52 protein-coding genes and 1 pseudogene (2 of these 53 running past the window's edge) are annotated in these 56,851 nt (G+C 62.3%); 23 read left to right on the top strand and 30 right to left on the bottom strand.

Features of this window, described 5'->3' with window-relative positions:
- On the top strand, positions 1-200 hold the 3' portion of the coding sequence (locus ACF8EF_RS21865) for a type II toxin-antitoxin system HicA family toxin (protein WP_209963865.1). Its footprint begins 55 nt before the window's first position; 200 of the gene's 255 nt are visible here — the last part of the coding sequence; its start codon lies beyond the left edge, outside the window; its stop codon occupies positions 198-200.
- Entirely contained in the window at positions 197-529 is a 333-nt protein-coding gene (locus ACF8EF_RS21870) for a type II toxin-antitoxin system HicB family antitoxin (protein WP_176682715.1), read from the top strand. Before ACF8EF_RS21865 ends, ACF8EF_RS21870 begins: the two co-directional genes overlap by 4 nt.
- Positions 530-649: 120 nt before the next feature.
- Here ACF8EF_RS21870 and ACF8EF_RS21875 read toward each other — a convergent pair whose 3' ends face one another.
- Positions 650-1,756, bottom strand: coding sequence for an NADH:flavin oxidoreductase/NADH oxidase (locus tag ACF8EF_RS21875; protein ID WP_392460527.1), 1,107 nt, complete (start codon positions 1,754-1,756; stop codon positions 650-652).
- 445 nt (positions 1,757-2,201) lie between these two features.
- On the opposite strand from ACF8EF_RS21875, the gene ACF8EF_RS21880 reads away from it, so the two are divergent.
- Both ACF8EF_RS21880 and ACF8EF_RS21885 read left to right on the top strand, forming a co-directional pair.
- Positions 2,202-2,462, top strand: a complete 261-nt coding sequence (locus ACF8EF_RS21880; protein WP_176682713.1) for a DUF3077 domain-containing protein — start codon at positions 2,202-2,204, stop codon at positions 2,460-2,462.
- A gap of 766 nt (positions 2,463-3,228) precedes the next feature.
- A complete protein-coding gene (locus ACF8EF_RS21885) occupies positions 3,229-3,786 on the top strand; it encodes a hypothetical protein (RefSeq protein WP_392460528.1) in 558 nt (185 codons plus the stop codon).
- Positions 3,787-3,881: 95 nt separating this feature from the next.
- Here ACF8EF_RS21885 and recJ read toward each other — a convergent pair whose 3' ends face one another.
- Complete coding sequence (recJ, locus tag ACF8EF_RS21890) at positions 3,882-5,591, bottom strand: single-stranded-DNA-specific exonuclease RecJ (protein ID WP_392460529.1); 1,710 nt, start codon at positions 5,589-5,591, stop codon at positions 3,882-3,884.
- A gap of 8 nt (positions 5,592-5,599) precedes the next feature.
- Positions 5,600-6,142: a YaeQ family protein gene (locus ACF8EF_RS21895; protein WP_003252169.1), complete on the bottom strand. Its 543-nt coding sequence runs from the start codon at positions 6,140-6,142 to the stop codon at positions 5,600-5,602.
- A gap of 130 nt (positions 6,143-6,272) precedes the next feature.
- Between ACF8EF_RS21895 and ACF8EF_RS21900 the strand changes: the two genes are divergently transcribed.
- Both ACF8EF_RS21900 and ACF8EF_RS21905 read left to right on the top strand, forming a co-directional pair.
- Positions 6,273-7,472, top strand: coding sequence for a CaiB/BaiF CoA-transferase family protein (locus ACF8EF_RS21900; RefSeq protein ID WP_010952569.1), 1,200 nt, complete (start codon positions 6,273-6,275; stop codon positions 7,470-7,472).
- 19 nt (positions 7,473-7,491) lie between these two features.
- Complete coding sequence (locus ACF8EF_RS21905; protein ID WP_392460530.1) at positions 7,492-8,367, top strand: TIGR02285 family protein; 876 nt, start codon at positions 7,492-7,494, stop codon at positions 8,365-8,367.
- Between the two features lie 188 nt (positions 8,368-8,555).
- On the opposite strand, the gene ACF8EF_RS21910 is transcribed toward ACF8EF_RS21905, so the two are convergent.
- The 6 genes and pseudogenes from ACF8EF_RS21910 to xerD form a co-directional block, all read right to left on the bottom strand.
- Positions 8,556-8,837, bottom strand: a complete 282-nt coding sequence (locus ACF8EF_RS21910) for a DUF3509 domain-containing protein (protein WP_176682709.1) — start codon at positions 8,835-8,837, stop codon at positions 8,556-8,558.
- Positions 8,838-8,916: 79 nt separating this feature from the next.
- Positions 8,917-9,334, bottom strand: a pseudogene (locus tag ACF8EF_RS21915) (histidine kinase).
- 132 nt (positions 9,335-9,466) lie between these two features.
- Positions 9,467-10,876 carry a threonine synthase gene (gene thrC / locus ACF8EF_RS21920; RefSeq protein WP_176682708.1) on the bottom strand — a complete coding sequence of 470 codons (1,410 nt, stop codon included), beginning with the start codon at positions 10,874-10,876 and terminating at the stop codon, positions 9,467-9,469.
- Between the two features lie 60 nt (positions 10,877-10,936).
- Positions 10,937-12,241 (bottom strand): homoserine dehydrogenase, encoded by a 1,305-nt coding sequence (locus ACF8EF_RS21925; RefSeq protein ID WP_003252157.1) that lies wholly within the window; start codon positions 12,239-12,241, stop codon positions 10,937-10,939.
- Between the two features lie 83 nt (positions 12,242-12,324).
- Positions 12,325-13,068, bottom strand: a complete 744-nt coding sequence (locus tag ACF8EF_RS21930; RefSeq protein WP_104962463.1) for a thioredoxin fold domain-containing protein — start codon at positions 13,066-13,068, stop codon at positions 12,325-12,327.
- Between the two features lie 153 nt (positions 13,069-13,221).
- Positions 13,222-14,118: a site-specific tyrosine recombinase XerD gene (gene xerD, locus ACF8EF_RS21935; protein WP_003252154.1), complete on the bottom strand. Its 897-nt coding sequence runs from the start codon at positions 14,116-14,118 to the stop codon at positions 13,222-13,224.
- A 68-nt stretch (positions 14,119-14,186) separates the two neighbouring features.
- Here xerD and ACF8EF_RS21940 point away from each other — a divergent pair, with 68 nt between their 5' ends.
- Complete coding sequence (locus tag ACF8EF_RS21940; RefSeq protein ID WP_176682706.1) at positions 14,187-15,992, top strand: sodium:proton antiporter; 1,806 nt, start codon at positions 14,187-14,189, stop codon at positions 15,990-15,992.
- A 3-nt stretch (positions 15,993-15,995) separates the two neighbouring features.
- On the opposite strand, the gene ACF8EF_RS21945 is transcribed toward ACF8EF_RS21940, so the two are convergent.
- The 6 genes from ACF8EF_RS21945 to ffh form a co-directional block, all read right to left on the bottom strand.
- Positions 15,996-16,403: an acyl-CoA thioesterase gene (locus tag ACF8EF_RS21945; protein ID WP_014592194.1), complete on the bottom strand. Its 408-nt coding sequence runs from the start codon at positions 16,401-16,403 to the stop codon at positions 15,996-15,998.
- A 94-nt stretch (positions 16,404-16,497) separates the two neighbouring features.
- The gene (gene rplS / locus ACF8EF_RS21950; protein ID WP_003252148.1) at positions 16,498-16,848 is read right to left on the bottom strand and encodes a 50S ribosomal protein L19; all 351 of its coding nucleotides are present in this window, start codon (positions 16,846-16,848) and stop codon (positions 16,498-16,500) included.
- Between the two features lie 42 nt (positions 16,849-16,890).
- Positions 16,891-17,643 carry a tRNA (guanosine(37)-N1)-methyltransferase TrmD gene (gene trmD, locus ACF8EF_RS21955; RefSeq protein ID WP_003252146.1) on the bottom strand — a complete coding sequence of 251 codons (753 nt, stop codon included), beginning with the start codon at positions 17,641-17,643 and terminating at the stop codon, positions 16,891-16,893.
- A gap of 3 nt (positions 17,644-17,646) precedes the next feature.
- A complete protein-coding gene (gene rimM, locus ACF8EF_RS21960; RefSeq protein ID WP_084850792.1) occupies positions 17,647-18,183 on the bottom strand; it encodes a ribosome maturation factor RimM in 537 nt (178 codons plus the stop codon).
- Positions 18,184-18,188: 5 nt separating this feature from the next.
- Positions 18,189-18,440 carry a 30S ribosomal protein S16 gene (gene rpsP / locus ACF8EF_RS21965; protein ID WP_003252142.1) on the bottom strand — a complete coding sequence of 84 codons (252 nt, stop codon included), beginning with the start codon at positions 18,438-18,440 and terminating at the stop codon, positions 18,189-18,191.
- 259 nt (positions 18,441-18,699) lie between these two features.
- A complete protein-coding gene (ffh, locus tag ACF8EF_RS21970) occupies positions 18,700-20,076 on the bottom strand; it encodes a signal recognition particle protein (RefSeq protein WP_003252139.1) in 1,377 nt (458 codons plus the stop codon).
- A 311-nt stretch (positions 20,077-20,387) separates the two neighbouring features.
- On the opposite strand from ffh, the gene ACF8EF_RS21975 reads away from it, so the two are divergent.
- From ACF8EF_RS21975 to ACF8EF_RS21985, 3 genes are all read left to right on the top strand, one after another.
- Positions 20,388-21,197 (top strand): inner membrane protein YpjD, encoded by an 810-nt coding sequence (locus tag ACF8EF_RS21975; protein ID WP_176682703.1) that lies wholly within the window; start codon positions 20,388-20,390, stop codon positions 21,195-21,197.
- Positions 21,198-21,206: 9 nt separating this feature from the next.
- Entirely contained in the window at positions 21,207-22,412 is a 1,206-nt protein-coding gene (locus ACF8EF_RS21980) for a transporter associated domain-containing protein (protein ID WP_176682702.1), read from the top strand.
- Between the two features lie 267 nt (positions 22,413-22,679).
- A complete protein-coding gene (locus tag ACF8EF_RS21985) occupies positions 22,680-23,978 on the top strand; it encodes an MFS transporter (protein WP_392460532.1) in 1,299 nt (432 codons plus the stop codon).
- 137 nt (positions 23,979-24,115) lie between these two features.
- Here ACF8EF_RS21985 and purT read toward each other — a convergent pair whose 3' ends face one another.
- The 5 genes from purT to ACF8EF_RS22010 form a co-directional block, all read right to left on the bottom strand.
- Positions 24,116-25,297, bottom strand: a complete 1,182-nt coding sequence (gene purT, locus ACF8EF_RS21990; RefSeq protein WP_392460533.1) for a formate-dependent phosphoribosylglycinamide formyltransferase — start codon at positions 25,295-25,297, stop codon at positions 24,116-24,118.
- Positions 25,298-25,373: 76 nt separating this feature from the next.
- Positions 25,374-25,841 carry a preQ0 transporter gene (locus ACF8EF_RS21995; protein ID WP_392460534.1) on the bottom strand — a complete coding sequence of 156 codons (468 nt, stop codon included), beginning with the start codon at positions 25,839-25,841 and terminating at the stop codon, positions 25,374-25,376.
- A gap of 196 nt (positions 25,842-26,037) precedes the next feature.
- Positions 26,038-26,241, bottom strand: a complete 204-nt coding sequence (locus tag ACF8EF_RS22000; RefSeq protein WP_209963821.1) for a DUF1289 domain-containing protein — start codon at positions 26,239-26,241, stop codon at positions 26,038-26,040.
- Positions 26,231-26,755, bottom strand: a complete 525-nt coding sequence (locus tag ACF8EF_RS22005; RefSeq protein ID WP_103443794.1) for a gamma carbonic anhydrase family protein — start codon at positions 26,753-26,755, stop codon at positions 26,231-26,233. The genes ACF8EF_RS22000 and ACF8EF_RS22005 overlap by 11 nt, the downstream gene beginning before the upstream one ends.
- 44 nt (positions 26,756-26,799) lie before the next feature.
- Positions 26,800-27,399: a CoA pyrophosphatase gene (locus ACF8EF_RS22010; protein ID WP_176682699.1), complete on the bottom strand. Its 600-nt coding sequence runs from the start codon at positions 27,397-27,399 to the stop codon at positions 26,800-26,802.
- 123 nt (positions 27,400-27,522) lie between these two features.
- Between ACF8EF_RS22010 and ACF8EF_RS22015 the strand changes: the two genes are divergently transcribed.
- The 4 genes from ACF8EF_RS22015 to ACF8EF_RS22030 all read left to right on the top strand — a co-directional run bounded on the left by ACF8EF_RS22015 (position 27,523) and on the right by ACF8EF_RS22030 (position 35,048).
- Positions 27,523-28,074, top strand: a complete 552-nt coding sequence (locus tag ACF8EF_RS22015) for an NUDIX hydrolase (RefSeq protein ID WP_021785719.1) — start codon at positions 27,523-27,525, stop codon at positions 28,072-28,074.
- 22 nt (positions 28,075-28,096) lie between these two features.
- Positions 28,097-28,651 (top strand): murein L,D-transpeptidase family protein, encoded by a 555-nt coding sequence (locus tag ACF8EF_RS22020; RefSeq protein ID WP_176682698.1) that lies wholly within the window; start codon positions 28,097-28,099, stop codon positions 28,649-28,651.
- 160 nt (positions 28,652-28,811) lie between these two features.
- Positions 28,812-30,494 (top strand): ShlB/FhaC/HecB family hemolysin secretion/activation protein, encoded by a 1,683-nt coding sequence (locus ACF8EF_RS22025; protein ID WP_392460535.1) that lies wholly within the window; start codon positions 28,812-28,814, stop codon positions 30,492-30,494.
- A 27-nt stretch (positions 30,495-30,521) separates the two neighbouring features.
- The gene (locus ACF8EF_RS22030; RefSeq protein ID WP_392460536.1) at positions 30,522-35,048 is read left to right on the top strand and encodes a hemagglutinin repeat-containing protein; all 4,527 of its coding nucleotides are present in this window, start codon (positions 30,522-30,524) and stop codon (positions 35,046-35,048) included.
- Between the two features lie 160 nt (positions 35,049-35,208).
- On the opposite strand, the gene ACF8EF_RS22035 is transcribed toward ACF8EF_RS22030, so the two are convergent.
- Both ACF8EF_RS22035 and ACF8EF_RS22040 read right to left on the bottom strand, forming a co-directional pair.
- Positions 35,209-35,844: a Pr6Pr family membrane protein gene (locus ACF8EF_RS22035; protein ID WP_209963811.1), complete on the bottom strand. Its 636-nt coding sequence runs from the start codon at positions 35,842-35,844 to the stop codon at positions 35,209-35,211.
- A gap of 1 nt (position 35,845) precedes the next feature.
- Positions 35,846-36,067 carry a VF530 family DNA-binding protein gene (locus ACF8EF_RS22040; protein WP_392460539.1) on the bottom strand — a complete coding sequence of 74 codons (222 nt, stop codon included), beginning with the start codon at positions 36,065-36,067 and terminating at the stop codon, positions 35,846-35,848.
- A 163-nt stretch (positions 36,068-36,230) separates the two neighbouring features.
- Between ACF8EF_RS22040 and ACF8EF_RS22045 the strand changes: the two genes are divergently transcribed.
- From ACF8EF_RS22045 to cmoB, 7 genes are all read left to right on the top strand, one after another.
- The gene (locus tag ACF8EF_RS22045; RefSeq protein WP_392460540.1) at positions 36,231-38,273 is read left to right on the top strand and encodes a TonB-dependent receptor; all 2,043 of its coding nucleotides are present in this window, start codon (positions 36,231-36,233) and stop codon (positions 38,271-38,273) included.
- Positions 38,274-38,568: 295 nt separating this feature from the next.
- Positions 38,569-39,903 (top strand): carbohydrate porin, encoded by a 1,335-nt coding sequence (locus ACF8EF_RS22050; RefSeq protein WP_392460541.1) that lies wholly within the window; start codon positions 38,569-38,571, stop codon positions 39,901-39,903.
- A gap of 30 nt (positions 39,904-39,933) precedes the next feature.
- Complete coding sequence (locus tag ACF8EF_RS22055; RefSeq protein ID WP_176682693.1) at positions 39,934-42,345, top strand: glucose/quinate/shikimate family membrane-bound PQQ-dependent dehydrogenase; 2,412 nt, start codon at positions 39,934-39,936, stop codon at positions 42,343-42,345.
- Between the two features lie 203 nt (positions 42,346-42,548).
- Entirely contained in the window at positions 42,549-44,966 is a 2,418-nt protein-coding gene (gene lon, locus ACF8EF_RS22060) for an endopeptidase La (protein ID WP_176682692.1), read from the top strand.
- A 145-nt stretch (positions 44,967-45,111) separates the two neighbouring features.
- Entirely contained in the window at positions 45,112-45,504 is a 393-nt protein-coding gene (locus ACF8EF_RS22065) for a protease inhibitor I42 family protein (RefSeq protein WP_176682691.1), read from the top strand.
- Between the two features lie 89 nt (positions 45,505-45,593).
- On the top strand, positions 45,594-46,337 hold the full coding sequence (cmoA, locus tag ACF8EF_RS22070) for a carboxy-S-adenosyl-L-methionine synthase CmoA (RefSeq protein ID WP_021785730.1): 744 nt from the start codon (positions 45,594-45,596) through the stop codon (positions 46,335-46,337).
- Positions 46,334-47,290 carry a tRNA 5-methoxyuridine(34)/uridine 5-oxyacetic acid(34) synthase CmoB gene (gene cmoB / locus ACF8EF_RS22075; protein ID WP_392460542.1) on the top strand — a complete coding sequence of 319 codons (957 nt, stop codon included), beginning with the start codon at positions 46,334-46,336 and terminating at the stop codon, positions 47,288-47,290. Before cmoA ends, cmoB begins: the two co-directional genes overlap by 4 nt.
- Positions 47,291-47,359: 69 nt before the next feature.
- Here cmoB and ACF8EF_RS22080 read toward each other — a convergent pair whose 3' ends face one another.
- Positions 47,360-47,563, bottom strand: a complete 204-nt coding sequence (locus tag ACF8EF_RS22080) for a hypothetical protein (protein ID WP_176682689.1) — start codon at positions 47,561-47,563, stop codon at positions 47,360-47,362.
- 310 nt (positions 47,564-47,873) lie between these two features.
- Here ACF8EF_RS22080 and ACF8EF_RS22085 point away from each other — a divergent pair, with 310 nt between their 5' ends.
- Both ACF8EF_RS22085 and ACF8EF_RS22090 read left to right on the top strand, forming a co-directional pair.
- The gene (locus ACF8EF_RS22085; RefSeq protein ID WP_176682688.1) at positions 47,874-48,548 is read left to right on the top strand and encodes a heavy metal response regulator transcription factor; all 675 of its coding nucleotides are present in this window, start codon (positions 47,874-47,876) and stop codon (positions 48,546-48,548) included.
- Positions 48,545-49,927, top strand: a complete 1,383-nt coding sequence (locus tag ACF8EF_RS22090; RefSeq protein WP_392460544.1) for a heavy metal sensor histidine kinase — start codon at positions 48,545-48,547, stop codon at positions 49,925-49,927. The genes ACF8EF_RS22085 and ACF8EF_RS22090 overlap by 4 nt, the downstream gene beginning before the upstream one ends.
- Positions 49,928-50,053: 126 nt before the next feature.
- On the opposite strand, the gene pdxJ is transcribed toward ACF8EF_RS22090, so the two are convergent.
- From pdxJ to ACF8EF_RS22125, 7 genes are all read right to left on the bottom strand, one after another.
- Positions 50,054-50,776 carry a pyridoxine 5'-phosphate synthase gene (gene pdxJ, locus ACF8EF_RS22095; RefSeq protein ID WP_218115272.1) on the bottom strand — a complete coding sequence of 241 codons (723 nt, stop codon included), beginning with the start codon at positions 50,774-50,776 and terminating at the stop codon, positions 50,054-50,056.
- A gap of 61 nt (positions 50,777-50,837) precedes the next feature.
- A complete protein-coding gene (gene recO / locus ACF8EF_RS22100) occupies positions 50,838-51,521 on the bottom strand; it encodes a DNA repair protein RecO (protein ID WP_176682686.1) in 684 nt (227 codons plus the stop codon).
- A 121-nt stretch (positions 51,522-51,642) separates the two neighbouring features.
- The gene (gene era, locus ACF8EF_RS22105) at positions 51,643-52,545 is read right to left on the bottom strand and encodes a GTPase Era (protein ID WP_003252061.1); all 903 of its coding nucleotides are present in this window, start codon (positions 52,543-52,545) and stop codon (positions 51,643-51,645) included.
- Complete coding sequence (rnc, locus tag ACF8EF_RS22110; RefSeq protein ID WP_003252059.1) at positions 52,538-53,227, bottom strand: ribonuclease III; 690 nt, start codon at positions 53,225-53,227, stop codon at positions 52,538-52,540. Before rnc ends, era begins: the two co-directional genes overlap by 8 nt.
- Before the next feature lie 163 nt (positions 53,228-53,390).
- Positions 53,391-54,245 (bottom strand): signal peptidase I, encoded by an 855-nt coding sequence (gene lepB, locus ACF8EF_RS22115; protein WP_176682685.1) that lies wholly within the window; start codon positions 54,243-54,245, stop codon positions 53,391-53,393.
- Between the two features lie 5 nt (positions 54,246-54,250).
- A complete protein-coding gene (lepA, locus tag ACF8EF_RS22120) occupies positions 54,251-56,050 on the bottom strand; it encodes a translation elongation factor 4 (protein ID WP_176682684.1) in 1,800 nt (599 codons plus the stop codon).
- 180 nt (positions 56,051-56,230) lie between these two features.
- Positions 56,231-56,851 carry the end of a DegQ family serine endoprotease gene (locus ACF8EF_RS22125; RefSeq protein WP_370844091.1) on the bottom strand. 780 nt of this gene lie beyond the right edge of the window, so 621 of the gene's 1,401 nt are visible here — the last part of the coding sequence; the start codon falls outside the window, past its right edge; the stop codon is at positions 56,231-56,233.

Raw genomic sequence — 56,851 nt, forward strand, 5'->3', positions numbered from 1 at the left:
GAACACTGGAGTGGGCGCGAGTGGAGTCTCTATTGGTATCGCTGGGTGCCAGGGTCATAGAAGGAAGAGGATCGCGGGTTCGCTTTGAACTCAATGGAGCAGTGGCAACCTTCCACCGCCCTCATCCGGACAGGCACGCCAAGCCCTATCAACTCAGAGACGCCCGCCAGTTCCTTGAGCAGGCAGGAGTATTACCATGAATGTAATGACTTACCGCGGCTACGCCGCTCGTATCGAATACAGCGACGAAGACCAGTTGCTGATCGGCCATGTCGCCGGTGTTCGCGACGTGATTGGTTTTCATGGCGAATCGATCAGTGAGTTGCGCCAGGCATTTGAAGAAGCCGTTGACGATTATCTTGAGACTTGCCAACGCCTCGGGCGGGAACCGCAGAAAACGTACTCCGGCAAGCTCAGCCTACGCCTTGAGCCTACCCTTCACGCCAGTGTGGCGGCCCAGGCAGAGCTGGCCGAAAAGAGCATCAATCAATGGGTGAGCGATATTCTCAGCAAGGCTACCTATAGCTGAACCCAGCTACCAACGCCGGCGTTGCAGGAGCGGCCTTGTATCGCGATGGGCTGCGCGGCAGCCCCGGCAACTGTTGCCGGGACACAGGGCCGCTCCTGCAAGGGCCGCGCAAGGCTTGGGTCAGTCGCGCAAATCGGACTCGTGAATCGGGTTGGCGCGGCTGGTCGCGCGCTGGTATTGCGCCGGCCAAGTGGCCTTGTTGCCGCCCAGGTCGTCGTCGGCATGCAGTGGCCAGTACGGATCGCGCAAAAGTTCGCGGGCGAGGAAGATGATATCGGCCTGGCCGGTGCGCAGGATGTGCTCGGCCTGGGCCGGTTCGGTGATCATGCCCACGGTGCCGGTGGCAATTTCCGATTCCTTGCGCACGCGCTCGGCAAAGCGGGTCTGGTAGCCGGGGCCGGTAGGGATCTCGGCGTTGACCGAGGTGCCGCCTGAAGAGACATCCATCAGATCCACGCCCAACTCCCGCAGGCGGCGTGCCAGTTCGACGGTTTCATCCGGGTTCCAGCCATCCTCTACCCAATCGGTAGCCGATACACGCACGAACAGCGGCAATTCGGCAGGCAAGGCCTTGCGCACGGCCTCGACCACCTGCAGGGTCAGGCGAATACGGTTTTCAAAGCTACCGCCATATTCGTCACGGCGCTGGTTGCTTAGCGGTGACAGGAACTGGTGCAGCAGATAGCCATGGGCAGCATGGAGTTCCACCACCTTGAATCCAGCCTTCAAGGCGCGCTCTGTCGAGGCGACGAAGGCGGCGATCACCTCCTGGATCTCGTCCTGACTCAACTCGCGTGGAGGTGTGTGCTGCGGATCGAAGGCGATCTTCGACGGCCCCACCGGTTGCCAGCCGCCCTCCTCCAGCTTGACGCTGCCCTGTTTGCCAAGCCATGGGCGGTAGGTACTGGCTTTGCGCCCGGCGTGGGCCAGCTGGATGCCAGGCACGCCCCCCTGTGCACTGATGAAGCGGGTGATGCGCTGCAACGGCGCGATCTGGGCGTCGTCCCACAGGCCCAGGTCTTCGGCGGTAATACGGCCACCGGCGGTCACTGCCACGGCTTCAGTGATTACCAGGCCGGCGCCACCGACGGCGCGGCTACCTAAATGGACGAGATGCCAGTCGTTGGCCAAGCCATCGACGGCGGAATACTGGCACATTGGTGACACGGCGATGCGGTTGGGCAAGGTTAGCTGACGCAGGGTGTAAGGCTCGAGCAGCAGGCTCATGAGGGCACCTCCCAAGGACTCCAATGGTGATCCGGCCTGGACACTCAATTACACGTCCCTGGCCCAAGTCCGGTCATAACCTCAGACTAGACCAGAATGGGTGGGGAGGAGGTTCCATGGGATTTTGGGTGGGGTGCGTTTTTTTGTCTTGAGAGTATGTCGCCTTTGCTGGTTGCTGGCATTCAGCGTCCGGGCGTGGAATCCGATCAATTACCGAGTAACTGTCGTCATGGCCGTTGTGCGCGGAAGGTCACAAACCTACCAGTTTAACTCGTAGCCTGGATTCCACACCGCGTAGAGCTGCCACCCTTCGTGTGGAATCGGAGAAGCAGTCAATCAGTAAGCCTACGAGTGATTGATATGAAAATGACAGCCCCTGATCCCCCCCTCATTTCGATTAGAACTTTCATTCATTGTCACTCGAAATGATTCAGGAGAAGGATCAATGAGCACAGTCGACACCCAATTCACCGTCGGCAAAACCACTTTCTTCCAAGGTGAAAACCAGACCCACCCACTGTTTCGCATCGAAGCAGGCATTCCGTGCCGGGACGCCCGTGATCAGGCATCCGAATTGATGGGTTATGTGCGTGAGCTGGCCATCCTCGGCCTGATGGATGAGAAACCCATGATGATCTGGGCTGCCCACTACCTCAGTGCGATGACCAAGGCGTTGATGGATGATGCCGAGTTAGGCTCTGTATGAAATCCCTTGATACTCAGTAACGCTGCGTTGAAAACAGCCTCGGAATGCTCATTTACGGCCCATAAATCGCGCTTCTTCGGCTGTTTTCGCCTTGCCTGACTTTCGTCTCAAGGCATTTCATACAACCCCTAGGTATGTCGCGTTGAGGTTGGCGCCACTGCTACTCGGCTAAGGGCAGTAATTACTCCATACATGAATGGGTCACCTCCCCCATGTACACCTTCTTGCCCCGACACACCGGGGCAACGGAAGATTTCCCACAGCCAATTACCTCAAGAGCCACATCAGCTTCGGAAAATCTTCTCAATCAGTAACCCCCATATCTTATCGAACCCACTACACCAAGCGACTAATGTCTCCTAGCGCCAACCACCACTATCTGGCTAACAGCCTTTAAGGCATTGTACAAAACTTGAGGCATAGCCAATGCAAAGACAATTCGCTCCAAGTGACATTAGCATTCTAGACAATGCCATTACACTGGATGAACAAGCCAAACAAGAAGATTAGAGCTATTCCAAGTGAACACCTGGGGGCAACCAGTTATTTATGGCGGTGTGAATCCCCCCATTCAGCCGCCGCCATCTACTAGTGACGGCGCTACGATCACCGTTGGAATTGACAGCATTAATGGACAACCGCCCGCAGGTCCTCGTCCATCAATCACCACCGTCATAGGTGGCGGCCAGGACAAGTACGCTTGTTGCTCTGCCCCACAGCAAGACAAATATCGTTAGAAGGCTTCATTCCTAGGAGGGATTTGCTGATGTTAACTTGGCGTGCCTGGATCGAAATCATGCAGGCTTTGGAACCCCATAAGCGAATGACATCCATGTTACTTATCGGCTTCACTTTCTTATGTTTTATTCCGATCTACCTAACGAACTGGAACAGCAGCACACAACCAGTAACAGCTCCCTGGGTACGCGTTCCAGCCACTCTTACATCAAAACCTGAACTTTGGGAGCATGACAAGTCGATCTACAGTTTTGGCATTGCTTACACCGAACCAAGCGGCCATCTGATCAAAACATGGGTTTATGCAGAAAAAGCCCGCTTCGACGCCGCCAACCTTAGCAAGGCAACGCCCCTGTTTGCAGATATCGAAGATGCTTTAGCCGGCTCAATCGTCAGACAATTATCGACCAGCGATGAGATTCTGTACGATCAAACAATCAAGAAGTATGTGAGAGAGACTTACAACCGGGAAGCAGTCGAGGGGATGGTGTTCTTCTCACTGCTGAGCCTGGCTTCGTTCGTCGCAGCAGGCGTCATGCACTGGCAGAACCGGAAGCGCAAAAGGCAATCCGAGATCCGCCACTAACAGTTGCATGTGTGGGAGCGGGCATGATTTGAGGTCAATGCGGGCGAGGGGGCTGGCTTGCCGGCGATGGGCTGCAAAGCAGCCCCCATTTACAGTCAGCGCGGCTCCATATGCGCAATCATCAACTGCACACTCTCATTACCGCGAAACTCGTTCACATCCAGCTTGTACGCCAACTCCACCCAGCGCACCGTCGGGTTTGGCCACACTTCGCGGTCAATGCCGAAGGCAATGCCATCCAGCCGCACCGAGCCACATTCGCTCTTGAGCACCACTTTCAGGTGCCGTTCGCCAACCACACGCTGCTCCACCAACTGGAACACGCCATGGAACAGCGGCTCCGGGAAGTGCTGGCCCCAAGGCCCGGCGTGGCGCAGGGCCTTGGCCAGGTCGAGGTGGAATTCCTCGACCGCCAGGCTACCGTCGGATAACAGCCGGCCGGTCAGGTCTTCTTCGCGCAGTTGACGCCGCACCTCTTCATCGAACGCCTCGGCAAATGCCGGGAAATTGGCCTCGGGCAACGATAACCCTGCCGCCATGGCGTGGCCGCCGAACTTGCTGATCAACTGCGGGTGGCGCGCGGCCACGGCATCCAGCGCATCGCGAATATGGAACCCCGGCACCGAGCGCGCCGAACCTTTGAGCATGCCGTCGCCAGCATCAGCGAACGCAATGGTCGGCCGGTGGTAACGCTCCTTCAAGCGCGAAGCCAGAATACCGATCACGCCCTGGTGCCAGTCGGCATCGAACAGGCACAACCCATATGGCATCGACTCGACCGGCAGGTCCTTGAGTTGGGCCAGGGCTTCGCGCTGCATGCCCTGCTCGATGGACTTGCGGTCCTGGTTCAGGTCATCCAACTGCTGGGCCATGTCCTGGGCCAGCGCCGCGTCCTCGCACAGCAGGCATTCGATGCCCAGGCTCATGTCGTCCAGGCGCCCGGCGGCATTCAACCGTGGGCCGAGGATGAAACCAAGGTCAGTCGAAGTGATGCGCCGGTGATCGCGCCGCGCCACCTCAAGGATGGCCTTGAGGCCGGGCCGGGCGCGGCCGGCGCGGATGCGCTCGAGGCCTTGGTGCACCAGGATGCGGTTGTTGGCATCCAGCGGCACCACGTCAGCAACACTGCCCAGCGCCACCAGATCGAGCAGCTCGCCAATGTTCGGCTGTGGCTGCGCCTCATAGCGCCCAAGGCTGCGCAAGCGAGCGCGCAGGGCCATCAACACATAGAAGATCACCCCTACCCCGGCCAGTGACTTGCTCGAAAAGCTGCAGCCCGGCTGGTTGGGGTTGATGATGGCATCAGCGTCGGGCAACTGCTCGCCCGGCAGGTGGTGGTCGGTGACCAGTACCTTGAGCCCGGCGGCCTTGGCGGCCGCTACCCCGTCGACACTGGAAATGCCGTTGTCCACGGTAATCAGCAACTGCGGCTGGCGCTGCAGCGCCACCTCGACGATTTCCGGGGTCAGGCCGTAGCCGTACTCGAAGCGGTTGGGCACCAGATAATCGACATGGGCCGCGCCCAGCAGGCGCAGACCCAACACCCCGACGGTGCTGGCGGTGGCACCGTCAGCATCGAAGTCGCCGACGATGAGGATGCGCTGGCGCTGGTCGATGGCTTCGACCAGCAGGTCCACACCGGCTTCGATGCCCTTGAGCTGCTGGTACGGCAGCAGGCGTGCCAGGCTTTTGTCCAGCTCGGCCTCGCTCTGCACGCCGCGCGCGGCGTAAAGGCGGGTCAGCAAGGGTGGCAGGTTACCCAGAAATGGCAGGGTCGGCGGCAGCGGGCGAGGTTCGATACGCATGGGTTGCTTCAACCACGCTCACCGAGCAGCCACTGCAGTTGGACTTCATGCTGGCCACGGTCGTCAGTCACGAATACCGTACCTTCACTGATCATCACATCCCACTTGATGCTACGCGGCATGTCGGTCGCCAGGGTTTCCAGCACCTCTTGCGGCACAGCGGCAATGCTCAGGTTTTTCAGGTTCTTGACCGCGCTTACCACTTTACCCTCCCACACTCGCAGGCTGCCGTAAGCCAGCAAGCTGGTGCGTTCGGTACGACGCGAGCACCAGGTCAGGCGATCGGCATCGGGCTGGCCAACTTCAATCCAGTGCAGCACGCGGTCGTCCAGGCTCTTTTCCCACAGCGCCGGCTCATCGACATCCGACAGGCCGCGGCCAAACGACAAGTTCTCGTTGTACCAGAGCGCGTACGCCAACAGACGAACTGCCATGCGCTCTTCGGTTTCCGAAGGGTGCCGAGCGATAGTCTGTTTGACGCTTTCGTAGACGTTGCGATCAAGGTCGGTGAGATTCAATTCGAACTTGTAGGTGGTGGACGGCTGGGCCATGGTCAACGGGCTTCGTGCAAAAGAAAGTGGCACAGTCTACCCCATCCGCACCTTCCATGCCCCGCAGCAGTACCCGGCGAAACCGACGTGTGATAAAACCACGGCTCTGCCCAACAGCCACGGATACCCCATGTCGACGCCCAGCAAACCCCTCGCCGGCCTTAAAGTTGTCGAACTCGGTACCCTGATCGCCGGGCCGTTCGCCTCGCGCATCTGTGCCGAATTCGGTGCCGAAGTGGTCAAGGTCGAATCGCCCGACGGCGGCGACCCGCTGCGCAAGTGGCGCAAGCTGTACGAGGGCACCTCGCTGTGGTGGTTCGTGCAGGCCCGCAACAAGCAGTCGCTCACCCTCAACCTCAAGCACCCCGAGGGCCGCGATATCCTCAAGCGCCTGCTGGCCGAGGCCGACATCCTGATCGAAAACTTCCGCCCGGGGGTGCTGGAGAAACTTGGCCTGGGGTGGGATGTACTGCATGCGCTGAACCCGCGCCTGGTGATGGTGCGCCTGTCGGGCTTTGGCCAGACCGGGCCGATGAAAGACCAGCCAGGCTTCGGTGCCGTAGGCGAGTCGATGGGCGGCCTGCGTTACATCACCGGTTTCGATGACCGCCCGCCGGTGCGCACGGGGATTTCCATCGGTGACTCGATTGCCGCCCTGTGGGGGGTGATCGGCGCGCTGATGGCGCTGCGCCACCGGGAGGTCAATGGCGGCCAGGGCCAAGTGGTGGACGTGGCCCTGTACGAAGCGATCTTTGCCATGATGGAGAGCATGGTCCCGGAGTTCGATGTGTTCGGTTTCATCCGCGAACGCACCGGCAACATCATGCCAGGCATCACGCCCTCCTCCATCCACACAAGCGCCGACGGCAAGCATGTGCAGATCGGCGCCAACGGTGATGCGATCTTCAAGCGCTTCATGCAGGCGATCGGTCGCGACGACCTGGCCAATGACCCGACCCTGGCCAGCAACGACGGCCGCGACCTGCGTCGTGACGAGCTGTACGGGGTAATCGACCGCTGGGCCAACAGCCTGCCACTGGAGCAACTGATGCAGGTGCTGACCACCGCCGAAGTGCCGGCCAGTCGTATCTATTCGGCCGAAGACATGTTCAACGACCCCCAGTACCTGGCGCGCGAGATGTTCCTGCAGGCCAAGCTGCCGGATGGCAAGCCATTCCACATGCCCGGCATCGTGCCCAAGCTGTCGGAGACTCCCGGCTCTAGCGAATGGGTCGGCCCGGCCTTGGGCGAGCATACCGAGGCGCTGCTCGGCAGCCTGGGCTACGACGCAGCGGCCATCGCCAGCCTGCGTGCAGCGGGCACGGTCTGACCCTGGCGCTTCCGTCTCCATGTACGCAATCCGCTGCCTACGCCTTCTGGTCCTGCTCTGCGGGCTTTTGCCCGCGTTGCTGATGCAGCCAGCGAGCGCCAAGGAGCACCTCTTCTGGCTGGTGCGTGACCTGCCACCGTTCACCATCTTTGATGGCCCGGAAGAAGGCCGGGGGGTGATCGACCAGTTGTTACCGCTGCTGATCAGGCAGATGCCCGAGTACGAACACAGCATCGTGCGGGTCAACCGCGCCCGCGGCCTGCAGATGCTGCAAGACCGTGACACCTTTACCTGCGACCCAACCGTGCTGTGGACCCCGAAACGGGCCGAGTATGTGCATTTTTCCGTTCCATCGCTGGGCGCGCTCAGCGGTGGCCTGGTGTTGCGCAAGGAAAACCAGGCGCTGGTGGCACCCTACCTCGACGGCCAGCAGGTGGACCTGCGTGGCCTGCTGAGCAAGACCCCGCTGAAGCTGGGGGTTGTCGCCGAGCGCAGCTACGGTACGCAGATTGACAGCATCCTGCGCCAGTTGCCCGACAGCGCGCTCAGCCGGCACTACGGCAACGAGGCCACCGCCAACCTGCTGCAGATGCAGCAGCTGGGGCGCCTGCGCCTGGTGCTCGGCTACTGGCCTGAAGTGCGCTACCTGATACAACAACAAGGCGGATCACTGGATGACTATCAGTTTCATACTGTGCAGGGCGTGAAGCGCTACCAGTTTCTGCACGTGGGGTGTACAGACAGCGAACTGGGGCGTGCGGCAGTTGCCCACATCGATCAGTTGCTGCCTGCCCTGCGCCGGGATGTGTTGCCTGGGTTGTATGCCCGCTGGCTGGACCAGGCATTGCGGGAAGACTACCTGCAAGAAAGCCGCCGTTTCTTTGAGGCCAGATAAACCCAACCGGCATGCACCGTGGTTGCAGGAGCAGCCTTGGGGATAGGTGCCTGCCCGGAAAAAGAAACCCCGGGCGCTGGGGAAGACGCCCGGGGCCAAGCGAAAGCCCTTGAGGACTTCCCGTGACAGCCTTGCCAGCGCTGGAGCAAAGCACTGGCTGGCTGCCCCTACACTGTCTGATAAGCCACTCAGGCAAAGGTTCCCTGCGGTTGCTGACGATGCTGCAATGCCGCGATCACACAAGGCTGCAACCGCCCCTCAGCTATCTGCAGGTCTCGGTGCAAGCCGTCCACGAGGTCGATCAGCAGGCGTTGCTCTTGCAATTGGCGCTCGCTGACCGTGCGCCGCAAGGTAATACCTGAGAGGGGATCGTGAACGGTCAGTTGACGATTACCGCCGGGATCGGCGATGCCAAGGTGGGTCTGATAGGGCGTCAGGGCTTCGTTGAGCAGGCTGCAGATTCTTTCCATCCGGATCACTCGCTGCGTGGTGGGACCTAAAGTGACTGACCAGCAGGCGCCGCAGAAAGTTCGTCAAACCGCGCCCGCTTCAATGAGCATGCGGGGCTGGCATGACAGTTTGAATACGCCGACCAGGGCGTACCTGCAGTGTCTGCAAGGCATGCTGCAGGCGTGGCATAGACAGCGGCCAGGGCAACTCGTCGAGCACCCACATGCCGCGCTTTCTGGCCTCTTGGGCAAGGTTTTGACGCGTTGGGGCAGGCTGCCCGACGAACAGCAATGCGCGCGCGCTGCGGCTGGGCGAACAGGGCAAGGCCGGCCCGGGCTGGCATGGCGTGGTCGAGGATCAGCAGGTCGGGGCGACGCTCAGCACAGAGGCAGGCGTCGAGGTCAGCGATGCTCTCGCTGATGCGCACGTTGAAGACGCCTTGGCCGTTAAGGGCCTGGTGCAAGAGGATCTGATGGGATGGGCGAGCCTGGTGGATCAACACATAGGGCTGGTGCATGAGCCGCTCCTGGAGGGAGGACCGGCTAATTTATGCTTGAAGCTCTGCGGACCGAATAGGATGTTTCTGATAGACCGGAGGGAAAAGTCTTAGACTTTGGGGCTGCTCTGTGCAGCCCCAAACGCCATGCAATTACAGCGGCTTGCCGCGGTTGCCGTGCTGGCTGACAAAGCCCTGTACAGCCTTCAGGTCATTGGCCAGTACCGTGCAACGCTCTTCACGGCTGAACAGGTCGCTGAGGTGCACGGGTAGCTCCAGCGCCTTGCCCACACCGGCCTTCTCCACCGCTTCCGGGAACTTGACCGGGTGCGCGGTACCCAGCACCACCATTGGCGTGTCCAGGCTGCGGCGGCACTCGCGGGCAGCCTTGACGCCGATTGCGGTATGCGGGTCGAGCACTTCACCGGTGGCGGCGAACACTTCTGCGATGGTTTCGCAGGTTTGCTCGTCACTGACAGCCAGCGAGTCGAACAGTTTGCGGGCTTCGGTCCAGCGGTCTTGCTCGACGCTGAAGCCGCCACCTTGCTTGAAGTTGGCCATCAGCTCGGCAATCGCACCACCGTTGCGGCCATGCAGGTCGAACAGCAGGCGCTCGAAGTTGGACGAGACCATGATGTCCATCGACGGCGACAGGGTGGCGTGCAGGGTTTCCTTGACGTACTGGTTGCCGCTCATGAAGCGGTGCAGGATGTCGTTGCGGTTGGTGGCGACGATCAATTGGCTGACCGGCAGGCCCATGTTGCGCGCCAGGTAGCCGGCGAAGATGTCGCCGAAGTTGCCGGTCGGTACCGAGAACGCCACCGAGCGCGCCGGGCCACCCAACTGCAGGGCTGCATGGAAGTAGTAGACGATCTGGGCCATGATCCGCGCCCAGTTGATCGAGTTGACGGCTACCAGGCGGGTGCCCTTGAGGAACGACTGGTCGGCGAAACTGGCCTTGACCATTTCCTGGCAATCGTCGAAGTTGCCTTCGATGGCGATGTTGTGGATGTTGTCGCCAAAGATGGTAGTCATCTGGCGGCGCTGCACTTCCGACACACGCTGGTGCGGGTGCAGGATGAAGATGTCGACGTTGTCGCAACGGCGGCAGCCTTCGATCGCGGCGGAACCGGTATCACCGCTGGTGGCACCGATGATGACCACGCGCTCGTTGCGCTTGGCCAGCACATGGTCCAGCAGGCGGCCGAGCAACTGCAGGGCAAAGTCCTTGAACGCCAGGGTCGGGCCGTGGAACAGTTCCAGCACCCACTCGTTGCTGTTCAGTTGACGCAACGGGGCGACCGCGGCGTGGGCGAACTCGCCGTAGGTTTCTTCGAGGATCTTCTTGAAGTCGGCGTCGGCGATGCTGCCTTCGACGAACGGGCGCATCACGCGGAAGGCCAGCTCGTGGTAAGGCAGGCCTGCCCACGAGGCGATTTCTTCCTGGGTGAAGCGTGGCAGGTTTTCCGGCACGTAGAGGCCGCCGTCGCTGGCCAGGCCAGCCAGCAGCACGTCTTCGAAATTGAGGGCCGGTGCCTGGCCGCGGGTACTGATATAGCGCATGGGTGCAAACCTTCGATGCTGGGGCCGGGGCCGCGCAGGCGGCCCGTCGGCAAATACTTGTTAGTTGAGCTGTTCGACGCGAATGCGCACAACCTTGCCGACCACGTCCTGCAGGGCTTCCAGAGCGACGATGGCATCATTGATACGCTGCTCGACCACGCCATGGGTCACCAGGATCATTGGCACCAGGCCATCCTGTTCCTCGGCTTCCTTCTGCATGATCGACTCGATGTTGATACCACGCTCCGAGAGGATGCTGGCGACCTGGGCCAGTACGCCCGGGTGATCCTTGGCCTGGATGCGCAGGTAGTAGGCGCTTTCGCAGGCTTCGATCGGCAGGATCGGGTGGGCCGACAGCGAGTCTGGCTGGAAGGCCAGGTGCGGCACGCGGTTTTCCGGGTCGGAGGTCATGGCACGGACCACGTCGACCAGGTCGCCGACCACTGACGAAGCGGTAGGCTCCATACCCGCGCCGGCACCGTAGTACAGGGTGGAGCCTGCAGCATCACCGTTGACCATGACAGCGTTCATCACGCCGTTGACGTTGGCGATCAGGCGGTCGGCCGGGATCAGCGTCGGGTGCACGCGCAGCTCGATACCTTCGGCGGTGCGACGCGCCACGCCCAGGTGCTTGATGCGGTAGCCCAGGGCCTCGGCGTAGTTCACGTCTGCCGTTGTCAGCTGGGTGATACCTTCGGTGTAGGCCTTGTCGAACTGCAGCGGGATACCGAACGCGATGGACGCCAGGATCGTCAGCTTGTGCGCAGCGTCGATGCCTTCTACGTCAAAGGTCGGGTCGGCTTCTGCGTAGCCCAGCGCCTGAGCTTCGGCCAGCACGTCCGGGAAGGCACGGCCCTTCTCACGCATTTCGGTGAGGATGAAGTTGCCGGTGCCGTTGATGATGCCAGCCAGCCAGTTGATGCGGTTGGCCGACAGGCCTTCGCGAATGGCCTTGATCACCGGGATGCCACCGGCTACGGCCGCCTCGAACGCGACAATCACACCCTTCTCGCGGGCTTTGGCGAAGATTTCGTTGCCATGCACGGCAATCAGCGCCTTGTTGGCGGTGACCACGTGCTTGCCGTTTTCGATGGCCTTCAGCACCAGGTCGCGGGCGATGGTATAGCCACCGATCAGCTCGATGACAATGTCGATCTCCGGGTTGCTTGCAACTTCGAACACGTCAGCGGTAATGGGGGTACCGGTAATCTGGCAGTTCGGGTTCTGCGAGCGCATGGCGATCTGTGCCACTTCAATACCGCGCCCGGCACGGCGGGCAATCTCCTCGGCGTTGCGCTGAAGTACATTGAAGGTTCCGCCACCGACGGTCCCCAACCCACAGATGCCTACTTTGACCGGTTTCACTGTGAACTCCCCATTGAACGGCCGACACGTTTGCCGACCGTGAAACTTGCCGTCACCCCATGACGACGGCGTACTGAACTGAATTACTTGGCAAGTGCCAGCTTGGCGACCTGCGGTGCCGGCTGGTAGCCAGGAATGACCTGGCCGCTTTCAAGAACAATGGCCGGCGTGCCATTGACCCCGATCGACTGACCCAGCTGGAACTGCTTGCTGACCGGGTTGGTGCACTTGGCGGCCTTGATTTCTTTACCTTCGACCATTTTGTCCATCGCCCCACGGCGGTCACTGGAGCACCACACCGCCTGCAACTGCTGGTCACCCGACGAACCGAGGCCCTGGCGCGGGAAGGCGACATAGCGCACTTCGATACCGCGACGGTTCAACTCGGGCACTTCGGCGTGCAGCTTGTGGCAGTACGGGCAGGTGGTGTCGGTGAACACGGTGATGTGCGACTTGGTCTCGCCCTTGGCAGGATAAACCACCATCTCGGCGGCTGGAATGCCGTTGATGAGTTTGGCGATACCTTGGCGTTCGGCTTTTTCGGTGAGGTTGACCGGCTTGCCGTCCTGGATCTGGAACAGGTAGCCCTGCATCACGAACTGACCGTCGGCGCTGGCGTACAGCACGCGCCCGCCCTGCAGCTTGACTTCATACAGGCCATTGAGCGGGCTGCTGGCCACGCTTTCCACGGGCACTTCCAGTTCGAGGTTCTGCAACGATTTACGGATGGCCTGCTCCGCACCGGCGTTGCTATCGGTTGCCGCGGCAACGGCAAAGGTACTGGCCAACGCCAACGCGGCGGCGGCGAAAAACTGGGTCACGCGCATGGGAACTCCTGAAGGCGGACAGGGGCCGGAGGGCGCCACCTGCGGAAAATACGCGGTGACCGTGCGGCCCGTGGTGCAAACCGCTCAAGCCTACCACATCACGCTGCCAGTGAAGGGGCTCGCAAGGACCGGTCGGCGGAACATGAATAACATTCATCCACGCGGATGGTGCTGGGCGTGCAACTGCTGCAGCCGGGCCTTGGCGACGTGGGTATAGATCTGCGTGGTCGACAGGTCACTGTGCCCCAGCAGCATCTGCACCACACGCAAGTCGGCACCATGGTTGAGCAGGTGGGTGGCGAAGGCATGCCGCAGGGTGTGCGGCGACAGCGGCTTGTCGATGCCGGCAACCCGTGCGTGGTGCTTGATACGGTGCCAGAAGGTCTGGCGGGTCATCTGCTCGCCGCGCTGGCTGGGGAACAGCACATCGCTGGGACGGCCATTGAGCAGTTCGGCGCGCCCATCGCGCTGGTAGCGCTCCAGCCACACTACCGCCTCTTCCCCCATAGGCACCAGGCGTTCCTTGCTGCCCTTGCCCATCACCCGCAGCACACCCTGGCGCAGGTTGACCTGGTCGAGGGTCAGGCTGACCAGTTCGGTGACCCGAAGGCCGCAAGCGTAGAGCACTTCGAGCATGGCACGGTCGCGCTGGCCAATGGCTTCGCCCAGGTCCGGAGCCTGCAGCAAGGCTTCGACGTCGGCTTCAGACAGCGACTTGGGTAGCGGCTTGCCCAATTGCGGCATGTCGACCTGCAGGGTCGGGTCGATCGCCACCAGCTTTTCCCGCAGCAGGTAACGGAAGAAACCGCGCAAACCAGACAGGAAACGCGCCGTGGAACGTGGCTTGTAACCTTGATCCAGGCGCCAGGCCAGGTGATCGAGGATCAGGTCGCGGCCAGCGTCTGGCAACGATACCGAATGCTCCTGCAACCAGCCATTGAACAGGGCCAGGTCGCTACGGTAGGACACGCGGGTGTTGTCGGACAGGCCTTTTTCCAACCATAAGGCGTCAAGGAACTGGTCGATCAAGGGGTGGTCGAGGGCGGGCATGAAATCTCGGTGGCAAACGATGAAATGGCGCTTAGTCTTTCATAACAACGCCGGCATAGGGAGCCCGCATGAACGAACAGCAGATCCTTCTGAGCGTGGGCGGCATCGGCGCCGCAGCGCTCGCCTGCCAGTGGCTGGCCTGGCGCCTGAAGCTGCCGGCGATTCTGTTTCTGTTGTTGGCCGGGATCCTTGCCGGCCCAGCGCTGGGATGGCTCGACCCCGAGGCGCTGTTCGGCCCATTGCTGATGCCGCTGGTGTCGCTGGCGGTGGCGCTGATTCTGTTCGAAGGCAGCCTGACCCTGCACCTGTCCCAGTGGCGCGAGATCGGCAGCGTGGTGCATCGCTTGGTCACAGTGGGCGCACTGGTCACCTGGCTGGTGATTGCACTGGCAACCCACTGGCTGCTCGGGTTCGACTGGCCGCTGGCGATTCTCTTCGGCACCCTGACCCTGGTGACCGGCCCAACGGTGATCGTGCCCATGCTGCGCGTGGTGCGGCCAAAGGCAGCGATCGCGAACATCCTGCGCTGGGAAGGGATCATGATCGACCCGATCGGCGCGCTGCTCGCCGTGGTGGTATACAGCTTCATCATCGCCAGCGCCGAGGGTAACGGCCTGAGCCAGAGCCTTATCACCTTCGCCGGTGTGCTCTTCTGCGGTACCGCCCTGGGCGCGGCTGGGGGCTGGCTGCTGGGGCAAATCATGCGCGAACAGTGGCTACCGGAATACCTGCACAACCTCGCGTCACTGGCGGCGGTACTGGGTATTTTCATCGCCGCCAACCAGATCATGCACGAGTCCGGGCTGCTGGCAGTGACCGTGATGGGGATGTGGCTGGCCAACATGCGCGGGGTTGATGTGCGACAGATCCTGCACTTCAAGGAAAACCTAAGTGTGCTGCTGATTTCCGGCCTGTTCATCCTGCTGGCTGCACGCCTTGACCTGCATGCCCTGCTAGGCCTTGGCCCTGCCGTCCTGGCACTGTTGCTGGTGATCCAACTGCTGGCACGCCCGCTCAGCGTCTGGCTGGCCACATTGGGCTCGACACTCAACTGGCGGGAGCGCGCGCTGCTGGCCTGGATTGCGCCACGCGGCATCGTTGCCGCAGCCGTTTCAGCCATTTTTGCCATCCGTCTGCACCAGGCCGGCCACCAGGATGCCTTGCTGCTGGTACCGTTGACCTTCGCGGTAATCATCGGCACGGTAGTACTGCAAAGCGCCACAGCCAGGCCGCTGGCACGCTTGCTCAAGGTTGCCGAACCGGCTCCCAGCGGGTTTCTCATCGTCGGTGCCAACGAGCCGGCCCGGGCCATCGCCAAAACCCTCCAGCAATTGGGCTGCCGGGTTTTGCTGACGGACTCCAGCTGGGAAAACATCCGCGCCGCGCGTATGGACGGGCTCACGACCTATTTTGGCAACCCAGCCTCGCAGCATGCCGACGCCCATCTGGACCTGGTCGGCCTCGGGCACTTGCTGGGCCTCTCTCCTGCCGGCGAAATCAATGCCTTGGCCTGCGCCAGGTTCCGTCATGATTTCGGGCACAGCCGGCTGTTCGTGCTTGCCAGTGGCCTGGAAAAACAACGTAGCGACAAGCATCGGGCGGCCGAAGAGCACCGCGGGCATCTATTGGGGGCCAAGCCGATGACCTATCTGCAACTGGCCAACCGCATGCATCAGGGCGCCGAGCTGTACAGTACCAACCTGACCGAAGGCTTTGGCTGGGACGCCTACCAGGCGCTGCATGGCGAGCGTGCACACTTGCTGTTCGCGCGCGATGACCATGGCTGGGTCCATGTAGCCAGCCCTGACAACCCGTTGCAGCCGCAACCGGGATGGACCTTGGTGGCATTGATCGAGCGAGCACCGGAGCCGTGATACTCAGGCGCCTGGCAGCACGGGTACCGGGCGCTTGTCCTCGTCAATGGCGACGAAGCTGAACACCCCATGGATCGCCCGGTCACGGCCATCCAGGTACATGTTCTCGACAAACACATCCACCTGCACCTGCAAGCTGGTATTGCCGACCTTGATCACCGTACCCACCAGCTCGACGATCGAGCCCGCCGGAATCGGGTGCTTGAAATCGATGCGGTCGGTAGACACGGTCACCAGCGGCAGGCGACAAAAGCGCGTGGCAGCGATGAACGACACTTCGTCCATCCAGGCCAGGGCGGTGCCGCCGAACAGGGTGTTGTGGTGGTTGGTGGTATTGGGGAACACCGCCTTGGTCACGCGGGTCACCGACAGTTCGGTGCGGCGCTGGATTTCCTGGTCTCGGGTCGTCATGGCAATCACATTTTCGGGGTTTCAAAACGCAAAAAAGCAGCCCGAAGGCTGCTTCTTTCTCGCTAGGCGGCCTCGGCCACCGGGCAAACTGCACTCAGGACAGTTTTTCCTTGATGCGAGCGGCTTTGCCGGACAGGTCGCGCAGGTAGTACAGCTTGGCTTTACGCACGTCACCACGACGTTTCACGGCCAGGCTGTCGATTTGCGGGCTGTAGGTCTGGAAGGTACGCTCTACGCCAACGCCGCTGGAGATCTTGCGCACGGTGAAGGCGCTGTTCAGACCGCGGTTACGCTTGGCGATAACGACGCCTTCGAACGCCTGCAGACGGGAACGCTCACCTTCCTTCACTTTAACCTGAACGACAACGGTGTCGCCTGGTGCGAAGGTCGGGATTTCCTTGCTCATCTGCTCGGCTTCGAGCTGCTGGATGATCTTGTTGGTCATGCTGTGCTCCTAAGATGGATACGCGATCCACCATCGATACGTTTAACTATCGTCCCGCTCGCGGAGATATTCCTCGAGCAGCTTCTTCTCTTCTCCAGAAAGCGAGCGACTTTCCAGAAGATCGGCGCGTCGTTCGAAGGTCCTACCAAGGGACTGCTTCATCCTCCAACGCCGGATATGTGCATGGTTGCCACTTAGCAACACGTCGGGAACACGCTGATCCGCATACACCTCAGGCCGGGTGTAGTGCGGGCAATCGAGCAGACCGTCGGTGAAGGAATCTTCTTCCGCCGAGTCCACATGCCCTAAAGCTCCGGGCAGCAGCCGCGTAACCGCATCGATCAGTACCATGGCCGGCAGCTCGCCACCGGAAAGCACATAGTCGCCAATCGACCACTCCTCATCGACATGAGCCTCGATAAAGCGCTCGTCGATGCCTTCATAACGACCGGCGATCAGGATCAACGATTCCTGTTCGGCCAGGCCTTTGACCGCCTGCTGAGTCAGCTTGCGGCCTTGTGGCGAAAGGTAGATCACCTTCGCCGCTGCTCCGGTCGCCTGCCTGGCGCTAACCAGGGCGTCTTCCAGAGGCTTGATTTTCATCACCATGCCCGGACCACCGCCAAACGGCCGATCATCTACCGTGTGGTGACGATCTGTGGTGTAGTCCCGCGGGTTCCAGCAAGTCACCTGAAGCAACCCCTGTTTCACCGCGCGGCTGGTAATGCCGTACTCCGTGATGGCCGAGAACATCTCGGGGAACAACGTGATGACGTCTACGCGAAGGTTACCCATCGTTTAGAAGTCCGCGTCCCATTCGACCCGCATCACGCCTGCTTCGAGGTCGATTGCCAGCACACATTGCTCCGTATAGGGCAACAGACGCTCGCGATCATCCAGGCTGCCTGCGCAGGGCTTGACCACCATTACATCGTTCGCACCGGTCTCCAACAGGTGATCGACCTTGCCGAACAGTTGTTCGTCCTGGTTGATGACCTTCAGACCTACCAACTGGTACCAGTAGTACTCGTCGGCAGCCAGGTTGGGCAAAAGGCTCCGCGGGATGCAGATTTCGTAACCGCTCAGAAGACGGGCTTCATCGCGATCCTCGAGACCTTTCAGTTTCACGACCAGGCCCTTTTGGGAGCCACGACCGCTGACCAGCTCGACCTGCTTTACCTTGCCTTCGTGCCGAAGCGTCCAGCGCGGATAATCCAACAGGTTTTCAATCGGATCGGTAAAGGAATACACCTTCACCTCGCCGCGAACGCCGTGAACCGAAAAAATCTTGCCAACGACGATGAGGTCGTCAGCCTTTTCTGGCGTCGCGTTCATACTATTCAGGCAGCGGCCTTGGCAGCTTCCTTCAGCAGCTGAGCAACACGCTCAGACGGCTGTGCACCCTGGCTCAGCCAGTAGGTGACGCGCTCTTGGTTGACCGACAGCTTGACTTCGGCGCCAGCAGCGATCGGGTTGAAGAAACCTACGCGCTCAACGAAACGGCCGTCACGGGCGTTACGCGAGTTGGTCACGGTCAGGTGGTAGAATGGGCGCTTTTTCGAGCCGCCACGGGCCAGACGAATGGTTACCATGTGAACATCGTTCCTATAGTCGGTGCTGCAGTTGATACAGCAGCTGGTACTGCAAATCTGAATGCCAAATAGGCACACGGGTGCCCAAAAGGCCGCATATTCTCGGGGAATACACGGACATTTGCAAATGACTTTTTCGGCAAGGCCTCGCCCTGCCGTCCAGATTTGCCGGTTGCGCCGCGAAATTCGCGGCCGTTGCCCCGCTACAGCGGGGATTCTGGGCGCTTGCCAGACAAAAGGCAGGCACCCGGATCAGGGGTTACAGCTTTGGCATGCCGCCACCTGGCAGCATCCCACCGAGGCCGCGCATCATCTTGGCCATGCCGCCTTTGGCAGAAAACTTCTTCATCATCTTCTGCATCTGCTTGTGCTGCTTGATCAGCCGCCCGATGTCCTGCACCTGGGTACCGGAACCCAATGCAATACGGCGCTTGCGCGAACCGCTGATCAGGTCAGGGTCACGGCGCTCGGCCGGGGTCATGGAGTTGATGATCGCTTCCATCTGCTTGAACTGCTTTTCGGCCGCGCCTTGGGCGTTGCCCATTTGTGAGAGGTTGACCCCACCGATGCTCGGCAGCTTGTCCATCAGGCCGCCGAGGCCGCCCATGTTCTTCATTTGCTGCAACTGGTCGCGGAAGTCTTCGAGGTCGAAGCCCTTGCCCTTCTTCAGCTTCTTGGCCAGCTTGTCGGCCTTGGCCTTGTCGATGGTCTGCTCGGCCTGCTCGATCAGGCTGAGCACGTCGCCCATGCCGAGGATGCGCGAAGCGACGCGGTCGGGGTGGAACGGCTCGAGTGCCTCGGTCTTCTCACCCATACCGATGAACTTGATCGGCTTGCCGGTGATTGCACGGACCGACAGCGCGGCACCGCCACGGGCGTCACCGTCGACCTTGGTCAGCACCACACCGGTCAGCGGCAGCGCCTCGCCAAACGCCTTGGCGGTGTTGGCGGCGTCCTGGCCGGTCATGGCGTCGACCACGAACAGCGTCTCGATCGGTTTGACGGCAGCGTGCAGCGCCTTGATCTCGTCCATCATGTCGGCGTCGATGTGCAGACGGCCGGCGGTGTCGACGATGACCACGTCGATGAACTTCAGCTTGGCTTCACGGATGGCGGCTTCGGCGATGGCCACCGGCTTCTGGCTGATATCGGACGGGAAGAAGGTGACGCCGATATCGTTGGCCAGTGTTTCCAACTGCTTGATCGCCGCCGGACGATAGACGTCGGCAGACACCACCATCACGCTCTTTTTCTTGCGCTCTTTAAGAAAGCGCGCCAGCTTGCCGGCGGTGGTGGTCTTACCGGCGCCCTGCAGGCCCGCCATCAGTACGACAGCAGGCGGGGCGGCGTTCAGTGCGAGGTCTTCGTTGGCCGCGCCCATCAGGCTTTCCAGCTCGGCCTGGACGATCTTCACGAAGGCCTGGCCCGGGGTCAGGCTGCGCGACACCTCGGTACCGACCGCACGATCCTTGACGCTGTTGACGAAATCCTTGACTACCGGCAGGGCGACGTCGGCCTCGAGCAGGGCCATGCGCACTTCGCGCAGCGTGTCCTTGATGTTGTCTTCGGTCAGCTTGGCCTTGCCGGTGACATGGCGCAGCGTCTGTGACAGGCGGTCGGTCAGGTTTTCGAACATGGTGATCCTTTCAGGCCCAGTAAAGCCGAGGTTTGTCAGGTGCCAGGGGGGAACTACCCACCCGCCGGGCACAGCAAGGCGGCGATTATAGCGAAGTGCAGCGGCGACGCACACCTTGGTAGATATTCGGTGGCTGTGCTGGCCTCTTCGCGGGCGCGCCCGCTCCCACAGGATCCTCACTGCTTGCAGGCCTGCGCCATACCTGCAGAAGCGGGCGTGCCCGCGAATGCCCTGACACAAGCCTTCAGTCTTCCTTGATCAGCGGAATCTATGCCAAACTCCGTCTCTTTAAGGCTCGCCAACCAGGACTTATGGTCTCCTCTCCCAGCCTCATCCCCAACCTGATCGCTGCCGGCCTATATATAGCGGCGGCCATCTACCAGGGCTCATACCTGTCCCAGGGCCGCAAGGCCGACAAGCGCCTGCTTGGCCTGCTGGGTGTCATCGCGGTCCTGGCCCAGGCCGGCGCACTGTTCTTCCAGCTGATCACCCCGCTGGGCCTGAGCCTGGACTTCTTCAGCGCCGCCAGCCTGATCGCCGTGGCCGTCATCTCCCTGACCCTGCTGGCCTGCCTGCGCATACCCGTGGAAAACCTGTTGGTGCTACTGTTCCCGCTGGGTGCGGTGACCGCGCTGCTGGCCCAGTTCGCACCACCCGGCACGGTACCGCTGATCAACGAAGAACCCGGCATCCTTGCGCACATCCTGTTGTCGATCCTGGCCTACGGGCTGTTCACCATCGCGGTGTTCCAGTCGCTGCTGTTGCTGCTGCAGGACCGCCAATTGAAGAACAAGCACCCGTCCGGGCTGATCCGTAACTTCCCGCCACTGCAAACCATGGAAAGCCTGCTGTTCGGCTTCCTCTGGGCCGGCTGGTGCCTGCTGTCGCTGTCGCTGATCTCCGGCTGGCTGTTCCTCGACAACCTGTTCGCCCAGCACCTGGTGCACAAGACCTTGCTGGCCTGTGTCGCCTGGGTGGTGTTCAGCGTGCTGCTGTGGGGCCGCACCCGCCTGGGTTGGCGAGGCCACATGGCCATCCGCTGGACACTGGCCGGTTTCTGCCTGCTGATGCTGGCCTATTTCGGCAGCAAGCTGGTTCGCGAATTCATCTTGCATATCTGACGGCCGCCCATGGATACCCTGCCGTACGCACCGCTATTCGGCACTCTGGCACTGGCCCTTTTGTGGTCAGCGCTGTTCACCGCAGTGGATGCTGCCCGCCTGCAGCTCAATGGCGCACTGCGCGCCGGCGAAGACGGCCAGCCCGTACTGCCAGCCCAGGCCTTGGTGCTGTGCGCCAGCCTGGGCAAGCTGCTGGTACTGGGGCTGGCCTGCCTGGTCGGCCAGCGCCAGAGTGGCGAGCACGGCTTCTGGCTGGCAGGCCTGGCCGCCACCCTTGCCTTGCTGGTTTTTGCCGAATACCTGCCGCGACGCCTGGCCCGGCGTAACCCGCAGGCGTTCGTGAGCCTTGGCGCCAGCCTGCTGAAAGTGCCCCTCGCACTGCTGCAGCCACTGGCCTGCCTGCTGGACGGCACCGCCAAGCTGATTCTGCGCCCGTTCCGTGCACAGCCCACAGCGGTGGCCCTGCACACGCAGGATAGCGATGACTTCGATGAGGATGAACAGCACGAAGCGCCTCGCCATGGCCTGCTCGACGGCCTGCAATCGCTGGACAAGATCACCGTCAACGACATCCTGGTGCCGCGCAACGAAGTGGATGGCATCAACCTCGACGAGCCGATCGAGCGCATCATCGAGCAGTTGATCGTCAGCCGCCACACCCGCCTGCCGGTCTACCACAACGATATCAACCAGGTCGAAGCGATCCTCAACACCAAGCTGATCAGCCACCTCTTGCCCAAGGCCGGGCTGACCCTCGAAGCGCTGCACGGCGCCTGCTACGAGCCCTATTTCGTGCCGGAAAGCACGCCCCTGCAAATGCAGTTGTTGAACTTCCACAAGCAGCAACGCCGCTTGGGCGTGGTAGTGGACGAGTACGGCGAAGTACTGGGTATCGTCACCCTGGAAGACATTCTCGAAGAGATCGTCGGCGAGTTCGAGGACGAGCAAAGCCTGGATAACCCGCATGTCCACCCGCAGCCCGATGGCACCTTCGTCATCGATGGCACCGCTTCGTTACGCGAAATCAACCGCACCCTGGGCTGGCACCTACCCTGCGACGGCGGGCCGAAAACCCTCAACGGGCTGGTGACCGAAGCGCTGGAAAGCATCCCGGAAAGCGCTGTTTGCCTGAAGATAGGCCGCTATCGCCTGGAAATCCTTGAAACAGAGGACAATTGTGCCAGCAAGGTACTGGTGTGGACCGTGACCCGATAGCTATACTCGGGTCACGCTTACCCAGCCCCGCCGTCACGCCTGCTACCCGCACCCGGCGCTCCACGGCCAGTCCGCTCCACTGATACGCCCTGCGGTCCTGCGTCAATACCCCGAACAGTACCCGCCCCGCCCCTACCCCCCTTGGGCCATCGTCAGTCGGGCGCACACAACGAAACGCTCCGGCGTCCGCGTAACCGTGCCTTTTACATGGCAAGCCATCGCGGGCCAAGCCCATGGAGCCGGACCAGACTGTCAGGGACTTACTCAATGACAAGCAGTACTTACGCCCAAGCGCCTGCCGCGCCAGTCAACTCGCCTGCGCGGGTAGCCACTGCCAGCTTCATCGGCACCGCCATCGAGTTCTATGATTTCTATGTCTACGCCACCGCCGCAGCCCTGGTGATCGGCCCGGTGTTCTTCCCGTCCGGGTCGGGCACCGCGCAAATGCTGGCCGCCTTCCTCACCTTCGGTATCGCCTTCCTCGCCCGCCCACTGGGCTCGGCATTGTTCGGCCATTTTGGCGACCGCATCGGCCGCAAGTCGACGCTGGTTGCCTCGCTGCTGCTGATGGGCGTATCCACCACCGCCATCGGCGTGCTGCCGGGCTATGACAGCATTGGCGTGTGGGCGCCGATCATTCTCTGCCTGCTGCGCTTTGGCCAAGGCCTGGGCCTGGGCGGCGAATGGGGTGGAGCGGCCCTGCTGGCCACCGAAAACGCTCCGGAAGGCAAGCGTGCCTGGTTCGGCATGTTCCCACAGTTGGGCCCTTCAATCGGTTTCCTGGCTGCCAACGGCCTGTTCCTGACTCTGGCCCTGGTGCTCAGCGACGAGCAGTTCCGCGAGTGGGGCTGGCGCATTCCGTTCCTGCTCAGCGCCGCACTGGTACTGGTTGGTCTGTATGTGCGCCTGAAGCTCGAAGAGAGCCCGGTGTTTGCCAAGGCCGTTGCCCGCCACGAGCGGGTGAAAATGCCGGTGGTCGACCTGTTCTCCAAATACTGGCTGCCAACCCTGCTGGGCGCTGCGGCCATGGTGGTGTGCTATGCACTGTTCTACATTTCCACGGTGTTCTCGTTGAGCTACGGCGTGACCACACTGGGCTACAGCCGCGAAACGTTCCTTGGCCTGCTGTGCTTCGCGGTGGTGTTCATGGCCCTGGCCACACCATTGTCGGCCTGGCTCAGTGACCGTTACGGGCGCAAGCCGGTACTGATCGTCGGCGGCCTGCTGGCGATAGCGTCGGGCTTTACCATGGAGCCACTGCTGACTTCGGGATCGACCACGGGTGTGGCGCTGTTCCTGGCCATCGAGCTGTTCCTGATGGGCGTGACCTTTGCGCCGATGGGGGCACTGCTGCCAGAGCTGTTCCCGACTCACGTGCGTTATACCGGTGCCTCGGCGGCGTATAACCTGGGCGGTATCGTCGGCGCCTCGGCGGCACCGTTCTTTGCCCAGAAACTGGTGAGCATGGGGGGGTTGAGCTGGGTGGGGGGCTATGTGTCGGTGGCGGCGGTGATCAGCCTGATTGCCGTGCTGTGCCTGAAAGAGACGCGCAATACCACGCTGTAAGCCACTGGGGCCGCTTTGCGGCCCTATCGCGACACAAGCCCCCCCCCCAGGGATCGCGTAAGCCTGGAAGCTGCGCTATCCCTGTGGGAGCGGCCTTGTGTCGCGATAGGGCTGCAAAGCAGCCCAGCACTCTCGGATCAGAACTCGACCTTGACCGCCTGCGAAGCACGGGTCGCCTTGGCCCGCGCCAGTTCGACCGATTCGTCACGCGCCAGGCACACACCCATGCGGCGGGTGCCATTGATTTCCGGCTTGCCGAACAGGCGAATGGCGGTATCCGGCTCGCTCAGCGCTGCGCCCAGGTTGGCGAAGCTGGTCTGTTGGGACTGGCCTTCGGGCAAGATCACTGCCGAAGCCGACGGGCCGAACTGACGCACCACCGGAATCGGCAGGCCGAGAATGGCGCGGGCATGCAGGGCGAATTGCGACAGGTCCTGGGAAATCAGGGTGACCAGACCGGTGTCATGCGGGCGCGGCGACACTTCGCTGAACCACACCTGGTCGCCCTTCACGAACAGCTCCACACCAAACAGGCCACGACCGCCGAGGGCATCGGTGACCGCCTTGGCCACGCGCTGCGATTCGGCCAGCGCCTTCGGGCTCATGGCCTGTGGCTGCCAGGACTCCTGGTAATCGCCCTTCTCCTGACGGTGGCCGACGGGCTCGAGGAAGGTGGTGCCGCCCACGTGGCGCACAGTCAGCAGGGTAATTTCATACTCGAAGTCGATGAAACCCTCGACGATCACCCGGCCCTTGCCAGCGCGGCCGCCTTCCTGGGCATAGTCCCACGACGTCTGCAGGTCAGCATCGCTGCGCAGCAGGCTCTGGCCCTTGCCCGACGAGCTCATCACCGGTTTGACCACGCACGGGTAACCCAGGTCGGCTACGGCCTTGGCGTAGTCTTCATAGGTGTCGGCGAAGTGGTACGGCGAGGTTGGCAGGTCCAGCTCTTCGGCAGCCAGGCGGCGGATGCCTTCGCGGTTCATGGTCAACTGGGTGGCGCGGGCGGTCGGCACCACGGTGAAACCTTCGTTTTCCAGCTCGACCAGGGTGGCGGTGGCGATGGCTTCGATTTCCGGAACGATGTAATGCGGCTTCTCGGCTTCGATCACCGCGCGCAGGGCAACGCCATCGAGCATGTTGACCACATGGCTGCGGTGCGCCACCTGCATTGCCGGTGCATTGGCGTAACGGTCGACGGCGATTACTTCGACGCCCAGGCGCTGCAGTTCGATTACCACTTCCTTGCCCAGCTCGCCACAGCCGCAGAGCAGTACACGGGTCGCGGTGGGCGACAATGGGGTTCCGATACGGGTCATTTCAGGTCCTCGAAGGCAACCGGGGCCGCGCCAGGCTAGACGCCACCCGCTGAAAAAGGACCGCTATTCTACACCATCAACCGGCCACGGCAGCCCGCCGGGCGCGAAATGCCATGGCCAGCCACACCGCGGTTACACCGGCGAACTTCGAGGCCATCGCGGTGCCGATCACTGCCGGGGTCAGCGCGCCGATCATGCCGAAGAAAATGAAGGTATCCACCGGGATGCTCAGCGCCGAGCTGAGCCACAGGCGGTCGCGCAGGGGTCGACGGGTGATGCTGAACACCAGCCAGTCGATCAGTTCGGAAATGAAAAATGCGTTGGCGCTGGCCAGCGCGATCGCCGGCTCCGAAGTGACATAGGACAGCACCAGTGCCACCAGCATGGCGAACAGCGCGCCATGACCGAAGCGGGTCTGCACCATGTCGCGCAGGATAAACACCAGGCCGCCCCAGGCGGACCAGATGATGTCCAGGTGCGGGGCACTGGAGAAGGCGTAGTTGATCAGCACTACGCTGCTGATGTAGGCAATCAGATAGAACATGGCGGGCTGTCTGTGGGCAAGCCGTACAGATTACCGCTGGGCCGTTCGCGGGTAAACCCGCTCCCACAGATGTTGTGCAGCCCTCAAGGCTGTCGCTGTACCTGTGGGAGCGGGCGTGCCCGCGAAGCTGCCACTGCGGTGCATGGCACCGGCTTCGCCGGTGTTCGCGGGTAAACCCGCTCCTACAGGGTTCGCGTCAGGCCTGCAAGATGAGGCCGGCTTCTACTGCCCGTTCATGGCAACGCTTGAGCACCGCCCGGCGCTCAGCATTGTCCATCCGCCCCCAGCGGCCAATCTCCGCCACGGTACGCTGGCAGCCGGTGCAGATATCCTGCTCGTCCAGCGCACAAATGCTCACACACGGCGAAGCCACCGGCCGCTCGACCACTTCACTCATCATCAACCACCAGATCCCGCGCATAGCGCTGGGCATTGTGCACGTAATGTGCGGCACTGGCTTCAAGCATGCGCTTCTGCTGCTCGGTCAGTTCGCGTACCACCTTGCCCGGCGAGCCCATCACCAGCGAACCATCCGGGATTTCCTTGCCCTCGGCAATCAGTGCGTTGGCGCCGATGATGCAGTGTTTGCCGATGCGCGCACCATTGAGGATCACTGCGTTGATACCGACCAGGCTGAAGTCGCCCACCGTGCAGCCATGCAACATGGCGTTGTGGCCAACGGTCACGCCCTTGCCCAACGTCAGTGGCGAGCCCATGTCAGTGTGCATCACCGTGCCATCCTGCACGTTGCTGCCTTCGCCGATATCGATCAGCTCGTTATCCCCGCGCAACACCGCGCCAAACCACACACTGGCATTGGCTTGCAGGCGCACGCTGCCAATGAGCGTGGCGTTGGGTGCGGTCCAACTGGTGGGGTGGCTCTCGACCCGCAGGTCACCCAGGCGATATTTCATGCTTGTTCCTCAGGCTGCGACGCAGACGGCGGGTCAGGCCCCGCTCAATTTTTGATGTAACGCTCCGGCGGCTGATGCAGGCTGATACCGGCATCGAACAGCAGGTTGACCAACTCGACGATCATGATCGCCGACAACCCCCAGATCTTGTATTCGCCATAGCGATAGCTTGGCACGAACCAGCTACGGCCCTGGTAATCGATACGGTGGGTATGGTCACGCGGGTCCTGGCGGAAGAACTCCAGCGGCACGGTGAACACTGCCGCAATCTCGGCATCATTGGCGCGATATTCGACGAAGTCGGGAATAAGCCCGACGAATGGCGTCACTTTCAGGCCATGTAGCGAGATCAGCGGACTGAGCGGGCCAATCACCTCCACCAGGCCAGGGGGCAGGCCTATTTCTTCTTCAGCCTCGCGCAGGGCAGTAAACACCAGGTCCGGGTCTTCCGGGTCCCGACGGCCACCGGGAAAGGCCACTTCACCACCGTGGGTAGACAGACCCTTGGCGCGCAGGGTCAAAACCAGTTCGGGCGCTTCGCTGCGGGTAATGGGCAAGAGGACCGCCGCTTCAGGGAACCGTCTGTCGGTTTCCAATGACGCGGGTTGGTGGTTGCTCATTCGGCGAAGTAGCTCGTCCAGCATTGCGCACGCTCGTATCCAGGTCCTGTGTTGCATGATGCACCAAAGCCGCGAAGCACCCAAGCCCCAGCGCTTGCGGCGGCACGGTGGCCGCGCCAAGATAGCCTTGAACATAAGGAACCACACATGAAATTCTGCAGCGCGTGCGGCCAACCGGTCACTCAGCAGATCCCCGAGGGCGACAGCCGCCTGCGGTACGTCTGCGGCTCTTGCCAGACCATCCACTACCAGAACCCCAACATCGTGGCCGGCGTGTTGCCGACCTGGGGTAGCCAGGTGTTGCTGTGCCGCCGCGCCATCGAACCGCGCCGGGGCTTCTGGACCCTGCCCGCCGGTTTCATGGAAAACGGCGAAACCCTCGACCAGGCCGCGCGTCGCGAAACCGTCGAGGAAGCCTGCGCCCGGGTCGGGCCGACATCCCTGTACCAGCTGTTCGATCTACCGCACATCAGCCAGGTGCATGTGTTCTTTCGCGCCGAGTTGGCGGACCTGGACTTTGCCGTCGGTGTGGAAAGCCTGGAGGTACGCCTGTTCGAAGAACATGAGATACCGTGGGACGAGCTGGCTTTCCGCACCGTCACCCGCACACTAGAATGCTACTATCGCGACCGCATCGGCCAGCACTACCCCATAGGCCATGAATACCTGCCGCCGATGAACGTGTCGCCACACACCTAAAAGCCTTCAGGGATACTGTTCCATGCGCTGGTTGCTTGCCTTCTTCTGCCTTTGCGTTACCTCGGTGTCCCAGGCGGCCTTCACCGAAACCATCATCCGCAAGCCCGTGCCGGCAGCGCAATCCCCATCGCCTTCGCAGCAAGCCATGCAACCGTTGATCGACAAGGTGCTGGTGATCAAGTCCGAGCGCCGGCTGCAGCTGATCAGCCGTGGCGAGCCGCTGAAAACCTACCGCATCTCGCTGGGCAAGCAGCCCAAGGGTGCCAAGGAACGCGAAGGCGACAAGAAAACCCCAGAGGGCTTGTACTGGCTGGACTGGCGCAAGCAGAGCGACCGCTTCAACCTGGCCATGCACATCAACTATCCGAACATCAGCGATGCCGCCCGCGCGACCCGGGCAGGGGTGAATGCCGGCAGCATGATCATGATTCACGGCACGCCGATCAACGATGAATACCCGGAATGGTACTTCCATACCCTGGACTGGACGGATGGTTGCATCGCCATGCGCAACCGCGACATGCAGGAAGTGTGGGATCTGGTACGGGATGGAACGCTGATCGAGATCCGGCCTTGATATAGGGCCTTCCGGCAACGGTTGTAGGAACCTTCCCACCGTTTTGCGAGAACCTGCCTTACAGGTGCTTAGGCAGGGTACTGCATCCAGGCGAATGACTTAATTTTTAGCATCCACGCAGACGAGTACGAAAACCGTACATCATTTGCGGGGTGCTTCAATGCCGTGCCTGATTCACCGCATCGCCCATTGGCTGTCGGCCAGTTGCCTTTCAGGCCTGCTGTCCATTCCCCAGGTGCTGGCCGACGACCCTGCCAGCCAGCAACTGCGCGATCAGCAGCAGGGGCTGCGGCAGCTGGAGCAACAGCAGCGGCTGGAACGCTGGCAGCGTATCCCCGTCCCGGCTGAACCGACCAACACCACTTCCCGCCACCCCCACGACGATCACTGCTGGGCAGTCGATGGCGTGCGCGTGGCTGGCATGCACCGGCTTTCGAGCTCGGCACTGGCGCCGACGCTCCGTGCTTTCACACCTGCCTGCATGGGCATCGCCGACATCAACCGGCTGCTCAAAGCCATCACCCAACGCTATGTTCAAGCCGGCTACCCAACCAGCCGACCCTACCTGCGGCAGCCCCCAGAAGAGGGCATGCCGCTGGACATCGTCATTGTCGAAGGTTTTGTCGAAACCATCGAACTGGCAGGCCCCGACTTGCCGTTGTCCCTCTCCAGCGCCTTCCCTGGCCTGCTCGGGCAGCCACTGTACCTGCCCGACCTTGAGCAAGGCCTGGACCAGCTCAACCGCCTACGCGCCTATGAGCTGGGCGCCACCCTGCTGCCCGGCGAACTGCAGGGCGGCACCCGCGTGGTCGTGCAGCCAGGCAAGGTTGGTTCACGCTGGCACCTGGACAGCCGCTTCGACAACCGGGGCAGCGAGCTGACCGGCCGCCACCGCCTCAACCTCGGTATTGGCCTGGACAGCCCGCTTGGCCTCAATGATGAGCTGCGCCTGTCGTTGACCAGCACGGTGCTCGATACGCCCGGCCAAAGCCAAGGCATGTCGCTGTACTACAGCATCCCCTATGGCGCCTGGACCTTTGCCCTCAGCGCCAGCCAGCTACGTTATCAAGCCCCCCTCCCCTACAGCGACAAGGCTGTCGACGGCAGCAGCAGCTATCAGGGCCTGAGTATCGAGCGGGTGTTGTGGCGCAACCAGCAAGGCCTGCTCAGCGCCAGTGCCCGGCTGGACCGCAAGCAACTGGTCAACCGCAGCGCTGGCGCGGTTATCGTCCAGCAGAGCCCGACGCTGACCACGGTAGAGGCCGGGATCAACCTGCTGTGGCTCGAAAGTGGCTTGTGGAACGGCTACTTCGGCGTTGCCCAAGGCATTGACGCATTGGGTGCCGACCGTTCGCCGTTGGGTGCTCAACGCCTGCGCCCGGACTTTCGCAAATACCGCGCCAACCTGCTGCACCTGCGTCAGGGCCCGGCACCCAACCCTTGGCGCTGGCAGAGCGAGTTGGCCCTGCAGTACAGCCGCGACCTGTTGCCTGCCGTCGAACAGCTGCTGGTGAGCGACGATTCGGCTGTCCGCGGCTTTCGTCTGCACACTTACTCCGGTGCCAGCAGCGCCGTCTGGCGCAATACGTTCAGCCAAGCGCTGCCGCTGACCTGGGCCCCCCCCTTCGAGATACGCCCCTACATCGGCCTGGACCAGGGCTGGGTTCGCACCGCCGAAGGCAAACCGTCACAGCGCCTGGCCGGGGCCGCCGCAGGGTTGGAGCTGACCCTGCCCGGCAGCCGCCTGCGCCTGGACTACCAACGCGCCCTGTACACCAGCGACCTGCCCCGCCCGCGGCTGGAGCCCGGCTTCTGGGTACTGGACTGGACACTGAGCATCTGATTCACCCACAACAAAGAGAACGAGAAAATGCAAACACTCTCGCAGTTACCGCCTGTTCGCCCGGATACCTTGCGCTGGGCAATCTTCTTCGCGGTGTTCGGGCCCAGCGCCGCACTGGCTCAGACCGGGCTGGAAGCAGCCAGCGGCCCCGGGGGTACCCCGGTCATCCACAACGGCCACGGGGTACCGGTCATCGACATCGTGCCGCCCAACGCCAGGGGGCTGTCACATAACCAGTTCATCGACTACAACGTTGGCACCCCAGGCCTGGTGCTGAACAACGCCACCGCAGCCGGGCAATCGCAACTGGCCGGTGCCCTGGCGGCCAACCCGCAGTTTCAGGGCCAGGCCGCCTCGACCATTCTTAACGAAGTGGTCAGCCGCAACGCCTCGCTGATCGAGGGGCCACAGGAAATCTTCGGGCGCCCGGCCGACTACATCCTGGCCAACCCCAATGGCATCACCCTCAACGGCGGCAGTTTCATCAACACCACCCGCGCGGGCTTCGTGGTGGGCACCCCGCAATTCGAGGAGCAGCAGCTCAGGTACCTCGATACGCTCACTGCCAGTGGGACCCTGCAGGTACTTGAGCATGGCCAGAGCAATGCCGGTGGCGCACTCGAACTGATCGCACCGCGCGTGGACAGCAAAGGCCTGCTCATGGCCAGCGAAACGCTCGACATCACCGTCGGTCGCAACCGTATCGACAGCCGCAGCGGCGAGGTGCTCGAACACCTGCCCAGCCCCTCTTCGAGCATTGACGCCAGCCTGTTCGGCGCCATGCGCGCCGGGCGTATCCGTGTGGTAAGTACTGCCGAAGGCGCGGGTGTGCGTGTGGGGGCCTCGCAGATTCTGGGCACCGAGGGGGTCGACATCAGCTCGGCCGGGGGCCTGCATGTCAGCGGCACTGGCGACCGCCCGACCGAGCTGCGCAGCGAGCGTGGCCTACTGAAACTCACCGCTGCCGATGACCTGATGCTTGAAACGGTTGACGGCCAGGCCCAGCGAATCGAAGCAAGGGCCGGCAAGAAGCTCACACTGGATGCCAAGACAATCGAGCACATCAAGCACGACAGTGATAGCTGGAACAAGAAGTTCTGGTTCGTCACCCGCGAAACCTACAACAGCAAGACCACCACCACCCACCAGCAGCAACAGGGCAGCCAATTGCTGGGCACTGACAGCGTGCTGCTGCAGTCCGGCGACGACATGCGCATGACCGCAGCGAAGGTGGACGCCGGTAACGAGCTGACGGTCGACAGCGGTGCCGGCCTGGACATCATCGCCGGCATCGATAGTAAACGCACCGAACAGCAGGTGCGTCATCGCAAGGATTTATGGCGCGGTGACAGCGATCGCGATCAGCTCAAGGAAACCGCAAAGGGCAGTACCCTGAGCGCCGGGCACATGTCGATAAAGGCAAGCGACAACCTCAACGTGCAGGGCAGCAGCCTGCACAGCCGCGGCGATCTGGCTATCCAGGCAAAACAGGCAGACATCGGCACCACCACCCTGCAGGAACACGGCACCCAACGCGACTACCGAGGCGACCTGGTGTCCGGCACATTCTTTGGTGACCGCAAAGGTAACGACACCGAGGGCCAGGTCGTCGCGGGCAGCACGGTAACCAGCGATGGCGAGCTCACCGTGAGAGCCGACCAGGTTGCCATCAAAGGCAGCACCGTGTTCGGCAAACAGGACGCGGTGCTCTACAGCGAGAACGGCTCGCTGGCCATCGAGGCAGACCATGGCAGCACGACCTCCACCCAGCGCACCAGCGACAGTAAGCTGTTCGGCCTGATCGGCAGCAAGCACGAAAGCACGGACCGCAAACAGCAGGTACTGGTCAGCGACGTCAGCTCGACCAGCAACCTGCGCCTGGCCAGCGCCGAAGAGATGCGCATCCAGGGCGCCAAGGTCGAAGCTGGCAAGCACCTGCAAGTCGAGGCCAAAGGCGACCTGCTGATTGGCAGTGCGCAATCGGTCGATGAACGCGAAACCCGCGACCAACAACGCGGTTTCACGGCCAGCGCCAGACAGACCCAGGAAGCCGAGGATGGCAAGCCCGAGTCCCGCCAGTATGCGGCTGGCGTGGCCTATGAGGTCGTTACCACCACCGGCAAGCAGCGCGCGACCACCCAGGTTGCCAGTGAGCTCAAAGGCGCCTCGGTGGGCATGAGCAGCGGCGCGCACCTGCAGGTCAACGGCAGCAAGGTCCAGGCCACTGCTGGCGACCTCGATGTGCAGGCACGGGAAGTGACACTGGGGGCGACCCGCAACGACCGTGACACAGCCACCAGCACCACCGAAAGTGGTGGCGGGCTGACGGTAACCGGTGGCATCGACCGTCTGGGCAGTTTGTTCGAAGGCCATCACAACCGCGAGGTGCAAGCCGAACGCGAAAGCAAGGTGCAGCGCAGCGAGTTGCAGGCCAGCGGCGATCTGAAATTGCGCAGTGATGCACTGCTCACCGAGGCCGCGCACGTCGAGGCCGGCAACACCCTGCAGGTGACCGCCGAACGCATCGACAACCGTGCGGTGCAGGATACCCATGAACATGAACAAACCCGTGACGACTGGTCGGGTAGCCTGGGCGCCAGTATCGAATACCGCGACCTGACCCGCCCTATCGAGCGCCTGGTGCTGGGTGAGGAAGCCCCGCGCTTCCAGCAAGCCTCACCCGAAGACGCCATGGCGCCGCCCAGCGTGGGTGCCGACATGACGGTTGAACACCTCAAGCGCCTGGAAAACCAGCGCCGTGGCATTGCTCAGGTCAGCGAGTTGTCCGCAGCCAAGGTCGAGGTCAAGGCTGAGACACTGGCCGACCAGGGCACAGCCTGGCGGGCCAATGCCGGCTCGCTGAAGATCGAGGCGCAACAGCACCAGGTGAGCGCCGCCGAAAATACCCAGGAAACCACCGTTCAACGCCTGGCCTATGGTGGCGACGCGCGCCTGGACACCAGCACCGGCGAGGACTTGAATGTACGCGCCGCCGGCAAAGGAGGGTCGCTGGATAAAAAGGATATTGCCAGCAGCGCTGTGCCCGGCAGCCTTTACGGGCAACAGGGTATCCAGGTACAGCTGGGCAGCGATGGCCGCTACGAAGGGGCCCACATCGATGGCGGTGAAGGCAGCGTGGTCATGCACAGTGCCGGGTCGCTGGCCTTACCCCAGGCGACCGACCAGGCCGAACAGCAGTCACGCCAGCTCGATGGCAATGCCTGGGCCAAAGTCGGCAACCGCCCGGGCAGCACCGGTGTCGATGGCCGGGGTTATCTGGAGCATGGCCAGAAGCTGAGCACGCAGGGCAAGGCTCAAGTGGCACAAATCGACGCCAAGGGCGAGGTAAAGCTGACCAGCACAGGCGACCTGTTGCTCGAAGGCACGCGCATTGGTAGCCGCGAGGCCAAGGCCGGCGACATACAGGTGCAAAGTGGCGGCCAGTTGCAGGTCAAGGCGGCCAGCAATACCCAGCAAGCCGCAGGCAGCAACCTGGGTGGCGGCATGGAGCTGGCGGCCAAGGCTGGCCAGACCAAGGGGGGAGCCATCGGCGGCCACTTCAGCCACGGCAAGCAAGACGAACAAGCACGGCAGGCGGTCGATGCCCAGTTTGCCAGCAACGGCACACTGACCCTGAGCAGCAGCGCCCGCGAGGACATCGCCCTGCACCTGCAAGGTCTGCAGGCCTCGGCCGAACAGATAACCCTCGACGCCTCGAATGGCGGCATGCTGGTTGAAGCCTCTTCCAGCCAGGAGCGACGCGACAACCTCGACATCTCGGCCGGCGCCGGTTTCAACATGGCCAAGGGCGCGTTGGACACCCGCGGTCTGCATGGCCGGCTCAAGGTTGAACTCGACAAGCGCGACAACCTCACCTGGAATACCAGTGACCTGCGCGCCGAGCGCATCGACCTGCAAAGCCGTGGCGATACCCGCATCGAGAGTGCCACCCTGGATGCAGGGCATATTGGCGGCACAATCGACGGTGACCTGCGCATCGCCAGCCTCAAGGACAGCGTCGACACCCTGAGCGTGAAGGGCGATGTCAGGCTGAGCCAGGAGAAAAACCCGCAGGGCTATGTCAACGCGGCCAAATCGGTGGCTGGCCCGCTGGGAGGCAAGGTCGAGAAAACGGCCGGTTCGGCCCTGAGCAAGGCAGACCCAGGGTTCTCGCCGACCGTCAGCCTCGACGTGTCGCATGCACAGCGCGACAACGTGGCGCGTCAGACCACGCTTAAAAGCAGCGACGGCATAGACCTGCAGGTCGGTGGCAACGCTCATCTGGTGGGGGCACGCTTGCAGTCGGCCAAGGGTGACGTGAGGCTCGACGCCAACTCGATCACCCAGGAAACGCTAAGCGGTAATGACTATCGCCGAGACCTGTCGCTGGATGCGTCCAACTCACCGGTGGACCTGGGCACGGCAATCGCCGAGATAGCCAAAAGCAAAATGGCGGCGGATGGCGAAAATGCGCTGGACCTGGGCGTGTTGAGGACCAGTGGGCATAGTCGCAGCGAGCAATGGGTTTCGAGCATGCAAGGGAAGAAGCACTAAGACGCCATCGCGGCCCAGGCCATTTGGGGATGTCAGAAATCTTGTGCCCCGCTGCTGACACCCCGGCCGCGTGTCTCCCGCTTCCACAGCGAATACCACAGCCCCTGGGCTTGTGATTTCTCTGCGGGAGCGGGCTTGCCCGCGAAGAGGCCGGTACAGGTCAGGCCAGTCTGTGCAGCCCCCGCCACCGATCCAGCCCAAGCAACACCAGCCCTATCCCCCAGAAACCCGCCAGCACCCCGAGCGCATTGAGCATCACCTGCCCATACCCCAGGCTCGCCACATCGATAAACGGGTAGGCATACACGCCAATCTCGCTCCCCCGCCACAGCGCATAACCAAAGTAGACCGCCGGGTACACCGCCCACACCAGCAAATGCCATAGCCGCAAACTGCCCTTGGGCACTTCGCACCACCAGTACAAGGCATACAGCACCGGCATCACGTCGTGCAGCAACTCGTCCGCCAGCCATTGCCAACCCTGTGGTTGCCACAAATGGCGCAGCAGCACGCTGTAGGCCAGCGCCACCAGCACGATACTGACGGCCACTGCAGAGCTTACCGAGGGCGACAGGAAAAAGCGTTTGCCACGACCCTCCCGACCGAACGCGGCATAGCTGAGCACCGTCGCCACCAGGGTATTGGTAAGCACGGTGAAGTAGCCGAACACATTGATCAGGCCGCCAATCAGGCTGGCCTGTTCCTGCCAACGCGCCAGCAGCACCAGGTTCACCTGCACGGCCAGGCCGAACCAGCCCAGCACAGCCATGCCGGTCAGCCAAGGGCGACGCGACATGTCAGGCCTGGCGCTGCAGCTTCACGTACAGCTGCTCGACCTTTTCCCGCGCCCACGGTGTTTTGCGCAGGAACGTCAGGCTCGACTTGATGGTCGGGTTGCTCTTGAAGCAGCGCACATCGATACGCTCGGCCAGGCCAGGCCATTGGTAATGCGCCACCAGCTCGGTGAGGATCTGTTCAAGGGTCTTGCCGTGCAGCGCGTTGTGTTGGGGCGTGCTCATGCTGTGCTCCGTAGGAAAGATGCGCACCTTACACGAGTGTAGTGGTGGGAGGGATCCGTCGAGTCGACAGAAAAATCGCTGGTCAGCGGCTAAACCTCTGTGATGGAATAGTTATGTTATGTTGTAACACTAAAAAGCATCTGCCAAGGAACGCCCCATCCCCATGCTGCACACACCGCTTCGCCTCTCCCCCCTTGCCATCGCACTCTGGCTGGCTGCATCCCCCAGCCAGGCCGTAGAACTCGAACCACAGGTCATCACCGCCAACCCGTTGGGTAACCGCCAACTGGCCGCCCCCAGCACCGTGCTCGAAGGCGAAAACCTGCTGCAACAACAGCACGGCAGCCTGGGTGAAACCCTGAACAAGCAGCCCGGTGTCGCTTCTACCTGGTTTGGCCCTGGCGCGAGCCGACCGGTCATTCGCGGACTGGACGGCGACCGCATCCGCATTCTGCGCAACGGCGTCGGCGCCCTGGATGCCTCGTCGCTGTCCTATGACCACGCCGTGCCCCTGGACCCGGTGACGGTCGATCGCGTCGAAATCGTCCGTGGCCCAGCCGCCCTGCTTTACGGCGGCAACGCCATTGGCGGGGTGGTCAACACCTTCGACAACCGCATTCCGGATGCTCCGATCGAGGGCATCCACGGTGCCGGCGAACTGCGTTACGGCGGTGCCGACACCACTCGCAGCAGCGCTGGCAAGCTGGAGGCCGGTAACGGTGCCTTCGCCCTGCACCTGGACGCCAACAGCCGCCAGTTCAACGATCTGCGCATCCCTGGCTACGCCCGCAGCGCCAAGGTGCGCGATGCCGACGAGCCCGGCAGCAAACACCGCCTGGAAAACAGCGACGGTCGCCAGGACGGCGGCGCAATCGGTGGTGCCTACCACTGGGACCACGGCTACGCCGGCCTGTCGTACAGCGGCTACGACAGCAACTATGGCTCGGTGGCCGAGTCCGGCGTGCGCCTGGACATGAAACAGGATCACTACGCCTTCGCCTCCGAACTGCGCGATCTGGACGGCCCATTCAGCTCGGTCAAGGTAGATGCCGGCTACACCGACTACGAGCACAAAGAAATCGAAGAAGGCGAGGTCCATACCACCTTCAAGAACAAAGGCTACGAAGCGCGTATCGAAGCCCGCCACCAACCGCTCGGACCAGTGGAAGGGGTCATTGGGGCCCAGGTCAGCCGTAACGAGTTTTCGGCCCTCGGCGAGGAAGCCTTCGTCCCGCATACCGATACCGACAGCGTGGCACTGTTCATGCTCGAGCAGTGGCAAGCCAACGAGCGCCTGAACCTCAACCTGGGCGCGCGCATGGAGCATACCCGCGTAGACCCGGACGCCAAAGGCAACGAGAACTTCGTTGACGCCGACAGCGCCAGCAGCTTCAACGCCTTTAGCCTGTCTTCTGGCGCGGTGTACCAGCTCGACCCGGTCTGGTCGCTGGCGGCCAACCTCGGCTACACCGAGCGCGCCCCGACCTTCTACGAGTTGTATGCCAACGGCGCCCACGTGGCCACCGGCGCCTTTGAAGTGGGTGATGCCAGCCTGAACAAGGAAAAGGCCATTTCCGCCGACCTGGCGCTGCGCTTCGACAACGGCACCCACAAGGGCAGTGTCGGGGTGTTCTACAGCCACTTTCGCAACTACATCGGCCTGATCGGCACCGGCAACCTGCGTGAGGGCGGGCATGATCACGACCATGACGAGGATGACCACGATCACGACCATGAAGGCTTCCCGGAATACCAGTACCAAGGCGTGCGGGCGCGCTTCTACGGCATCGAGGCCCAGGACCGCTGGCAGCTGGCCGAGAATCGTTACGGCAGCTTCGCGCTGGAGCTGTCCGGTGACTATACCCGGGCCAAGAACCTCGACAGTGGCGAGCCCCTGCCCCGTATCGCCCCGCTACGCCTGAACAGCGGCCTGGTCTGGGAGCTGGACCGCTGGCAGGCGCGAGTAGATGTGCAACATGCCGCATCGCAGCACCGCAAACCCGCCAACGAAACCAGCACCGATGGCTACACCACGCTGGGGGCCAGCGTTGGCTACCGCTTCGACATTGGTCAAAGCCAGTGGTTGGCGTTTGTGCGCGGCGAAAACCTGACCGACCAGACCGTGCGCTACGCCAGTTCGATCCTGCGCGATATCGCACCGGCGCCGGGGCGCAGTGTGGAAGTCGGGTTGCGTACCACCTTCTGAACCACAAGCGACGAAGATCGGTGTAGGAACGGGTTCACCCGCGAATACGATGGTAGGTCAACCGGCGCATTCGCGGGTGAACCCGCTCCTACACCTGCCTCGATTAATGACGACTGTTGCCCGTTCAGCAACAGTCATCTGCGACAATTTGTCTTTTTTTCTTATAGTTTCCCCTATATCCTCCCCGCCGCAAGCTGAAACGCTTCATCGAACAATCTTGTCGCCATATCCATTGAGGGGCCCGCCCTTCGATGCGCTTGCCGTTTTTTCAATAATCAAAAGATAGCGCTATCTCATGCTCCAACTGCCTAAAACCTGTTACATCGGCCTCGCCCTCAGTGCCTTGGCAACCCCCGCCAGCGCCAGCGAAATGTTCGCCAGCGACTCCCCGTGGATGCTCGGTGACTGGGGTGGAACCCGCAGCGAACTGCTGGAAAAAGGCTACGACTTCACCCTTGGCTACACCGGCGAGATGGGCAGCAACCTGCACGGCGGCTACGACCACGACCGCACCGCGCGCTACAGCGACCAGTTCACCTTTGGCAGCCACCTGGACCTGGACAAGATCCTCGGCTGGCACGACACCGAACTCCAGCTGACCGTCACCGAGCGCCACGGCGACAACATCAGCAACGACCGCATCAACGACCCGCGTGTCGGCGGCTTCACCTCCGCCCAGGAAGTCTGGGGCCGCGGCGAAACCTGGCGGCTGACGCAGATGTGGATCAAGCAGAAGTACTTCGATGGTGCGCTGGATGTGAAATTCGGCCGCTTCGGTGAAGGCGAAGACTTCAACAGCTTCCCTTGCGACTTCCAGAACCTGGCCTTCTGCGGCTCGCAGGTGGGCAACTGGGTGGGTGGCATCTGGTACAACTGGCCAGTCAGCCAGTGGGCCCTGCGCGTGCGCTACAACCTTTCCCCTGAGCTGTACGCACAGGTCGGCGTCTTCGAGCAGAACCCTTCCAACCTCGAATCTGGCAATGGTTTCAAGCTCAGCGGCAGCGGCACCCAGGGTGCGGTAATGCCGCTCGAACTGGTATGGACCCCACGTATCCAAGGCTTGAAAGGGGAATATCGTGCCGGCTACTACTACAGTAATGCCAAGGCACAAGATGTTCTCAAGGACAGCAACGGTCAGCCGGCCGCCCTCAGCGGCGCCGCCTACCGCAGCAGCTCGAGCAAGCACGGCTTGTGGATTGGCGCCCAGCAGCAGGTCACCTCGCTGGCGTCCGACCAGTCGCGCGGCTTGAGCGTGTTCGCCAACGCCACGGTGCATGACAAGAAGACCAATGCCATCGACAACTATGTGCAGGCAGGACTGGTATACAAAGGGCCCTTCAATGCCCGCGCCAAGGACGACATCGGTTTCGCCCTGGCCCGCGTGCACGTCAACCCTGCCTATCGCAAGAACGCCCGCCTGGTCAACCAGGCCGCCGGCCTCTACGACTACGACAACCCAGGCTTCCTGCCAGTGCAGGACACCGAGTACAGCGCCGAGCTGTACTACGGCATCCATTTGGCCGACTGGCTCACGGTACGCCCCAACCTGCAATACATCCGCCACCCGGGCGGGGTGTCGCAGGTCGATGGCGCCCTGATCGGCGGCCTGAAGATCCAGAGCAGTTTCTAACCCCTTTTTTGACCTGACGGAGAACCTACGATGAGCACTGAAGGTGCGAACCAAGGAAGCCGCTGGCTACCGCGCCTGGTTGGCGCGCTGCTGTTGCTGATGGGCCTGGCCCTGCTGGCCGGCGGTATCAAGCTGAGCCAGCTGGGCGGATCACTTTACTACCTGATCGCCGGTATCGGCTTTGCCCTGTCGGGCATCCTGCTGCTGGCCCAACGCCGGATCGCCCTGGGCCTGTATGGCCTGGTGCTGCTGGGCAGCACCGTGTGGGCCCTGCTCGAAGTAGGCCTGGACTGGTGGCAACTGGTGCCACGGCTGGCTATCTGGTTCGCCATCGGCGTGGTGTTGCTACTGCCGTGGGCACGTCGCCCGCTGATCGGCCCAGCCAGCAAAGCCAACACTGCACTGCTCGGCGTGGCAGTGGTCGCTTCGGGCGCTTGCGCGCTGGCCAGCCAGTTCACCCATCCCGGTGAAGTGTTCGGCGAACTGGGCCGCGACAGCAGCGAAATGGCCAGCGCCGCCCCGGCCATGCCCGACGGCGAATGGCAGGCCTACGGCCGTACCGAGCATGGCGACCGCTACTCGCCGCTGCGCCAGATCACCCCGCAGAACGCCTACCGTCTGGAAGAAGCCTGGCGCATTCGCACCGGTGATCTGCCCACCGAAAACGACCCGGTGGAGCTGACTAACCAGAACACCCCGCTGAAGGTCAACGGCATGCTCTACGCCTGCACCGCGCACAGCCGCCTGCTGGCGCTGGACCCGGACACAGGCGCGGAAATCTGGCGCTACGACCCGCAGGTCAAGAGCCCGACCGGCACCTTCAAGGGCTTTGCCCACATGACGTGCCGTGGCGTCTCGTACTATGACGAAAACCGCTACGTCAGCCGCGACGGCAGCCCGGCGCCGAAAATTACCGACGCAGGCCAGGCCGTGGCCCAAGCGTGCCCACGTCGCCTCTACCTGCCTACCGCAGATGCCCGCCTGATCGCCATCAACGCCGACAACGGCAAGGTCTGCGAAGGCTTCGCCAACCAGGGCGTGATCGACCTCACCACCGGCATCGGCCCGTTCACTGCCGGCGGCTATTACTCCACCTCACCTGCTGCGATTACCCGTGACCTGGTGATCATCGGTGGCCACGTCACCGACAACGAGTCGACCAATGAGCCGTCCGGGGTGATCCGCGCCTACGACGTGCACGACGGCCACCTGGTGTGGAACTGGGACAGCAACAACCCGGACGACACCAAGCCATTGGCTGCCGGCAAAATGTATAGCCGCAACTCGGCCAACATGTGGTCGATCGCCAGCGTCGACGAAGACCTTGGCATGATCTACCTGCCGCTGGGCAACCAGACCCCGGACCAGTGGGGCGCCGACCGCACCCCGGGCGCCGAGAAGTACAGCGCCGGCGTGGTCGCACTTGACCTGGCCACCGGCAAGGCACGCTGGAACTACCAGTTCACCCATCACGACCTGTGGGACATGGACGTCGGCAGCCAGCCGACCCTGGTACACCTGAAAACCGACGATGGTGTGAAACCGGCGATCATCGTACCGACCAAGCAAGGCAGCCTGTACGTGCTCGACCGCCGCGACGGTACGCCAATCGTGCCGATCCGCGAGATCCCCACCCCACAAGGCGCAGTGGAAGGCGACCACACCTCGCCAACCCAGGCCCGCTCCGACCTCAACCTGCTCGGCCCAGAGCTGACCGAACAGGCCATGTGGGGCGCCACGCCTTTCGACCAGATGCTGTGCCGCATTCAGTTCCGCGAGCTGCGCTACGAAGGCCAGTACACCCCGCCATCCGAGCAAGGTTCGTTGGTCTACCCCGGCAACGTCGGTGTATTCAACTGGGGCAGCGTGTCAGTCGACCCGGTGCGCCAGTTGCTGTTCACTTCGCCCAACTACATGGCGTTCGTGTCGAAGATGATCCCGCGTGAGCAGGTTGCCGAAGGCAGCAAGCGCGAAAGCGAGACCAGCGGCGTGCAGCCGAACACCGGCGCACCGTATGCAGTGACCATGCATCCGTTCATGTCGCCGCTTGGTGTACCGTGCCAGGCACCCGCCTGGGGCTACGTCGCCGCCATCGACCTGTTCACCAACAAGGTGGTATGGAAACACAAGAACGGCACCACCCGCGACAGCACCCCGCTACCGATCGGCCTGCCGATTGGCGTGCCGAGCATGGGTGGCTCGATCGTCACCGCCGGTGGCGTCGGCTTCCTCAGCGGCACGCTCGACCAGTACCTGCGCGCCTATGACGTGAACAACGGCAAGGAGTTGTGGAAAGCGCGCCTGCCAGCGGGTGGCCAGGCCACGCCGATGAGCTACACCGGCAAGGACGGCAAGCAGTACGTGCTGGTGACTGCCGGCGGCCATGGCTCGCTGGGCACCAAGATGGGCGATTACATCATCGCTTACAAATTAGCTGAGTAAGCTACACCGCTCCCGCAGGCTCAACCCTGTGGGAGCGGCCTTGTGTCGCGATTGGGTCGCGCAGCTGCCCCAACGATCTAGAATGCTGGATGGATTCTGGGGCTGCTGCGCAGCCCAATCGCGACACAAGGCTGCGCCCGAACCATTGAAACCCATCCCTCCCCGCCCCATCTAAGCACCATAGTCATTCACGCAGGTGCCCCATGAGCGACCAGCAGGATTTCCCCGAACACCCTGACGAACACAGCGAAGTCGAACACACCCTCCAGGCCGAAGCCGGCCACGCCCTCGCCCTGCCCGGCCAGCAGCTGCCGGACAAGGTCTACGTCATCCCGATCCACAACCGCCCGTTCTTCCCGGCCCAGGTACTGCCGGTCATCGTCAATGAAGAACCCTGGGCCGAAACGCTCGACCTGGTGGCCAAGTCACCGGACCACTGCCTGGCGCTGTTCTTCATGGACACCCCGCCAGAAGACCACCGCCACTTCGACACCTCGGCACTGCCGCAGTACGGCACGCTGGTCAAGGTGCACCATGCCAGCCGCGAAAACGGCAAATTGCAGTTCGTCGCCCAGGGCCTGTCCCGGGTGCGCATCCGCAACTGGCTCAAGCACCACCGCCCGCCCTACCTGGTCGAAGTCGAATACCCGCGCCAGCCCGCCGAGCCGACCGACGAGGTCAAAGCCTACGGCATGGCACTGATCAACGCGATCAAAGAGCTGCTGCCGCTCAACCCGCTGTACAGCGAAGAGCTGAAGAACTACCTCAACCGCTTCAGCCCCAACGACCCTTCACCGCTCACCGACTTCGCCGCCGCGCTCACCTCGGCCACCGGCAACCAGTTGCAGGAAGTGCTCGATTGCGTGCCCATGCTCAAACGCATGGAAAAGGTACTGCCAATGCTGCGCAAAGAGGTGGAAGTCGCGCGCTTGCAGAACGAGATCTCGGCCGAGGTCAACCGGCAGATCGGCGAGCACCAGCGCGAATTCTTCCTGAAGGAACAACTCAAGGTCATCCAGCAGGAGCTGGGGCTGACCAAGGACGACCGCAGCGCCGACCTCGAACAGTTCGAACAGCGCCTGGAAGGCAAGACCCTGCCGCCCCAGGCACGCAAGCGCATCGATGAAGAGATGGGCAAACTGGCCATCCTGGAAACCGGCTCGCCCGAATACGCCGTCACCCGCAACTATCTGGAATGGGCCACCGCCCTGCCGTGGGGCGTGTACGGCAAAGACAAGCTCGACCTCAAGCATGCGCGCAAAGTCCTCGACCAGTACCATTCCGGCCTCGACGACATCAAGGAGCGCATCCTCGAGTTCCTCGCCGTGGGCGCCTGGAAAGGCGAAATCAGCGGTTCGATCGTGCTGTTGGTGGGCCCGCCCGGGGTGGGCAAGACCAGCATCGGCAAGTCCATCGCCGAATCGCTCGGCCGGCCGTTCTACCGCTTCAGCGTCGGCGGCATGCGTGATGAAGCCGAGATCAAGGGCCACCGCCGCACCTACATCGGCGCCCAGCCCGGCAAGCTGGTGCAGGCCCTGAAAGACGTCGAAGTGATGAACCCGGTGATCATGCTCGACGAAATCGACAAGATGGGCCAGAGCTACCAAGGTGACCCGGCATCAGCGTTGCTGGAAACCCTCGACCCCGAGCAGAACGTCGACTTCCTCGACCACTACCTCGACCTGCGCCTGGACTTGTCCAAGGTGTTGTTCGTGTGCACTGCCAACACCCTTGATTCAATACCCGGGCCGTTGCTCGACCGCATGGAAGTGATCCGCCTGTCCGGCTATATCACCGAAGAGAAACTGACCATCGCCAAGCGCCACCTGTGGCCCAAGCAACTGGAAAAGGCCGGCGTTTCCAAGACCAGCCTCAGCATCAGCGACAGCGCCCTGCGCCTGGTGATCGACGGCTATGCCCGCGAAGCCGGCGTGCGCCAGTTGGAGAAGCAACTGGGCAAACTGGTGCGCAAAGCTGTGGTCAAGCTGCTGGAGAACCCCGAAGCCAAGCTGAAGATCGGCGCCAAGGACCTGGAAACCGCGCTCGGCATGCCGGTGTTCCGCAGCGAACAGGTACTGGCTGGCAAAGGCGTGATCACCGGCCTGGCCTGGACCAGCATGGGCGGTGCCACGCTGCCGATCGAGGCGACCCGCATCCACACCCACAACCGAGGCTTCAAGCTGACCGGCAAGCTGGGTGACGTGATGAAGGAGTCTGCCGAAATTGCCTATAGCTACATCAGCTCCAACCTCAAACAATTTGGCGGGGATACAGGTTTCTTCAACGAAGCGTTCATCCACTTGCACGTACCCGAAGGCGCCACGCCCAAGGACGGCCCGAGTGCCGGCATCACAATGGCCAGCGCTTTGCTTTCACTGGCCCGCGACCAGCCTGCCAAAAAAGGTGTCGCCATGACGGGCGAGCTCACCCTCACCGGCCAGGTACTGCCGATTGGCGGCGTGCGCGAGAAAGTGATTGCTGCGCGGCGGCAGAAGATTTTCGAACTGATCCTGCCGGAGCCTAACCGCGGCGACTTCGAAGAACTGCCGGAGTACCTGCGCGAAGGGCTGACAGTGCACTTCGCCAAGCGCTTTGCCGACGTGGCGAAAGTGCTGTTCTAGCCTGAACCGGCCTCTTCGCGGGCAAGCCCGTTCCTACAGGGAACCCTTGCAGGAGCGGGCTTGCCCGCGAAGGGGCCGGCACAGGCAACACAAATTTCCTCGATCATCGGTTATCCTCAGGCCATCGCCAGCCTTCGGAGCCACCATGACCTCTCCTCGTCTGCTCGTTCCCCTGAGCTTCGCCCTGCTTTCTGCCTGCGCGCAACAATCCTCGCAGCCCGTTGACCTGGACGCCGAAAGCGAATGCCCCAAGCGCCTGCAGGTCGGTCAGATCCTGACGCTAACCCTGCCCAGCAACCCCACCACCGGCTACCGCTGGCTGGTACAGAATCCGGCGCCCAACGTGTTGCAAAGTCTTGGTCCCGAGGTTTACAGCGCGCCTGAAGACACCGGTATCGTCGGCAGCTCGGGCATGTCGACCTGGCGCTTCCAGGCCCGCGCGACAGGCGAAGGGAACCTGGTATTGGTCTACCAGCAACCCTGGGCCCCGGAAGTGCGCCCCGTGCAGACCTTCGATTGCGCCATTCGGGTCAATTGAACGCAAAGCGCTGGTCAGCCAACCATGCATCCAGGCTGCGGTTTGGCTAGAATGCGCCCCCTGCCTATCACCAGCCGCCTGGATTCGCCGTGAGCAAACAACCCGACCGCCTTTTCTCCCAACCCCTGGAGCAGGTGCCCGACTTCGTCTTCAACGAGGACGTCGTGCGTGTGTTCCCGGACATGATCAAGCGCTCGGTGCCCGGTTACCCAACCATTGTCGAAAACCTCGGCGTGCTGGCCGCTCGGTTCGCCCAGCCAGGCACCGCGCTGTACGACCTGGGCGCATCGCTGGGTGCCGTTACCCAGTCGCTGCGTCGCCATGTACGCAGCGACGGCTGCAGGGTAATCGCGGTGGATAACTCCGCCGCCATGGTCGAGCGCTGCCGCCAGTACCTCACTGCACAAGATTCGATGTTCCAGGAGTTGCTGCCGGTGCACGTGCTGGAAGCCGATATCCTTGCCCTGCCCTTCGAGCCCGCCTCGGTAGTGGCGATGAACTTCACCCTGCAGTTCATCGCCCCTGACCAGCGCCTTGAACTGCTCGGGCGCATCCGTCAGGCGCTGCTGCCCGGCGGCGCACTGATTCTCTCGGAGAAGCTGCGCTTTGCCGATGAGCAAGAGCAGGACCTGCTCAATGAACTGCACCTGGATTTCAAACGGGCCAATGGCTACAGCGAACTGGAGATCGCCCAGAAGCGCAGCGCCATCGAGAACGTGATGAAGCCCGATACACTCGAAGCCCACCAGGAACGCCTGCGCGCAGCCGGCTTCTCGAAAGTGGTGCCTTGGTTCCAATGCCTTAACTTCGCCTCGTTGATAGCCCTGCCATGATCGATCTGTCTCCCCTCGTCCGCCGCCTGGTGGGCACGCCCCTGGCTTCCTGGTCGCAAGGCCTGCAAGCGCAACTGGACGCCAAGCTGGAAAAGGGCCACGGTGACCTCGACCGCTGGCGCGGGGCGCTGGAAGCCCTGCCCGCCCTGCAACCCAGTGAAATCGACCTGGTCAACGGGTTACGTCTGGATTGCGAGTGCGACGACGCCACCCGCGCGCAGATGCGCCAGGCATTGATGGGCCTGTCGCCTTGGCGCAAAGGGCCGTTCGACCTGTTTGGCGTGCACGTTGACACCGAATGGCGTTCGGACTGGAAGTGGTCGCGGGTTGGCCCGCACCTGGACCTCAAGGGCAAGCGCGTACTCGACGTGGGCTGTGGCAATGGCTACTACCAGTGGCGCATGCTCGGTGCCGGCGCGGACATGGTGATCGGGGTCGACCCCAACTGGCTGTTCTTCTGCCAGTTCCAGGCCGTGCAGCAGTACCTGCCGGAGTTGCCGGCCTGGCACCTGCCATTCGCCCTGGAAGACCTGCCCGCCAACCTGGAAGGTTTCGACACCGTGTTTTCCATGGGCGTGTTCTATCACCGCCGCTCGCCCATCGAGCACCTGCTGGCGCTCAAGGACTGCCTGGTCAAAGGTGGCGAGCTGGTGCTGGAAACGCTGGTTATCGAGGGCGACGAAAACCAGGTGCTGGTGCCTGAGGACCGCTACGCACAGATGCGCAATGTCTGGTACCTGCCGTCGGTACCGGCGCTGGCCCGCTGGTTGCGCCGTGCCGGCTTCAGCGATGTGCGCTGCGTCGACGTAAGCGTGACCAGCGTCGAGGAACAGCGCAGCACCGAATGGATGCGCTACCAGTCGCTGAGCGACTTCCTCGACCCGAACGACCACAGCAAGACCGTCGAAGGCCTGCCAGCCCCACGCCGCGCCACCCTGCTGGCGCGCAAATAAAAAAGGCGCCCGCACGGGCGCCTGAATACACCTGCGTCGAGGAGCCGTCGCGGCGCAGGTGTTGTTACCTCAATCCTTGGCCACCTCACGCGCCTTCTCTTGCGCATTGCGCTCGCGCTCTGCAACAGCCTGTTGCTTGTCGCCGTGCAGTCGCTGCTGGTCTTCGCGGAAGGCTTGCCAGAACTGCCTGGAGCGCTCCGCACCGCCCTCGGCATAAACACTGGCGCTGCCCAGGGCAAGGGTGGCCAACAGCAGGTATTTGGTCAGGTTCATCGTGTTTGCCTCGTAGTAACCGATCGGACACGGCCATCCTAGCGAGGGCTGGCTAACGGCAAGGTGAGGCGGGGATTACAGTCCTGCAATGTGGCCTTGTGTGGACTGTTCGGGCCTCTTCGCGGGTAAACCCACTCCTACAGGAACGGGTTTATCCGCGAAGAGGCCCGAACAGACCGCCAGATAACAGCAGAATTACAAATCCGTTATCTGCATCGCAGGCCTTTTTTCATGCCGTAACATGGGGGCCCTTGACCCTGATGTCACTACAGGGTCAAGAATCGCCCCCTTTCAACACACCGAGCCCCCAATGCGCCTACTGATCATCGAGGACGAGCTGCGTACCGCCGACTACCTGCAACAAGGCCTGCGCGAAAACGGTTACGTGGTCGACTGCGCCCGCACAGGCACCGACGGCCTGCACCTGGCCCGCCAACAGGCCTATGACCTGATCATCCTCGACGTCAACTTGCCCGAAATCGATGGCTGGACCGTGCTGCAGCGGCTACGTGCCGAATCGGCCACCCGCATCATGATGCTTACCGCCCACGGTCGCTTGGCCGATCGGGTAAGAGGCCTGGACCTGGGCGCGGATGACTACCTGCTCAAACCTTTTGAGTTTCCTGAGCTACTGGCGCGCATCCGCAGCCTGCTGCGCCGCAACGACCAGCAACTGCAACCCAGCACCCTGCGCGTCGCTGACCTGGAGCTGGACCCCGGCCGCCACCGCGCCTACCGCGCCGGGCAACGCATCGACCTGACCGCCAAGGAGTTCGCCCTGCTGCACCTGCTAATGCGCCAGACTGGCGAAGTGTTGTCGCGCACGCAGATCATCTCACTGGTGTGGGACATGAACTTCGACTGCGACACCAACGTGGTCGAGGTCTCGATCCGGCGCCTGCGGGCGAAGATCGACGACCCGTTCGACAACAAGCTGATCCATACCCTGCGTGGTGTGGGCTACGTACTTGAGGCTCGCCTTTGAAAAACGCCAGCCTGTCGTTACGCCTGGGCCTGAGCGTTACATTGATGGGCGCCGCATTGGTGCTGCTGCTGGCCTGCCTGGCCGTGTTTGCCCTGGATCACGAACTGGACAGCCGCGCGCGCAAGGATTTGGCGCGCAAGATGCTTCAGGTCGAACACAACCTGCGTGTCGACCTGCGCAGCGAGGACCTGGGCAGCCGCGCCCATCCACTGCTGGATCTGGTGATGGGGCATGACAACCTGAGCCTCAGTGTACTGGCCCTCGACGGCCGCCACCCCCACCTGCTCAGCCTCGGCCCGGCCCTGGAATCGCGGGTCGGTGAACTGCACACCGATGCGCGCCTGGCCTTTCACGCCTGGCGTGACAGCGGCGGTAACCAGATCCTCACCGTTACCCGGCTGATGCGCCTGCGCGACAACACCCCCGTCAAGGTGATGATGTCGCTCAACCGCGCCGACGACAACGCCCTGCTGCAAGCCTACCTGCACTCCACGTTGCTCGCATTGCCACTGCTACTGGTTTTGATTGGTGCGGGGGCATGGTGGCTGATGCAGCGCGGCCTGAAACCGTTGCGGCACTTCCGGCGCATTGCCGGGCAGGTGTCGGCCCAGGACCTGCAGCATCGCCTGCCCGCTACCTGCTTGCCACAGGAACTGGCGGAACTGGCCGGCAGTATCAACGTGATGCTCGACCGCCTCGACCAAGGTGTCAGGCAGTTGTCGCAGTTCTCTGACGACCTGGCCCATGAACTGCGTACACCCTTGGGCAACCTGATGGGCAAGGCGCAGGTGACACTGGCCCGTGAGCGGGACAACGCCAACTATCGGGAAGTGCTGGAAGACAGTATCGAAGAGCTGACCCGGCTCAACCGCATCATCAACGACATGCTGTTTCTTGCCCAAGTCAGCCAGCCGCATACGCAGGTCGCATTGAAGCCCTTGGCGCTGGCCGACGAGGCAGCGCGGGTTGTCGAGCTGTTTGCCTACAGTGCCGAGCTGAAAGAGATTGAGCTAAGTGTTCAGGGCTGGGGAACAGCGCAGGGAGACCGGCTGATGTTTCAGCGGGCACTGTCGAACCTGTTGAGCAACGCCATACGGCACAGTCCGGAGGGTAAACCCATAGCTCTGCGCATCGAACGCTCGGGCAGCGAAGTACGGCTATCCGTGGAGAACCAGGGGCCGGGGGTGGCTGAAGAGCAACAGTCGCGCTTGTTCGAGCGGTTTTACCGGGTAGGTTCGGGGCGCTCGCGGCTGGAGGGCGGGACCGGGTTGGGGTTGGCGATCGTGAAGTCGATCATGCAGTTGCATGGCGGGCGGGTCGAGGTGAGCAGCTGCCCCCTGGGGCCTACCCGGTTTACCTTGGTGTTTCCTGCCGAGTGATCGGCCGCCTGTACCGGCCTCTTCGCGGGCTTGCCCGCTCCCACAGGTACCCCGCAGGCCTTGAGGCTGTGCAGCCCCTGTGGGAGCGGGCAAGCCCGCGAAGAGGCCGGTACAGGCGACCAACAATCAGCGCGAAGCCGCCACGATCAGCGCCTTCATTTCAGCCACAGCAGCCTTGAAGCCGACAAACAGGGCATGCGCCACCAGTGCATGGCCAATGTTAAGCTCATTGATACCCTTGATCGCCGCCACCGCCTCGACGTTGTGGTAGTGCAGCCCGTGACCCGCATTGACGATCAGCCCCTGCCCCACGCCAAACGCCACACCATCGACGATCCGCTTGAGCTCTTCAGCCACTTCGGTAGGGGTTTCGGCATCGGCATAACGACCAGTGTGAAGCTCGATGGCCGGTGCGCCAACCCGACGCGAGGCCTCGATCTGCCGCTCGTCGGCGTCGATGAACAGCGACACCTCGGCACCGGTACGCGCCAGCCGTTCCACTGCAGCCTTGATCCGCGCTTCCTGCCCCGCCACATCCAGGCCGCCTTCGGTGGTCAGCTCCTGACGGGTTTCGGGAACCAGGCAGATGTGCGCCGGGCGAATCTTCTCGGCAAAGGCCATCATCTCTTCGGTGACGCCCATCTCGAAGTTCATGCGGGTTTGCAGCACATCCTTGAGCAGCAAGACATCACGCTCCTGGATGTGCCGGCGGTCTTCACGCAGGTGCACGGTGATGCCATCGGCGCCTGCTTCCTCGGCGTCCAGGGCTGCCTTGACCGGGTCAGGGTAGCGCGTGCCACGGGCCTGGCGCAGGGTCGCCACGTGGTCGATGTTTACGCCAAGAAGCATGCGGTTGCTGTGAGTCACGAAAGGCTCTCCTGAAGATTGAGCCCAACAGCATACGTCCTGATCAGCGCTTGCGAAACAGTTCCCGGCTGACCAACGGTTTTGCCCCCAGGTGAACCGCCAGTGCCTGGCGCATCAGCCGCTTCGCGGCAAGCAAGGCGCCAGGGGCGTCCCAGTCGGTTTGGGCCAGGGCCAGCAGTTCGGTGCCACGGAACAAACCGGGCTGCGCCAGCTCTACCCGCTCCAGGCCGGCATCGACGCGCAAGCGGTACAGGCCATCGGCGGCAATGGGCTGCTCGTCGACGTCATGGTGCAAGGAAAACGCATAACCGAGTTCGTCCAGCAGCCGCCATTCGAACGAGCGCAGCAGGGGTTCCAGCGGGCGCCCGGCGCTCAGTGCCTGCAAGGTCAAGGCGTAGTGCTCGAACAGGGCCGGGAACGGCGCTTCGGCAGGCAGCAGGCGCATCAGCAGCTCATTGAGGTACAACCCGCTGAACAGGGCATCGCCGTGTAGCCAGGCGGCGATGCCGGTGCTGTCCATGCGGCCGACATTCTTCAACTCGCCGCGCCCACGCAGCTCCACCTCCAGCGACACGAACGGTCGCACCAGGCTGCCGCCCTTACCCCGTGCGCGACGCAACACGGCACGCATGCGGCCCTGCGGGGTGAAAAAGTCCACCAGCGCGCTGGTTTCCTTGTAGGCACGGCTATGCAGTACGTAGGCTGGCTGGGGGGTGGGTTGGTCCATGCACTATCTCTGGAGCCTGATGTACGTGTGGGAGCGGGTGTGCCCGCGAAAGCGTCAGTGAACCCACTATCGCATTCGCGGGCACGCCCGCTCCCACAGCAATAACCGACCGGTCAGGTAATTACAGGTCGCCGTAGCCCAGCGAACGCAGTGCACGCTCGTCGTCGGACCAGCCGCCCTTCACCTTGACCCACAGGTTGAGCATGACCTTGGAATCGAACAGCACTTCCATGTCCTTGCGCGCCTCGGACCCGATGCGCTTGATGCGCTCGCCCTTGTCACCAATGATGATTTTCTTCTGGCCGTCGCGCTCAACCAGGATCAGCGCGTGAATGTGCAGCACATGACCCTGCTGCTTGAATTCCTCGATTTCGACGGTGATCTGGTACGGCAGCTCCGCACCCAACTGGCGCATGATTTTCTCGCGTACCAGTTCAGCGGCGAGGAAGCGGCTGCTACGGTCGGTGATCTGGTCTTCGGGGAAGAAATGATCGTTCTCGGGCAGGTGCTTGGCGATCTGTGCTTCCAGCGCTTCAAGGTTGTGCCCCTGCTGCGCGGAAATCGGCATCACCTCGGCGTTCGGCAGTTGCTCTTGGAGCCACTGCAGGTGCGGGATCAGCTCGGCTTTCTCTTCCATGCGGTCGGTCTTGTTGACTGCGATGATCAGCGGGCCGGTCACATACTGCACGCGCTCCAGAACCAGCTGGTCCTCGTCGGTCCACTTGGTACGGTCGACCACGAAGATAACCACGTCGACGTCCTTGAGGGCTGCCGAGGCGTTGCGGTTCATGTAGCGGTTCAGTGCCTTGTCGTTGGCCTTGTGCATCCCCGGGGTATCGACATAGATCGCCTGCACATCACCTTCGGTCTTGATGCCGAGCATGTTGTGGCGGGTGGTCTGGGGCTTGCGCGAGGTAATCGCCAGCTTCTGACCGAGGATGTGGTTGAGCAGGGTCGACTTGCCGACGTTGGGGCGGCCGACAATGGCTACGTAGCCGCAGCGGGTCGGGTTGCTATCAGTCATTGCCATTCTCCACGCCCAGGGCGATCAGTGCAGACGCGGCGGCGACTTGCTCGGCAATACGCCGGCTAACGCCCTGACCACGGCTCTTGTTGTTCAGCAGTACCACTTCGCATTCGACGAAGAAGGTCCGGCAGTGTGGTTCACCCTGGATATCCACTACTTCGTAACGCGGCAGCTCACAGCTGCGCGACTGCAGGAACTCTTGCAGGCGGGTTTTCGGATCTTTATTGGTGTCGACCAGTGTCAGGCCTTCAAACTCATCGGCCAGCCAGGCCAGGATGCGCTCCCGGGCGGTGTCCATGTCAGCGTCCAGATAGATGGCACCAATCAGTGCCTCCAGGGCGTCGGCCAGGATCGACTCGCGGCGAAAGCCGCCGCTCTTGAGTTCTCCGGAACCCAGGCGCAGGTAATCGCCCAGGTCAAATCCACGGGCTAGACGGGCCAGGGTCTCACCCTTGACCAGCCGCGCACGCAGCCGCGACAACTGGCCTTCACGGGCCTGCGGAAAACGCTCGAACAGCGCTTCACCGGCAACGAAGTTGAGAATGGCGTCACCGAGGAACTCCAGGCGCTCATTGTTGCGCCCGGCGTAACTGCGATGGGTCAGCGCCAGGAGCATCTGGTCCTGGTTCTTGAAGGTGTAACCGAGCTTTCGCTCCAGACCGGCAAGGGAAGCACTCATGCGGCCACCCGATCGTTGTTCAACGCGTTGTTCAAATCAACATCCTGAAAGACTGTTTGGCTGTGGTCCGCCGATCGATCTGCGGCGAATCTCCCGATCCCTGAGAACACAGCCTATGTCAGAAATGCATTCGGCGCTGCCTGCTGGACAGCGCCGATGGGTATCAATGGATCAGGCCAACCCGCGACAGGTTGGGCAAGTGGCTGAGCTTGGGCTCTGGCCAGCTCATCCACACCGCGAAGGCCTTGCCGACAATGTTCCGGTCCGGAACCATGCCGTGCAGTTCCTTGGGAATGTTTGGGTCATCCCAGAAACGGCTATCGTTGGAGTTGTCGCGGTTGTCGCCCATCATGAAGTAATGGCCCGCTGGCACGGTCCACTGCTGGTCCGGCGGCATGCGATAACGGCTCATTTCCTTGCGGATCAGGTGCTCGGTCTCGCCGAGCTTTTCCTTGTACAGCTGAGCGCTGCCCAGGGTACCCGGCTCGCTGCCCACCAGTTGTTCGGCAACGGACTGACCGTTGACGAACAGCCGCTTGTCGTTGGTGTAGCGGACCACGTCACCCGGCAGGCCGACCACACGCTTGATGTAGTTGACATTCGGGTCGCTCGGGTAGCGGAACACCATCACATCCCCGCGTTGCGGGTCACCGACCGCAATGACCTTCTTGTCGATCACCGGCAGGCGAATGCCGTACGAGAACTTGTTCACCAGGATGAAGTCGCCCACTTCCAGGGTCGGCTTCATCGATCCCGAAGGGATCTGGAACGGCTCGACCAGGAACGAACGCAGCACCAGCACGATGAACAGCACCGGGAAGAACGACTTGCCGTACTCGACCAGCAACGGCTCCTTGTTCAGCCGTTCGACCACCGCCATCTCAGGCTGGCTGACGCTGCCTTGATAGTTGGCGATTGCCGCACGCCGGCGCGGAGCCAGGAACAGCAGGTCGATCAAGCCCAGCAGACCGCAGATGAAGACGGCGATGACTAGCAACAGCGGGAAATTTAGCGACATAGGACCTAGCTATCCAACCTGAGCACGGCGAGGAAGGCTTCTTGTGGAATTTCCACATTGCCCACCTGTTTCATGCGTTTCTTACCGGCCTTCTGCTTCTCCAGCAGCTTTTTCTTACGGCTGACGTCACCGCCGTAGCACTTGGCCAGTACGTTCTTTCTGAGCGCCTTGACGGTTGTCCGCGCAATGATCTGGCCGCCAATGGCTGCCTGGATCGCTACGTCGAACATCTGCCGAGGGATCAGTTCCTTCATCTTCTCGGTCAACGCACGGCCTTTGTAGGCCGCGTTGTCGCGGTGCACGATCAATGCCAGGGCATCGACCTTGTCGCCGTTGATCAGTACATCCAGCTTGACCAGGTTGGCCGACTGGTAGCGGTCGAAATGGTAGTCCAGCGAAGCATAGCCGCGGCTGGTGGATTTGAGACGGTCGAAGAAGTCGAGCACCACTTCGTTCATCGGCATGTCGTAACGCACCTGCACCTGGCTGCCGAGGAACTGCATGTCGCGCTGTACGCCACGCTTCTCGATGCACAGGGTGATGACGTTGCCCAGGTGCTCTTGCGGGACCAGGATGGTCGCGGTGACGATCGGCTCGCGGAAGTCGGCTACAGCCGAGACGTCCGGCAGCTTGGACGGGTTGTCGACGACGATGGTTTCGCCGGTTTTCAACTCCAGCTCGTAGATCACGCTTGGTGCGGTGGTGATCAGGTCCAGGTCGTACTCGCGCTCCAGGCGCTCCTGGATGATCTCCATGTGCAACATGCCCAGGAAACCGCAACGGAAGCCAAAGCCCAGCGCGTCGGAGCTTTCCGGCATGTACTGCAGCGAGGAGTCGTTCAGGGTCAGCTTCTGCAAAGCGTCGCGGAAATCCTCGAAGTCGTCGGAGCTGACCGGGAACAGGCCGGCGTAGACCTGCGGCTGGATCTTCTTAAAGCCTGGCAACACTTCGACCTCAGGGGTCGAGGACAGGGTCAGGGTGTCGCCAACCGGGGCGCCGTGAATGTCCTTGATGCTGGCGATGATGAAGCCTACTTCACCGGCTTTCAGATCGGCAGTCTGGGTATGTTTCGGGGTGAAGACACCGACGCTGTCGACCAGGTGCACCTTGCCGGTGGACTTGACCAGGATCTTGTCGCCTTTCTTGACGCGGCCCTGGCGCACGCGCACCAGCGAGACCACACCCAGGTAGTTGTCGAACCAGGAGTCGATGATCAGGGCTTGCAGCGGTGCATCGATCTCGCCTTTCGGCGCGGGGATGGTGTGCACCAGGCGCTCGAGCACCTCGTCCACGCCCATGCCGCTCTTGGCGCTGCAGGCTACGGCGTCGGTGGCGTCGATACCGATGATCTTCTCGATCTCGTCCTTGACACGGTCAGGGTCGGCCTGGGGCAGGTCCATCTTGTTCAGGACCGGCATGACCTCCAGGCCCTGCTCAATGGCGGTGTAGCAGTTGGCTACGGACTGGGCTTCCACGCCCTGGCCGGCGTCGACCACCAGCAGCGCCCCCTCACAGGCCGCCAGCGAGCGCGAGACTTCGTAGGTGAAGTCGACGTGGCCGGGGGTATCGATGAAGTTCAGCTGGTAGATCTTGCCGTCCTGCGCCTTGTAGTGAAGCGTGACGCTGTGGGCCTTGATGGTGATACCGCGCTCACGCTCCAGGTCCATGGAATCGAGCACCTGGGCTTCCATCTCGCGCGCCGTCAGGCCGCCGCACATCTGGATGAAACGGTCAGCCAGCGTCGACTTGCCATGGTCGATGTGGGCGATGATGGAGAAATTGCGGATATGACTCAAATCACTCACGGGTCAACACTCGAAAAGGCTGCGAGCCGGACGCCCGCCGAAAAATAGCCGGGAATTGTACCTTAAGCTGCTGGGTTATGGGAGATTCCTCTGTCCGACTGTACACAGCAATCATTCCCGCAATTGTGAATATTCATGAAAAAGGGCAGCCGAAGCTGCCCTTTCGCCTTGCGAAACCGCTTATTCAGCGAGCTTGAAGGTGATGAAGCTGGCGCGGCCCTGACGCAGCACGCGCATCGACACAGAACGGTTCTTCGGCAGTTCCTTGGCGATTTCGGTGAATTCCTTGGCCGAACCGATGGCCTGGTTGTTCAGATGGCTGATGACATCACCCGGGCGCAAGCCGATCATGGCTGCCGGGCCATCCTGCACTTCCTTGATGACCACGCCACCTTTGAGCTCCAGCGATTTTTTCTGCTCGGCGGTCAGGTCGGCGACCGATACCCCCAGGCGGTTGCTGCTGCGCTCGGCGCTGCCGTCGGCACCGGTGCCGATGTCGACGTCGTCGTCCGGCAGTGCACCGACGCTGATGTTGAGGGTCTGGCGTTTGCCGTTGCGGATGATTTCCAGCTTGGCCTTCTCGCCATCCTTGAGGCTGCCAACCAGGTGCGGCAGATCGGCCGACATGACGATTGGCTGACCGTTCATGCTGAGGATCACGTCGCCCACCTGCAGGCCACCCTTGGCCGCCGGGCCGTCTTCCAACACCTGGGCCACCAGGGCACCCGCCGGCTTGTCCAGGCCGAACGATTCAGCCAGGTCCTTGTTGACCTCCTGAATCACCACGCCCAGCCAGCCGCG

The sequence above is a fragment of the Pseudomonas sp. zjy_15 genome (genome assembly GCF_043101865.1).
GTDB classification, from domain to species: Bacteria; Pseudomonadota; Gammaproteobacteria; order Pseudomonadales; family Pseudomonadaceae; genus Aquipseudomonas; species Aquipseudomonas putida_Y.

Excerpts from the sequence above, each read along its gene's own strand:
- ACF8EF_RS21870 (WP_176682715.1), top strand. The coding sequence starts at position 197 with ATGAATGTAATGACTTACCGCGGCTACGCCGCTCGTATCGAATACAGC.
- ACF8EF_RS21875 (WP_392460527.1), bottom strand. The coding sequence starts at position 1,756 with ATGAGCCTGCTGCTCGAGCCTTACACCCTGCGTCAGCTAACCTTGCCC.
- ACF8EF_RS21880 (WP_176682713.1), top strand. The coding sequence starts at position 2,202 with ATGAGCACAGTCGACACCCAATTCACCGTCGGCAAAACCACTTTCTTC.
- ACF8EF_RS21885 (WP_392460528.1), top strand. The coding sequence starts at position 3,229 with ATGTTAACTTGGCGTGCCTGGATCGAAATCATGCAGGCTTTGGAACCC.
- recJ (WP_392460529.1), bottom strand. The coding sequence starts at position 5,591 with ATGCGTATCGAACCTCGCCCGCTGCCGCCGACCCTGCCATTTCTGGGT.
- ACF8EF_RS21895 (WP_003252169.1), bottom strand. The coding sequence starts at position 6,142 with ATGGCCCAGCCGTCCACCACCTACAAGTTCGAATTGAATCTCACCGAC.
- ACF8EF_RS21900 (WP_010952569.1), top strand. The coding sequence starts at position 6,273 with ATGTCGACGCCCAGCAAACCCCTCGCCGGCCTTAAAGTTGTCGAACTC.
- ACF8EF_RS21905 (WP_392460530.1), top strand. The coding sequence starts at position 7,492 with ATGTACGCAATCCGCTGCCTACGCCTTCTGGTCCTGCTCTGCGGGCTT.
- ACF8EF_RS21910 (WP_176682709.1), bottom strand. The coding sequence starts at position 8,837 with ATGGAAAGAATCTGCAGCCTGCTCAACGAAGCCCTGACGCCCTATCAG.
- thrC (WP_176682708.1), bottom strand. The coding sequence starts at position 10,876 with ATGCGCTATATCAGTACCCGCGGCCAGGCACCGGCCCTCAATTTCGAA.
- ACF8EF_RS21930 (WP_104962463.1), bottom strand. The coding sequence starts at position 13,068 with ATGCGCGTGACCCAGTTTTTCGCCGCCGCCGCGTTGGCGTTGGCCAGT.
- xerD (WP_003252154.1), bottom strand. The coding sequence starts at position 14,118 with ATGCCCGCCCTCGACCACCCCTTGATCGACCAGTTCCTTGACGCCTTA.
- ACF8EF_RS21940 (WP_176682706.1), top strand. The coding sequence starts at position 14,187 with ATGAACGAACAGCAGATCCTTCTGAGCGTGGGCGGCATCGGCGCCGCA.
- ACF8EF_RS21945 (WP_014592194.1), bottom strand. The coding sequence starts at position 16,403 with ATGACGACCCGAGACCAGGAAATCCAGCGCCGCACCGAACTGTCGGTG.
- rplS (WP_003252148.1), bottom strand. The coding sequence starts at position 16,848 with ATGACCAACAAGATCATCCAGCAGCTCGAAGCCGAGCAGATGAGCAAG.
- trmD (WP_003252146.1), bottom strand. The coding sequence starts at position 17,643 with ATGGGTAACCTTCGCGTAGACGTCATCACGTTGTTCCCCGAGATGTTC.
- rimM (WP_084850792.1), bottom strand. The coding sequence starts at position 18,183 with ATGAACGCGACGCCAGAAAAGGCTGACGACCTCATCGTCGTTGGCAAG.
- rpsP (WP_003252142.1), bottom strand. The coding sequence starts at position 18,440 with ATGGTAACCATTCGTCTGGCCCGTGGCGGCTCGAAAAAGCGCCCATTC.
- ffh (WP_003252139.1), bottom strand. The coding sequence starts at position 20,076 with ATGTTCGAAAACCTGACCGACCGCCTGTCACAGACGCTGCGCCATGTC.
- ACF8EF_RS21975 (WP_176682703.1), top strand. The coding sequence starts at position 20,388 with ATGGTCTCCTCTCCCAGCCTCATCCCCAACCTGATCGCTGCCGGCCTA.
- ACF8EF_RS21980 (WP_176682702.1), top strand. The coding sequence starts at position 21,207 with ATGGATACCCTGCCGTACGCACCGCTATTCGGCACTCTGGCACTGGCC.
- ACF8EF_RS21985 (WP_392460532.1), top strand. The coding sequence starts at position 22,680 with ATGACAAGCAGTACTTACGCCCAAGCGCCTGCCGCGCCAGTCAACTCG.
- purT (WP_392460533.1), bottom strand. The coding sequence starts at position 25,297 with ATGACCCGTATCGGAACCCCATTGTCGCCCACCGCGACCCGTGTACTG.
- ACF8EF_RS21995 (WP_392460534.1), bottom strand. The coding sequence starts at position 25,841 with ATGTTCTATCTGATTGCCTACATCAGCAGCGTAGTGCTGATCAACTAC.
- ACF8EF_RS22000 (WP_209963821.1), bottom strand. The coding sequence starts at position 26,241 with ATGATGAGTGAAGTGGTCGAGCGGCCGGTGGCTTCGCCGTGTGTGAGC.
- ACF8EF_RS22005 (WP_103443794.1), bottom strand. The coding sequence starts at position 26,755 with ATGAAATATCGCCTGGGTGACCTGCGGGTCGAGAGCCACCCCACCAGT.
- ACF8EF_RS22010 (WP_176682699.1), bottom strand. The coding sequence starts at position 27,399 with ATGCTGGACGAGCTACTTCGCCGAATGAGCAACCACCAACCCGCGTCA.
- ACF8EF_RS22015 (WP_021785719.1), top strand. The coding sequence starts at position 27,523 with ATGAAATTCTGCAGCGCGTGCGGCCAACCGGTCACTCAGCAGATCCCC.
- ACF8EF_RS22020 (WP_176682698.1), top strand. The coding sequence starts at position 28,097 with ATGCGCTGGTTGCTTGCCTTCTTCTGCCTTTGCGTTACCTCGGTGTCC.
- ACF8EF_RS22025 (WP_392460535.1), top strand. The coding sequence starts at position 28,812 with ATGCCGTGCCTGATTCACCGCATCGCCCATTGGCTGTCGGCCAGTTGC.
- ACF8EF_RS22030 (WP_392460536.1), top strand. The coding sequence starts at position 30,522 with ATGCAAACACTCTCGCAGTTACCGCCTGTTCGCCCGGATACCTTGCGC.
- ACF8EF_RS22035 (WP_209963811.1), bottom strand. The coding sequence starts at position 35,844 with ATGTCGCGTCGCCCTTGGCTGACCGGCATGGCTGTGCTGGGCTGGTTC.
- ACF8EF_RS22040 (WP_392460539.1), bottom strand. The coding sequence starts at position 36,067 with ATGAGCACGCCCCAACACAACGCGCTGCACGGCAAGACCCTTGAACAG.
- ACF8EF_RS22045 (WP_392460540.1), top strand. The coding sequence starts at position 36,231 with ATGCTGCACACACCGCTTCGCCTCTCCCCCCTTGCCATCGCACTCTGG.
- ACF8EF_RS22050 (WP_392460541.1), top strand. The coding sequence starts at position 38,569 with ATGCTCCAACTGCCTAAAACCTGTTACATCGGCCTCGCCCTCAGTGCC.
- ACF8EF_RS22055 (WP_176682693.1), top strand. The coding sequence starts at position 39,934 with ATGAGCACTGAAGGTGCGAACCAAGGAAGCCGCTGGCTACCGCGCCTG.
- lon (WP_176682692.1), top strand. The coding sequence starts at position 42,549 with ATGAGCGACCAGCAGGATTTCCCCGAACACCCTGACGAACACAGCGAA.
- ACF8EF_RS22065 (WP_176682691.1), top strand. The coding sequence starts at position 45,112 with ATGACCTCTCCTCGTCTGCTCGTTCCCCTGAGCTTCGCCCTGCTTTCT.
- cmoB (WP_392460542.1), top strand. The coding sequence starts at position 46,334 with ATGATCGATCTGTCTCCCCTCGTCCGCCGCCTGGTGGGCACGCCCCTG.
- ACF8EF_RS22080 (WP_176682689.1), bottom strand. The coding sequence starts at position 47,563 with ATGAACCTGACCAAATACCTGCTGTTGGCCACCCTTGCCCTGGGCAGC.
- ACF8EF_RS22085 (WP_176682688.1), top strand. The coding sequence starts at position 47,874 with ATGCGCCTACTGATCATCGAGGACGAGCTGCGTACCGCCGACTACCTG.
- pdxJ (WP_218115272.1), bottom strand. The coding sequence starts at position 50,776 with ATGCTTCTTGGCGTAAACATCGACCACGTGGCGACCCTGCGCCAGGCC.
- recO (WP_176682686.1), bottom strand. The coding sequence starts at position 51,521 with ATGGACCAACCCACCCCCCAGCCAGCCTACGTACTGCATAGCCGTGCC.
- era (WP_003252061.1), bottom strand. The coding sequence starts at position 52,545 with ATGACTGATAGCAACCCGACCCGCTGCGGCTACGTAGCCATTGTCGGC.
- rnc (WP_003252059.1), bottom strand. The coding sequence starts at position 53,227 with ATGAGTGCTTCCCTTGCCGGTCTGGAGCGAAAGCTCGGTTACACCTTC.
- lepB (WP_176682685.1), bottom strand. The coding sequence starts at position 54,245 with ATGTCGCTAAATTTCCCGCTGTTGCTAGTCATCGCCGTCTTCATCTGC.